Source organism: Listeria fleischmannii subsp. fleischmannii LU2006-1 (genome assembly GCF_000344175.1).
Lineage (GTDB): Bacteria > Bacillota > Bacilli > Lactobacillales > Listeriaceae > Listeria > Listeria fleischmannii.
The window spans coordinates 1-57,671 of record NZ_ALWW01000013.1 but is presented as its reverse complement, the minus strand read 5'-3'; the positions used below and the strand labels follow the sequence as shown (position 1 = coordinate 57,671).

Sequence of the window (57,671 nt, the reverse complement as noted above, 5' to 3'; positions counted from 1 at the left end):
TCCAGATCCGATAAACTTTGAAAATACTGATGAATTCCCATCAAAATCACCCTTCCATCTATTATTCTTCACGTTTTTGTTTTTTATTAGCCGGATTCGTATTTTCCACCTCGCGCATGATAAGTGCAGAGCCATACCCAAGAAGAGCAATAATTGCGCCCGAGTAAGAACGGAAATTATCAGGTGCAAAAATCGCGATGATGGCAGCAAATACAATGGTTGTTAAAATTCCCCAACTAAATAGCTTTGTTCCTCGTGAGGTTCCTACTTTCATTTGTGAATAAATACCGACATAGCAAACTGCTTGAATCAGTATAAATTGAACGACTCCAAGTATAATGACAACTGCCAATTGATTATTCCAAATAATTCCAAAAATCGTCACCGCAATCATCAAGATAATCCCGATTATCACGAGTGTTTTCTGTTGTGCCGTCAATTTTTTCACTACTTTTCCTCCCAAGATTTATTTATGTTTACTTTACCATAAAAAACTAGCTTTTCGATTGAAAAAGCTAGTTAGCTTGTAGAAAAACTCAAAGTTTACGTAAAACAAAACGCTTCTCACCAAAATCAGACTGCTGACAAATGGTGAGATTCTAGGCAGTGCCTCTGTACCGGAGCGGAGCGTACTTTTGTACGTGAGCACCGGAACGGAGGACACTAACAACGAAGATTGCCGTTTGTCAGCAGTCTGACTAGCTTTTCGATTGAAAAAGCTAGTCTTCTTAATTATTTTTCTTCTCTGGAGCGAATTAAAATGGTGAGTCCAAGTAAGGTTACAATAATGGTTGCCCCCATATCGGCTAAAATCGCCATCCAAAGTGTTAAGAGTCCGGGTAGTGTTAATAATAAAGCAATAGCCTTTAAACCTAAAGCGAATGTTATATTAAAAGCGATAACTTTCCGTACTTTCTTCGCAATTTTAATAGTTAAAGGCAGTTTCCCTAGGTGATTTTGCATTAAAACGATGTCTGCAACTTCAATTGCGCTATCCGTTCCTTGTCCCATGGCAATTCCTAAGTCAGCTGTAACCAGGGCAGGGGAATCATTTATGCCATCACCAACCATAGCAACTTTGCCTGAATCCGACTGTATTTGGCGAATTTTGGATAGTTTTTCTTCTGGTAGTAAATCAGCATAAAACGTATCAATGCCAACTTCATCTGCTACTTTTTTTGCTTGTCTTAGCATGGTCTCCTGTTAGCATGATGGTATTTTTAATTCCTAGATGATGTAAATCAGAAATGAGTTGTTTGCTTTCCGCGCGCAAAGCGTCACGAACGCCAAACATTCCTAAAATAGCTGATTCAGACGCGACAATGACAACTGTATAACCGGCTTCTTTAAGACGAGTCACATCATTTTTGGCATCTTTTTCCCATAATTCAGGCGGGATTTGACTTTCATTGCCGGCAAAATAGGTAACGCCATTTAAAACGCCTTCAAGTCCTTTTCCAGCAATAGTTTGCAGACGCTCCATTTGGCCTTTTTTTTCTAAAGAAGATTGAACTTTTTCACGAACAGCTTGCGCAATCGGGTGGTTCGACTCGCTCTCCATGCGGTAGGCAATGTCAAAGAATGTGTCGTGATACGTGATGGTTTCTGCTACCACTGGCTCTCCTGCTGTTAAAGTTCCGGTTTTATCAAAAGCGATTTGCCGAATTTTTCCGAGCTGTTCAAGATATACGCCACCTTTTATGAGAACGCCATTTTTCGCACTTCGCGTTATCCCGGAAACAATGGCGACGGGAGAAGATAAAATAAGCGCACATGGGCAACCAATAATAAGTACCGCTAGCCCCTCATATACCCAAGTTCCCCAAGCCGCCCCGAAGAAAAGTGGTGGCACAATCGTAATTAAAATAGCGAAAATTAAAATGGCAGGTGTATAATAACGGGCAAATTTATCAATAAAAAGCTCTGTCTTTGTTTTTGTTTCCTGCGCTTCTTCCACAAGATGCAAAATTTTCGCAAGTGAGGAATCCTCGTAAAGGGCTGTTATTTCAGCTTGAACGGTTCCTTCGTTATTGATGGCACCACCAAAAAGCGCATCGCCCACTTGCTTTTCAACAGGCATTGACTCACCCGTAATCGCCGCCTCGTTAAAGGAGCTCACACCAGATACAAGTACCGCATCGGATGGAACTTTTTCACCCGCTTTGATTAAAACGGTGTCCCGGAGTTGTAAATCTTCCGTAAGAACAGTTTCCATCACGCCATCTGAAATCCGCGTTGCCGTTTTAGGGGCCACTTTTAATAATTCGGACATCGATTTGCGCGCTTGCCGCATGCCAAAACCTTCCAGATACTCGTTTACGCCGAATAAAATGGCTACGACAGTTCCTTCTTTGTAGTCTCCAATTGCGAAGGCACCTACTAGGGCGATTGTCATGAGGGTATCAATTGTAAATTTAAAACGGAAGAGGTTTTTGGCTCCCTTAAAGAAAGTCTCGTAGCCACTAAGCGCTGCTGCTGCAAAATAAATGACAAACGAAAGACTCGTTGCTATTTTTCCTTCCAAAAGAAAGGCCACAAAAAAGAGGACTGTAGATATCATGATTTGAAAAAGCAATTTTTTATCACTGGCGTCATGCTGATGTTCGTCGCTCTCTTCTTTAATGATACTAACTTTTTCAGTTTGCAAAATTTGTTCTACATCTTTTAGCGCTACATTTTCCGGTAATACTAATTTCGCTGTGTTGTACTGAATTTTAGCGTCCCCGGCATGCTTTAGCTTTTTAATTTCCATTTCTAATTCTTGTGAGCAATGTGCGCACGAGAGTCCTTTTAGACGATATTCTGTCATGATAAACCCCGTCCTTTCTGAATTAGCGCGCGCATCTACTCGTGGTGAACATGGCGAATGGCTTGAGCAAGTAGCTCCAGAACGTGGTTATCATCTTGTGAATAAAAAATCGTTGTTCCTTGGCGGCGCGATTTAACTAAACGTAGGTTTTTTAAAAAACGTAATTGATGTGATACGGTCGTTTGGTTAAATTCGAGCGTCCGTGCAATTTCATTCACCGAATACTCCCGCTCTTGAAGCAAATTTAAAATTTGTACTCGAGTTGGATCCGCTAACGCTTTAAATATTTGAGTCACATTAAAAAGTGTTTCTTCATCTAAAATTGAATGATTCATTTCCTTCACTCCATTACTATATGGTCATATATTCATATGATAGCGCGAAACTGTCAATTCTCGCAACTATTGTGATGGAAATTCTTTATATGCTAATATATACATATATTAATATATAATCTCTAACTTTTCAAGTAAAAGCAGAAAAAAAAACCTAAAATATTTTAGACTTTTCGAGTTGAAGCAAATATTTTTTCCGTTCCACTCCCCCACCGTAGCCGCCTAGTTCCCCATTTGTTCGAACCACACGATGGCATGGGATTAAAATCGCAATTTGATTCGCACCATTTGCATTTCCGACTGCCCGAACCGCTTTAGGATTACCAAGTTCCGTCGCCATTTCTAAATATGTCCGCGTCTCCCCAAGCGGGATTCCCTCAAGATATCGCCACACTTCCTTTTGAAAAGAAGAGCCTTTTGTATAAAGGGGGATGGAAAAATGCGTACGTTTCGACTGAAAATATTCAGTTAACTGCCCCGCTAATTGCCGACTTATTTCCGTTTCGCCTGGAATGATACGCGCATTTTGTACGTGACGCAACTTTTCAATTTCGCGTTCTAACCCGCGCCGATTCATAAATTCAAGCAAATAAAGCCCGTTTGAATCTGTTAAGCTAAGCATTCGCCCAATTGGCGTTGAGATAATGCTGGCATAAATCATTTTGCCGTGTTGTTTTTTAGGTGGATTGCCCATAATCTTTGTAAATGCATCGTTGAAAGCACTAGCCGATTCATATCCCGCCGCTAGTTGCTCATCAATCACTTTTGCCCCTTTTGAAATTTCTTTAAATGCAATTCCCATTCGGCGAGAACGTGCGTATTGAACGAACGTCATACCATAAACCTCTTTAAATTTCCTTCTAGCTGAAGCAGAATGCAGGCCAAGCTCGTGAAAATCTTTTTCTTTCCACCTTTTCTCCGGATTTTGTTCCACTTTTTCAACAAGTAAAGTCACCTCTTCCGGGATGCTATGCGGATAGGATAGCGGTTCACACCTTTTACACGGGCGATAGCCAGAAAGTAAAGCTTCTTCCGCGGTTGAAAAAAATTCACAGTTTTCAAATTTGGGTTTTTTCGCCGTACAAGTCGCATGACAGAATACGCCGGTTGTTTTGATACCTGCAAAAAACACACCATCATAATTCGGATTTTTTTCAACAAGAGCTTGGTAGAATTCTTCTTTTTTGTTTGCTAAAGTTATCATTTTATTAGACTCCTAACGTTTAAATTTCACCTCTCTTTTAAGTATAACTATTTTTACAATCTTTACTTTCGAAAAATGAACAACTATTTTATACTCACATAGGAAATAATTTTAGTTATTTTAGCGTCTTTTGCATGATTTTCAAATTCAAATACATCGGAGAAATAAACATGTTGTCCCTTCTTCGTGACCATTTCTCCATTTAATGCACCGCATTTACCATGCGTAATAATATGTTCAAGCTCTAATGAACGGATGGGTTCAGAATGGCTGAAAAGCTCATCCATAAACTTAGTTCGGCCACGGATTTCAAATTCACCAGGGACTTCCCAAACAAAGTTTTCAACTAAAAGCGCTTCTAATGTTTTGCGGTCCGCTTTTGCCGTCGCGATGGTGTAATCTCGAATCATTCGTTTTTTAGGTGCGTTGTCACAATCTGTTGGTGCGATTAATGTGAAGTCTGTCTGTTCGCCTGGATCATTTTGGAATGCCCATCCACGTTCAGCTAAGGTCTGCTTTAAAATTTGAAGTGCTTTTGGTCCGATACCGTGTAAGTTTGCCAGCGTTTTTTCATCGTATTCTTTAACTTGTTCAAGCGTTTTAATACCAATTGTCGCGAGTGCATTTGTTGCAGGCTTGCCAATTTTAGGTAAGTCAGTCATGCTTTTCACCTCACACATTTATTTACCTGTATTATAACAAAAACGCGCTCCCTCAACTAGGAACACGTTTTTTGATTATTGATTCAATTCTTCAATTTCACCGCTTTCCAAGTAAACAATCCATTCCGAAACGTTTGTAATGTAATCCCCAATACGTTCTAAGTTTTGCGCGACAAGTAGTAAGTGCGTCACATCTTCTAAGTGCTCTGGATCTTCTTGCATTAAACTAATACATTTTTTAGAAACTAAACGGTGTAGTTTATCGACTTCATTGTCACGCGCCGCAATTTCACGAGCACGATTAGCATCGCCGGCTAAATAAGCGTTTAAAACGTCGTGTAGCATTACTTTTACGATTTCACCCATTTCCGGAATTTCTGGAATAGGTTTTAAAGCTTTACTACTTTCTAATTGAATAGTTGCTTTTGCGATACTAACTGCATGGTCGCCAATACGCTCCAAGTCTGAACTGGCTTTTAAAACGGTCACGATTTTACGCAAATCGGTTCCAACAGGTTGTTGCAAGGCAATTAATTCGAAGGAGCCTTGTTCAAGCGAAAGCTCCATATCATTAATCGCTTTATCTTCCGTTATTACTTGTTCAGCTAGCAATTGGTCACGTTCTACTAGGGACTTTACCGCTTTAAAAATAGATTCATTTACAAGGACACCCATTTTTAACAAGTGCTGATGTAGTTCATTTAACTGCTCTGTAAATAGTTTTCTTACAACCATACTGACACACTCCTTATCCAAATCGACCAGAAATATAGTCTTCTGTTTTTTGTTCTTTCGGGTTTGTGAAAATTGTCGTCGTATCGGCAAATTCAACAATCTCGCCATTTAGAAAAAAAGCTGTCTCATCGGATATACGCGAAGCTTGCTGCATATTATGCGTTACAATGACAATGGTATAATCTTTTTTTAGTTCTAAAATGAGGTCTTCTACTTTTGCGGTTGAAATTGGGTCAAGGGCCGAAGTGGGCTCATCCATCAAAATCACTTCTGGTTTTACGGCTAAAACGCGTGCAATGCAAAGCCGTTGTTGCTGCCCGCCTGACATCCCTGTTGCTGGTTTATCTAAACGGTCATGAACCTCATCCCATAGCGCGGCTTGTTTTAAGCTTCGTTCCACAATCGAATCCAGTTCCTTTTTATTTGTTACACCGTGCATACGTGGACCATACGCCACATTATCATAGATGGAAAACGGGAAGGGATTAGGTTGTTGAAATACCATACCCACACGTTTACGAAGGTTGACCATATCTAGTTTTGCTTGATTGACTTCCTCTTCTGCAATTCGAATACTTCCTGTTGTTTTTACATTTGGAATTAAATCATTCATTCGATTTAAAGTTCTTAAAAAAGTGGATTTCCCACAACCGGACGGGCCGATGAGTGCCGTCACATAATTTTCTTTGATTTGTAAAGAAACTTGTTTGAGGGCTTGTTTTGATCCGTAAAATAAATCGACTTTGTCCGTTTCAATCATAAATTGTGTTTTTTCAGCCAGTTCTACCAATTTATCCGCCTCCTCTTATCCAAAGTTTCCAGAAATATAATCTTCTGTTCGTTTTTCACTTGGGTTTGTAAATAATTCGGTTGTGCTCTTGAACTCGACGACTTCGCCAGGTAAAAGAAGGCGGTATAGTCGGATACTCGTGCTGCTTGTTGCATGTTATGTGTGACGATGACAATGGTGTATTTTTCCTGAAGTTCATTGATTAAATCTTCAATTTTACTTGTAGAAATCGGGTCAAGTGCCGATGCTGGTTCGTCGAGCAAAAGAACTTTAGGCTGCATGGCAATGGCGCGTGCGATACAAAGTCGTTGTTGCTGACCTCCTGAGAGTGAAAGCGCACTTTTATTTAGGTCATCCTTTACTTCGTCCCATAAAGCTGCACCGCGCAAGCTTTTTTCTACACGTTCCATCAATTCTTTTTTATTTTTCATACCATGGCGTTTTAAGCCAAAAGCAATATTTTCATAAATGGATTTTGAAAAAGGGTTGGGTTTTTGAAAAACCATCCCGATTTCTTTACGGACATTGTATAAATCAATTTCTTTGCGATTAATATCTATTCCGTTATATAAAATTTCCCCTTCCATCCGACAGCCTTCAATTTCATCATTCATCCGATTTAACGCTCTTAAATACGTGGATTTTCCGCAACCTGAAGGTCCAATTAGTGCGGTTACTTTATTTTCAGGAAAAAGAAGGTCGACTCCTTTTATCGCATGATTATCGCCGTAATAAACATGCAAATCTTTCGTCGCCATCGCATGACTGTCCAGTTCAAAAGGAGAAATGGCTACTTTTGCTTCTTCAACTTCCACATTTATCGGCATCGTTTTTGTGATCATCATTTACAAAACTCCTTTTAAGACGAAGACGTCATTTTTTTAAATACGATTTTCCCAAGAATACGCGCTAAAATGTTGAAAAGTAAAACGGAGATAATGAGAACCGCTGAAGCGCCGTCAGAAACAGCTCTTGCATCCGGCATAATTCCTTCCCCATTAATTTTCCAAATATGGACAGCAAGTGTTTCCGCAGGACGGAAGATATTAAGTGGCGACGTAATTTCAGCCGGATTCCAATTTGTAAAGTCAAGAATTGGTGTACTCTGACCAGCCGTAAAAATAAGTGCCGCCGCTTCGCCAAATACCCGACCAGCCGCAAGAATAATCCCTGTAATAATCGCTGGTAAGGCCGCTGGGATTAAAACGCGCGTAATTGTTTCCCACCGGGTTAACCCAAGAGCAAGTCCGGCTTCGCGCTGAGTGCTTGGAATAGCATTTAAAGCATCTTCCACTACACGAATTAAAAGTGGTAAGTTAAAAATCGTTAGCGTTAGTGCTCCAGAAATCACCGAGAAGCTCCACCCCATCTGAATAACAAATACGAGAAATCCAAATAGGCCGACAACAATCGATGGTAATGAACTTAAAACTTCTATCATTGTTCGAATTAAATCCGTCAACCAATTTTTCCTTGCATATTCAGCCATATAAATACCTGCACCAAGCGCAATAGGTACGGAAATAATCATTGTAATAATAAGCATATAGAAGGAATTCCAAATTTCAGGACCAATCCCCCCACCGGCTTGGAACGATTTTGGAGGTGTTGTTAAAAATTGCCAACTTAATTGCGGGACACCTTTGACTAAAATATAGCCGAGAAGACTTGCTAAAATGATAACGATGATAGCTGCAATGGCATAAAATACGCCTGTTGCAATTTTATCTTTTGTTTTTACATTCATTTCGCTTTCCTCCTACGGCCGATAAATCGGATAATAATAATGAAGAATAGGGACATTGCAAGTAAGACCATTGCAAGCGACCATAAAACGTTATTTTCAAGTGTGCCCATCACGGTATTTCCCATTCCCATTGTTAAAATACTGGTTAAAGTGGATGCTGGTTCAAATAATGATGTTGGAATAACTGCTGAATTCCCGATTACCATCTGAACGGCCAAAGCTTCCCCAAATGCGCGTGCCATACCGAATACAATAGCCGTCATAATTCCTGCGCGCGACGACCGAAGTACTACACGCCAAATGGTTTGCCATCTAGTTGCCCCAAGCGCGAGAGAAGCCTCACGGTAGTGACGGGGCACTGATTTAATCGCATCTACAGAAAGCGATGTGACCGTTGGCAAAATCATAATGGTTAGCACCACTGTGGCAGCTGCAATTCCGAAACCACTGCCTGAAATATGCTCACGAATAAATGGAACCACAACGCTAAGACCAATGAAACCATAAACGACTGAAGGAATACCTACAAGAAGTTCCATAACTGGTTGTAATATTTTTTTCCCAAAGCGAGGAGAAATTTCAACCATAAAAATGGCTGCCCCAATAGCAAGCGGGCCGGCGATACATGCCGCGAGAAGTGTAACGGCAAAAGAACCAATAATCATTGGAAGTGCGCCAACTAGAGCATTTCCAGCAGCATCAACTTTAGATGGATTCCAATCCGTTCCTGTTATAAAGTCAATAAAGGAAACATTATTTACAAAAAAGGTGGATAATCCTTTTGAAATGACCATATAAAGAATCGAGATGGCCGCTAAGATCATAATACTAATGCAAAGAAAGGTAATGACCTTTCCTCTTGTTTCTAAACGAGCCTTTTTTGATGTTTTCGTAAGGTTTTCTTCATTCATGATTTCCAAGGCTAAAAACTCCTTTCAGTCCCTAACATGCGGGCAAGTCTCCCTTGTTAGACAAGAAAGACTTCCCGTAAGTCGCAGGCTTTCGGTCATTTTTACCTTAGCCTGCATCTTTTTTTATTTTACCTCTGTTAACTTACCATCTGAATCACGTTCTACTTTCATAGAATGAATGGACTGGTAACCTAATTGTGGTACTAAATCATTTTGGATTGTTTCACTTGTCATATATTCCAGGAATGATTTGGTTACGCCTTTAGGTTCACCGTTTGTATACATGTGCTCATAAGACCAAATTTTCCAATCGTTCGTTGCGACGTTATCTTCATTTGGTTCTACTCCGTCTACTTTTAAGCCCATAATAGAATCATCGATATATGAGAAAGCAAGGTAGCTAATCGCGCCTGGTGTTTCGCTTACAATCTTTCGAACTGTTCCAGAAGAATCTTGTTCCTGTGCTTTAATGGTTGATGCGCCTTTTAAGCCCCATTTTTCAAAAGTAGCGCGTGTTCCACTACCTTCCGCACGATTGATTACAGTAATTTTTTCATCTTTACCGCCAAGCTCTTTCCAGTTTTTCACTTTACCGGTAAAAATATCAATTAATTGTTGTTGTGTAATGTCTTTCACACCGACATCTTTATTTGTAACAGGAGCCATTCCGACAACTGCTACTTTATGATCAACAAGTTTCGAAGCATCTACTCCGTCCTTCTCTTCTGCAAAAACATCTGAGTTTCCGATTTCAACTGCCCCTTGTCCAACTTGTGTTAAGCCTGTTCCAGAACCGCCACCTTGCACATTAATTTGCGCTTTTGGATTTTCTGTTTGAAACTGTTTACCTGCTGCTTCAACAAGAGGTTGGAGTGCGGTTGAACCAACTGCTGTCAGTGACCCAGAAACTTCTTTACCATCTCCCGCGCTTCCATTTGCTTTATCACTAGATGAACCGCCACCACAAGCAGCTAAGACTAACATTAATGCTGAAAGAACTGTAAGTAATCCCAAAACTCTTTTTTTCATAATTTCGTTACCCACCTTATTTTTAAAATTAGTATTTCTTACATGTTTAACTATAACCGTTTGTAGTTAAGTACATATTTAGCTAATGTTAAGAAATTGTAAACCCGCTTATTTTTTGTAAATTTCATTAAATCCTGTCGTTTTTCTAACGGTTTACGTTACAAAAAATTTCTCACTAGCGTAAATAAAATAAAAAAACATTCAACAACATGACAAATGTCATCATGTTTTTGAATGTTCCACTTAACGATGTTTAGGTAATCGAATATAGAAGGTAGTCCCTATGTTTTCCTGGCTTGTGACGTGAATCGTGCCCTCCATCATATCCACCAAATGCTTCACGATTGATAAACCAAGCCCGGTTCCACCAGAATGTCTGGTTCGCGCCTTATCTACACGATAAAAACGTTCAAAAATGCGTTCCAAATCTTTCGCAGGTATTCCAATACCATTATCTTTCACTATAAGTTGAATCTCATCGCCCAAATCTTCTAATTGAAGCGAAATTTCTCCTTTTGCAGGTGTGTATTGTATAGCATTAGAAAGGAGATTAATTAAAATTTGCTGTAAACGATCCCCTTCATTTTCAATCAAAATGGTCTTATTCTCATCCCATTTTTTTTGAATAGAGATTTCTTTTAATGTAGCTAATTCACTAACTGTTTTAACAGATTGCTCCATCATATCATTCACATTTACTTCTTCAATTTGAAGCGGTAGCGTTTTTTGTTCAATTCGAGATAACGCTAAAATATCTAAAATTAAACGGTGCAAGCGGTCACTTTCATCTTTAATAATGGTTAAAAATTGCTTTAAAAGCGCCTCATCATACATCGCCCCATCTAAAAGCGTTTCCGCAAATCCCTTTAAGGCCGTTACGGGTGTTTTCAGTTCATGAGAGACATTCGCAACAAATTCTGAACGGACATTTTCTAAATGTCTAATCTGCGTAATATCGTGAAGTAAGAGCACTAAGCCCGAAACCTCCCCATCCTCCATTAAAATGGGCGAAACACTTGCATCTAAAATCATTTCTTTAGGGAAATAAATCGTGATTTCCTCTTGTTTCATTTGTTTAGTTTGAAGGGTCTCTTCAATGAGCTCGCTTAAACCGTAACTTTTAATCACCTCATAAAACGGCTTTCCAGTAATCTCTTGTTTTCCTAGAATACGGTACATCATTCGGTTGGTCATCACGATTTCTTTATCATGATTAATCAGCATCACACCGCTCACCAAATTTTCCACAATAGCCGTAAGCCTTTGAGAGTTTTCACGAATTTCAAACATCTGTGTTTCTAAACTTTCGGCGAGTTTATTCACACTAATTGAAAGTTCTTGTAGCTCCCCGCTTGATTTTCCGTAAATCCGACTACTGTATTCGTGATTTGCCAAATCCGTTGAGACTTCAATAATTTCTTGAACTGGTTTCGTGATTTTACGTGCAATAAAAATACTAATAAGAGCGATTAAAATCAGCGCAATACCAAAAATAAGGAATAAGTTTCCCCACAACGTATTAATCGCGGATTCAACTGATTCCAATGAAACTGCGATTCGAAGTGCACCAGCCACATCCCCATTTTGTACAATAGGGACAGCAACATATAGCATACTGTATCCTAGCGTATCACTTTTTCGCGTTGCAATCCCCACATCTTGACCATCTTGCAACACCTCTTTAAATTCCGGGCGATTCGCATGATTTTCTAGCGTTGTCGGATCTTCTTTTGAATCCGCAATCACATGTCCTTTATTATCTACTATTGTAATCCGTGCATCCACTTCTTCTGTTAGCGGGCTAAGCTGTTCTTGAATTTGTGCACTGTTTTGATCTAAATTGACATTTTCGATATTGGTTGTATGAAGTAAAACACGCGCTTCATCTTCCAATTGATTTTCTTTCATATCTAAATACGTCGTCTTCATGAGTTCACCAGAAAATAACCCCACTAAGCCCATCGTAATGAAAAATAAGATAAAAAAGGAAATCCCAATTTTAAACCATAATTTTTTCATAGCTCACCTTTTACATTCTCCATTTTATAGCCAAATCCCCGAATTGTTTTAATATAGCGCGGCTGTTTCGTGTCAAATTCAATTTTATCACGTAAATGACTGATGTGAACGTCTACAATTCGTGTTTCCCCGATGTAATCATAATTCCAAACAGCATCTAACAATTGATCCCGCGAAAAAACCTTTCCACGGTGATTCGCCAAATAAAGCAAAAGTTCAAATTCTTTTGGAGTCAATTCGAGTTGCTCCCCGTGCATAAAAACCTCGTAACTGTCACGATGAATTTTTAAATCTCCTAGCTCCAAAATATTTTCATTAGATTCCTCTTCTTTTGCTTCATCTGCCTTACCCACACGACGCAAAATCGCTTTAATTCTTGCAACTACCTCTCTTGGGCTAAACGGCTTCGTCAAATAATCATCTGCGCCAAGTTCTAGGCCGATAATTTTATCTAGCTCCTCATCTTTTGCAGTAAGCATTAAAATCGGAAAATCATATTTATTTTGACGCAATTTTTTCGTAACTTCAATCCCGTCCATTTTAGGAAGCATTAAATCAAGCACGATTAAATCAGGTTTTTCAGAAACCGCAAGCTCATAACCCATTTGCCCATCTGTTGCTGTTAAAACTTCAAAACCCGCTTTATTAATATTAAATTCCAGTAAAGTTACAATTGAAATTTCATCATCTACAACTAAAATTTTAGTCACAAAAATCTCCCTTTCTTAACAAATTCCGTCTACTTGTCATCTTAAATATAGCATGAATTTACGATTTCTGGATAGCAATACCAATATCTTTACAAAAACTTAAAACGAGTACTAGACAAAATCCAATTTTTGCCCAGCACTCGTTTTGATTTATCTTGGTTCTACTAAAAGTATCCCTAATTCGAAAGACTCATTTTCATATAGAGCCGTCTGTTCAATACGTGGCTCTCCGTTTTGATCCACCACTTTCAAACGACAAAAAGCGCGATTAATATTTAACGCCTCATACATATCTGCCCGCGTTTTAACTGGCATACCATTCACTTCTGTAATTTTCTCACCCGCTATTAAACTCATTCTTGCTGATGGCGATCCGATTCTGGCCCCTAAAATAACAATTCCATCCGGCTGCGGGATGTATTTTTGAGGAGCAAACTTATCATTACGATAATAGCGCCACATAATCCAAAAACGAGAAATAATGGCCAGTACAAAAGCAAAGAGTGTTAGTACAGGGATGACAATGCTCAAAAGCCCTATACCTGCAATGAAAACAGCAAGTGTCATGACTTGTCCCGCTATTTGTTTACTTAGAACTTCCGGTAACTCCGAACGCGTTTTTTGTTCAAAACCAATAACAAGTGGCAAAATGATGAGTGTATAGGAATCTGCACCAATATGGAATACTGGCCACCAATCAAATAGTTGCGTTATTTCATTTCCCGGAATAAAAGCAACAAGAGGAATAAACCATAATTTTCTTAGCTGAAAAGCCCCTACAAATTTTCCGCGCTCACTTTTCCGAAGAGATGGAGAAGGCGATTTTGCACTTGTTTGACTGATTAAATAGGCTTCTACAAATAATAATACTGCGAGTAAAAACGTCATTGCAGTCATAAAATTATCCACTAGTAAATCATCGTAGAATAAGTATTTATCTTGTAACGGTCCAAATTGAATATCAAAATAATAGCAAAAATAAAAGACAAGACTAGAAATACCAATTGTTATTGCTGTAGAAGTTAAACGGAACATCGATGTTAAAAGCGCGAGTATAGTAACCACATTAAAAATAACAATCCACGTCATCATTACGCTAAAACCAGCAAAAAATAAAATCACTGAAATGAAAAAAGCGACTAGTAGTCCTAATGTAAAAAAGTTTTTCAACTCCATAAAAGGCGAATAAATACGCACACTAAACGATTTCCGCTCCCATTTTACACGATTATATCCAGCAAATATAACGAAAAGGATGGCTAAATAAAAGACCGGCTGAAGAAATAAACTAGCAATGCCTTTTAAAATAATTTCTATAACTTCCAATTTCTCTCCACCCTTCCATTTTCTATAATATCGGAGCTAATAAGCGACTAATTGCTTCTTTAAATTTTATCCAAAGTGAACGTTCTTTATATAATTCAGGCGTTAGTTGATATGATTTTAAAATATCTTCTAGGAAAATATCTTCTAATTTTTGCGCAAGTGCTTTTTCATAAATAAAGGCATTTACTTCAAAATTCAAACGGAAACTACGAAAATCCATATTCGCTGTTCCTACAGAAGCGATTTCCCCATCAATTACAAGCATTTTAGCATGAATAAAGCCATTATCATAAATAAAAATTTTGGCGCCTGTCTCCATTAATTCCCCAGCATAACTTGTCGTAGCTCGGTAAACAAAGGCATGGTCAGGTTTATTCGGAATCATAATTCGCACATCCACTCCAGCAAGTGAAGCCAGCTTTAAAGCTTCAAATAAACTGGCATCTGGAATAAAATAAGGTGACTGCAAATAAATTGATTTTTTAGCGGAATTAATCATTTTAATATAACCATTTTTAATTTGCTGCCATTCAGAATCAGGGCCACTTGATACAATTTGCAAACTTGTATGCCCATTGCCATAAAAAGCAGGAAAATATCTAGATTTATAATCTACTTTATGATTAGGCGCCGCCGAATTCCAATCCATAATAAACCGCGTTTGCATCGCATAAACTGCTTTTCCGTGCACTCTAAGATGCGTATCACGCCAGTATCCAAATTTTTTGGATAAACCTAGATATTCATCTCCAATATTAAAACCACCAATATAGCCTACTTGCCCGTCAATTATGGCTAATTTACGGTGATTTCGATAATTCAGCCTGAAATTAATGAGCGGAAGCTTTGAAGGAAAAAACGGTCTCACCATACCACCATTTTTCTCCAACTGCTTAAAGAAAGATTTTTTGGTTGTTCTTGAGCCCATGGCATCATAAATTACTTTCACATTCAAACCTTCAGCTGCTTTCTTTTCGAGTAAACGTATCATGCGTTCCCCGAGTTCATCAGAGCGGAATATATAATAAATAATATGAATATGGTCCGTTGCTTTTTCAATATCTTTCATTAAAGCTTCGAACTTTTCATAACCATCCACATAAATATCTACATTATTATCCTGCGTCAAAACAGCTCCGTCATTTACAAGAAGCAAGTAAATTAAATCGCGATATTTTTTTACATTGGCATCGCTGAACGGAAACTCCTTTTGTCGAATTAACTCAATTTGATTTTCAGTTGATTCTTTTATCCCGATTTTCTCCTGTCCTTTCCAGTCAAAAATCTTTTTGTTAGAAAGTTTTCTACCAAAAATCAAATAAATGATAAAGCCGATAATTGGTATAAATGTCAAAACGAGCAGCCATGCCCAAGTTGCTGATGTATCACGTCGTTCTAAGAATACGGTTACTGCTGCGAAGAAAACATTTAAAACTAACAGGATGACGAGAATTGCTGTCAAAATCCCCACTTTGCTCTCTCCCTTTTGTTTTATTCTATCCAATCATATCATAAAACTACGCTTTTCGCCCCTTTCACAACAAAAAGCTGAGCAAATTTCTTCGCTCAGCTTTACTTATTTTTATAAATAGGGTGCTGGATTAATAGGAACACCATTTTGATGAATTTCAAAATGTAGATGTTGTCCTGTTGATTGCCCTGTTGAACCCATAATTCCAATATTTTGTCCTTGCATAACGCGCTGTCCGGCCACTACATTTAAACTACCTGCACGCATATGCGCATAAAGCGTTTGATAACCATTCCCGTGATCAATTTCAACCACATAACCGTATCCACCGTAACCACTTCCTGGCGCACCGTAACCTGCAAAAACAACTGTTCCACTTGCTGCTGCAGAAACTGGTACCGTTCCTCCAGTCGAAATATCTTGACCTTTATGTGATTCGTATTGACCAGTAACTGGATTTGTTCTCTCGCTAAATCCAGAAGTTAAAATACCAGCAGCTGGTTTAATAAACATACTCCCAGAAGAGGAAGGAGCGGAAGCACTGCTCGCACTACTTGCAGCTGATTCGACAGGTGCTGTAGCTTCACTTTTCGCAACACTATTTCCTCGAGTTGTTGTTTCTGCTTTACGTGCAACTGTTTTCGCCCTAGCTTCGGCTGCCGCTAGCGCTTGTTGTCGTTTCGCTTCGGCTAAACGCTTTTTAGCAGCTTCTTCTTTTTTACGCTGTTCTTCTGCATACGCAGCCGTAAGATTTGCAGCCACCTTCTGTTCCTCAGCAGATAAATTAGCTCTTTCTGTTTCTAAAATGGCTTTTTCCTTATTCGTTTTATCTTTCTTCGTAGCTAAAGCAAGTAATAAATCATCTTGTTCCGCTTTTTGACTCACTAAATTATTTTTTGTAACTGCTATTTGAGTCGCAAGCTGGTTCAATTCAGTTAATTTCTTTAAAGATGCATCTTGCTTTTCTTTTAAAAGAGCTTGGTCTTCCTTCTGTTTTTTCATAATTTCTTGATCCGCATTCACGATTTGTTTCACGATATTCGCGCGTCCAATGAAATCAGAAAAGTCTTCTGCTTGAAGAAGCACATTTAAATATCCTTGCCCATTACCATTCGTTTGAATTGCTCGCGCTCGTTTATCAAGCACACCTTTACGCTGTTTTATTTCATCTTTTAAATCTGCAATTTCGGATTTAAGTTGTTTTGCTTTTTTTTTGCTCAATTATAATTTTTAATTTGCTCTTCTTCAAGTTTTTTATTTTGTTGCTTTAATTTGCTTTGAAACTTGTGCTAGTGAAGTGGCCACATTTTGTGATTCAGTCTCTAAATGCTCCATTTCCGAGTTTTTTTGACCCAAACTATTCTCAACAGAAGATCTTTGTTCTTGAATCTTTTTCTTTTGACTCTCCATACCGCCTATATCATTTGCAAGTACGTTCACCGGTTGAGTTAAAAGTGCAACCGTGGTAAAAGCAAGCACCCCAGATACTAATTTCTTTTTCATTTTTCGTTAAAACCCCTAACTTTTTATATCTTTTTTAGTATTTTTTTTGAAAAAAAGGATAAAAAAATACCCTTGTCGTATGACAAAGGTACTTTTCGATTTTCAATACATCAAACTTATTTTTAGAAGTTAGCTACACGACCGTAACCAACTAAATATTTAGCCCAGTATCCGCTAGAAATATTGTCATATTTAACGCCGTCATTTTGAGCATTAATCATTTGACCGCCGCCAACATAGATTCCAACGTGCGCAATACCGCCACCATAATTGAAGAATACTAAGTCGCCTGGTTTAGCTTGGCTAGCACTAACTTTTTGTGCTGCTGCATATTGTCCACCAGAAGTTCTTGGTAAACTAATACCTGCTGCACGGAAAGCGTAAGAAGTGAAACCAGAACAATCAAATGCGCTTGGTCCAGTTGCACCTAGAGAATAAGGTTTACCAAGTTGTGCACGAGCTGCAGAAATCATAGCAGAATATCCACTTCCAGATGGTTGAACGTTACTGCTTGCATTATTTGAATTGCTAGAAGATGATGTATTTCCTGCACTGCTATTACTGCTGCTAGCGCTATTATTAGAAGAAGCATTCGCTGTGCTTGCAGAAGACGTACGCTCGCTTGTTGCACTTGATGCTGCCGGAGACGCTGCTTCTGAAGAGCTATTATTTTCTTCAACACCAGCGGTTGGAGCTGCTGCCGCTGCAAGTAAACGAGCACGTTCTTTTGCTGCTGCTGCTTGTTTATCACGTTCGCTTACTAAGCTTGCTTTATCTTTTTCAGCACTTGCTTGATCAGCTGCTAATTGAGCAACAACTGCTTCTTTTTCAGCTTTTTGTGCTTCAATTTTATTTTGTTCAGCTTCGAATTTATGAATCGCAACACGTTGCGCTTCTTGTTTCTTCTTCACATCATTTTGTTTTGTTTTTAACGCTTCCTCGTCATTCTTTTGATCATCTAAGATAGATTTATCAGAATCAACAAGTTGGTTAACTGCAGAAACACGATTAACTAAGTCAGAGAAATTTTCAGATCCTAAAATAACATCTAAATACGCGTTTGAGTTAGAAGTTTTTTGCATAGCGCGTGCACGCTCTTTAAGAACTTCTTCACGCTCTTTAATTCTCTCGTTAATTTCTTTAATATCACTGTTTAACTTTTTAAGTTCTTTTCCAGTGTTGTCAAATTCTGCTTGTAGTTTCTTAGCATTTTTTTTTAGCGGATTCCATATCAGCAACTAATTTTGATAGTTGAGATTCTAAATCACCTTTTTTAGATTTTAAGTCGTTAATTTTTTTTATTCTTGTTTTTGAATATCTGTATTAACATCCGCAAATACATTTGTTGTAAATACTGGTGTTAAAGTCATAACTGTTGCAAGTGAAACTGCAATTAAAGCGTTCTTTTTCAAAGAATTTACCTCCTAAAAAGCTCCCTAAGCTTTTTTCCTTTTGTTTTTTGTTGTAAATATCGGGTATAGCATTAAAGTACGATTAAACTTTCAAGAATCTTCGGATGGAGATAGCACTACCCCAAACACCTATTAAGACTCCAATAAGAATAATTAAAGCACTAATTTCGTAAGCAAACGGTGTAGGTGGTAGTAGCGAAAGCGAGGTTGTCGCGATTTTCGGATTTACCAAGTTGTACGTATTAATGTAACCTACGAAAGTTAGTATGACGGGCACGATAGAGCCAATAAGACCTAACCAAGCGCCTTCTAAAACGAATGGCCAACGTATAAACCAGTTTGTCGCCCCGACAAGTTTCATAATCTCGATTTCTTTTCTTCTAGAGAAAATAGCAATCTTGATTGTGTTTGAAATAAGGAACATAGCTGTTAAGAGTAACCCAATACTTAACACTACACCAGCATATCTTGCCCATTTCAATGTATCGAATAATTTATCTACGGTTTTTTCACCATACTCTGCATCATCAACATATTTAAGTTTTTCAATCTTAGTTGCTACTGTCTTCGTTTGTTCTGGCTGCTCAGCCTGAACGATAAATACATCATGAAGTGGATTATCTTGTTTGAATAACTCGAAATTCTTTCCATATGCACCGACTAACTTTTTCAACTGATCATCTTTAGAAGAAAAAGTTACCTTGTCCACACCATCAATCTTTTCGATATTCTCTTTTAACTCATTTTCCTGTGCCTTAGTAGCACCCAGCGAAATATGTACATTGATTTGCACATCATTTTCAACATCTGACGCTAGTTTGTTCATGTTCATTAAGATTGAAAAAAACACGCTCACAAGAATAAGTGTTACTGTGACTGCACTTGCTGCTGCAAAAGTCATCCAACCATTTCTGTAAAGACTTTTGAAACTTTCTTTCATATGCCTTCCAAATGTTTTAAATTTCATATCCATACTCTCCTTGTTGCTCGTCACGTGCAATTCGACCATTTTCAATAGCAATAACACGGTGTTTTAACGTGTTCACAATTTCTTTATTGTGAGTTGCCATCACAATCGTAGTGCCTTGACGATTAATTTCTTCAAGGATATTCATGATTTCCCATGAAGTATCTGGATCGAGATTACCGGTTGGTTCATCGGCAATTAAAACTTTTGGCATATTCGCAATGGAGCGAGCTATCGAAATTCGTTGCTGCTCTCCACCTGAAAGCTCATCTGGTAGCATTCTAACTTTATGTTTCAAGTTTACTAAATCTAGAACTTCCATGACACGTTCTTTAATTTCAGCGGGGTCTTTCTCCACTACTTCCATCGCATATGCAATGTTCTCATATACGGTTTTACTGGAAAGTAGCTTAAAATCTTGGAAAACAACGCCGACATCACGTCTCAAAAACGGAATTTCTCGATTCTTCAAGTTGATTAAATCAAATCGGTCAACTTGAATGTTTCCTTTGGTCGCTCGTTCTTCACGATAAATCATTTTTATAAAAGTGGATTTACCTGCTCCACTTGGACCAACTACATAAACGAATTCCCCTTGGTCAATTTTAATATTTAAACCATTAGCGGCTGTAATGCCGTTAGGGTACTTCTTGTACACGTCTTCCATCAATATCATTTTATCACCTAACTTGCCTTTCTTAAGAGCTTGTTTTGTAAGGTAATGCAATGATAACCTTTGACATAAAACTGTTATGCCGAGTGAAACACACTACAACACAAAGTCTATTATAACATGCTAATTTTGCATCTCTAGGTTAATTGCATTACAGTTATATTTCAGCCTATGACAATCTAGTTTTCATCGTAAAATATCTTTATCTCGTATGTTTAAAATCTTGATTTTTAAAATTGATTTTCAGTTGGAATTTATACCTGTTTTTAGGCATATAAAAAAGCCACCTTCATCGCTTCTTTTTCCACTGACCTTATTGTATCGTTTTTCCTAACAAATTAACATTACAACGAGATTAAAAATGATTACAGTTTTTTATAATTGGGATAGACCAGTTATACTTACAGCCCTAGCTTGTTTAGCGGCTCACAAGTCTGTTCTGTCATATATCTGTTATATAAAAAAGGTGTCACTAATGATTTGTATTAGTGACACCTTTTCTTAAACTGAAAAGCCTTCGCCCATTACCTCACTCGCACTCATCACCACAACAAAAGCGCTAGAGTCAATCTCCTTCACCACTTCCTTCAGCTTGGGAAATTCTCTTTGCGAAATGACACATAACAAGATTTGCTTTTCATCGTCCGTATAACCGCCTTTAGCCGAAAGACGTGTAATACCACGATCAATTTTAAATAAAATAGCTTGCCTAATTTCTTCTTGATGTTCAGAAATCACAAGCACCGTTTTCGATTGGTTTAAACCAACTTGAACCAAATCAATAGTTTTACTTGTTGCAAATAGTGCAATTAGCGCATATAAGCCTGATTCAATACTAAATACAAACATCGCTGAAATAACAACAAGTCCATCAATAATAGCCACACAAACGCCTAGCGAAAGATGAAAATACTTATGCACAATTTGCGCGAGTACGTCGGTTCCTCCAGTTGAGGCCTTACCGCGAAATACAATACCAAGACCAAAACCAACTAAAACGCCGCCGAACAGGGCGGCCACAAGTGGTTCGCGCGTCCACGGGGCAAAATCTTGTGACAGATAAACAAAAAGCGGTATGGTCATCGTTCCTATAAATGTTTTAATCCCAAATTGGTAGCCCAAAAAGAATACACCAGCGATAAAAAGAGGTATATTAAGCGCCCACTGAATAAATGCAGGTGTCCAGCCTGTTAACGAATTAATGATTGTACTAATACCGCTCACACCACCAGATGCAATATGATTGGGTAATAGCAAGACATTAAAAGCTATCGCAATGAAAGCTGCTCCTAAAATAACATAAAAATAATCCAGCGTTTTCACAAACCAAATTTTCCTGGGTGCCCGATTTCGCTTTTTCGTCATTTTAGCACCGCCTTATTGAATACGCGAACGCAAATAGGCATTCACGAATTCATCAAGATCACCATCCATCACAGCTTGTGTATTCCCAGTTTCAACATTTGTACGGTGATCTTTTACCATCGAATACGGATGAAAAACATACGAGCGGATTTGGCTACCCCAGCCGATTTCTTTTTGCTCCCCGCGAAGTTCTGCTAATTCCGCCTCTTTTTCTTCCTGTTCTTTTTGATAAAGCTTCGCCTTTAGCATCTTCATCGCTTGTTCCCGGTTTTTCAGCTGCGAACGTTCCGACTGGCAAGTAACCACAATCCCAGAAGGAATATGCGTCATCCGAACAGCCGAATCAGTTGTATTAATGTGCTGCCCGCCAGCTCCAGTTGCCCGGTACGTGTCGATTTTTAAATCTTCCGTCCGTACTTCAATTTCAATATCATCATCCATTTCTGGCATTACATCTACAGAAACAAACGAGGTATGACGTCGACCAGATGAATCAAATGGCGAAATTCGAACTAAACGGTGCACGCCTTTCTCCGCTTTTAAATATCCGTAAGCGTTGTGCCCTTTTACAAGAAGCGTTACACTTTTTATTCCGGCCTCGTCACCCGCCTGGTAATCGAGCGTCTCCACTTTAAAGCCTTTCTTTTCAGCAAAACGTTGGTACATTCTAAGGAGCATCGAACCCCAGTCCTGCGACTCCGTTCCGCCAGCACCAGGATGTAGCTCTAAAATCGCATTATTTTTATCATAAGGATCACTTAGCATAAGCTTCAGCTCAAACTCATCCAACTCTTTCATAAACGAAACGAGTTCCATCTCTAGCTCTTTTTGTAAGTCCGCGTCCGCCTCTTCCCGGAGCAACTCAAGACTTACCTCTAAGTTTTCCTGTTCTTCTTCAAGTTTATGAAACGCATTGTAAACCTCTTTTAAACCATTTGACTCATTAATCACCTTTTGTGCGGCTTGCTGATCATTCCAAAAATCCGGATCAAGCATCTGATCTTCTAACTCCGCAATACGCACCTCCATCGTTTCTAAGTCAAAGAGACCCCCTAAAGTCTGTGATTTGGTTCGCTGTTTTTTCAAGCGAATTACGAATTTCTGCTAATTCCATAGTTATTTCCACCTTTTTTTATTATTCTAAACTTATTTTAGTATATAAAAATTAAGCCCACATTACCAGAACATTTTTTTGCAAAGAAAAGGGGCGCCAAAATAGCGCCCCGAGATTCTTATGCTTCTTTACCATGACAATTTTTATATTTCTTACCGCTACCACAAGGGCAAAGGTCATTACGACCAATCTCCTCACCCTTCACAACCGGTTTGCGTTTTGCTTCTGGTTTCCCTTCGTCCGGATTGACAGCTTCCCCTTTCGCCACTTGCTCACGTTCAAGGTTTTGTCTAATTTCAGCTTTCATGATGTAGCGCGCAACATCTTCATCAATTGAGGAAACCATTGCTTCAAACATCTCGAAACCTTCCGATTGATATTCACGAAGCGGGTCAATTTGTCCATATGCACGTAAATGAATACCGTCACGAAGATGATCCATCGCATCAATGTGATCCACCCATTTTGTATCTACTACACGAAGTAAAACAACTTTTTGGAACTCATTAAATTCTTCTTCAGATAGAAGTTGTTCTTTTTCATCATACGCTTCTTTAATTTTCCCTAAGATAAAGGCTTCAATATCTTCTGAAGTACGACCTTGTAAGTCCTGAACCGTGATAGCACCTTCATGAAGTAGATTTGCATCTACAAAATCTACAATACCTTGTAAATTCCATTCCTCTTCCGCCTCATGTGAGGAAGCATTTGAAGTCACGACATAGTGCACCGTACGCTCAATCATTTTTTCAATAATTTCACGTAAGCCATTTTCAGCTGTAATCACATCATAACGTTGTTTATAGATGACTTCACGTTGTTGACGTAGAACATCATCATATTGAAGGACTTGTTTACGAGAATCAAAGTTATTTCCTTCTACACGTTTTTGTGCAGATTCTACAGCACGACTAACCATTTTACTTTGGATTGCTTCTTCGTCCATTCCAAAACGTTCCATCATGCTCTTCATATTGTCAGAACCAAAACGACGCATTAACTCATCTTCCATAGAAAGATAGAATTGTGTAACCCCCGGATCCCCTTGACGACCAGAACGACCACGCAACTGATTATCAATACGACGAGATTCATGACGCTCAGTACCAATTACAGCTAAGCCACCCGCTGCAACAGTTTCCTCGTCAAGTTTAATATCTGTACCACGACCGGCCATATTCGTTGCGATAGTAACCGCGCCGTGTTTCCCTGCATTCATAATAATATCAGCTTCACGCTCATGTTGTTTCGCATTTAAAACGTCATGCCTGATTCCTTTACGCTTCAATTTGCTCGCAATAAGCTCAGATGTCTCAATCGCAACCGTACCAACAAGAACAGGCTGCCCCTTTGCATGACGCTCAGCAATATCCTCTACCACTGCATTAAATTTTGCATCAATGGTTGTATAAATTAAATCCGGACGATCATCACGCACAATCGGACGGTTTGTCGGAATTTCAATAACACGCATATTGTAAATATCGCGGAATTCTTCTTCCTCCGTTTTCGCCGTACCAGTCATCCCCGCTAATTTTTTATACATACGGAAGTAGTTTTGGAATGTAATAGTCGCCATTGTTTTCGACTCATTTTGAATGGTAACTCCTTCTTTAGCTTCTAAAGCCTGGTGTAAACCTTCACTAAAGCGGCGCCCTTTCATAATACGTCCAGTGAACTGGTCAACAATTAAAACTTCATCGTCTTGAACAACGTAATCCACATCAAGCGCCATGGTGTAGTTTGCTTTTAACGCTTGTGCAATATGATGCAGCAGCACCGTGTTTTCTAAATCATACAAGTTCTCAACATCAAAATACTTCTCACCACGAGCCATACCTTCTTCGGTTAAATTGACAGATTTTGTTTTAATGTCAACCGTATAATCTGTCTCCTCCGTCAAAGTTGTTACAAAAGTATTCGCACGAACATATAAAACATTCGATTTTTCAGCTTCTCCTGAAATAATAAGCGGCGTACGCGCTTCATCAATTAAAATGGAGTCAACTTCATCGATAATGGCAAACGAAAGTGGTCTTTGCACCATTTGTTCTTTATAAACCACCATATTATCACGCAAATAGTCAAAGCCTAATTCATTATTTGTACTATACGTAATGTCACATGCGTATTGTTCACGCTTTTCCTCACTAGAAAGAGCATTTAAGTTTAGTCCTACTGAGAGACCCAAGAAATTGTACAAAACACCCATTTCTTCTGAGTCACGTTGAGATAAGTATTCATTGACAGTAACTACATGAACACCTTCGCCCGAAAGCGCATTTAAATAAACCGGTAGCGTTGCTGTCAACGTTTTACCTTCCCCGGTTTTCATCTCTGCAATATTCCCTTCATGGATAACAATACCACCCATTAATTGAACACGGAATGGGAACATACCTAACGCACGTTTTGCTCCCTCACGTGCAACTGCAAAAGCTTCCACTAAAATATCATCTAGTGTTTCACCTGCTTGTACACGTTCTTTAAATTCTACTGTTTTTGCTCGAAGGTCGTCATCTGAAAGCGCCGCTGTTTCATCAGCCAGAGCTTCAATTTGATCGGCTTTCTTTTCAAGATATTTGATATCTCTTTTACCTGACTCAAAAATCTTTTTCAACATTCCTGCCATAATCGATTCTCCTCTACATAAATTAACTACTATTATTTTTCTATCTTAAATTTCTGGATTCGCTTCATTAAGATACACTAATTAATTTTATCACTTATTCTCAAAAATTGAAAATAGGATTGTTTATTTTATTCCCCGTTTTATAAGCCATCAACCATTATAACATCTTCTATACAAAATAGATGTGTACATTGTGTGAAAAAGTCATCACTAAAAATTTTTTTTATTTTGGTTTAGCTGATAAAGGTTTCTACTCCTTCTTTTTCACATCTTTGGTCTATACCTTCTGACAACAAATCGCTTTTTTCAATGTTTAAGCTGCTCCGTCGCGGGTATTTTCACAAAGCAAGACCAATAACGCTTCTATTTGTAAGCGTATACAAAAAGGAGGATTTTTATTTTGAAGAACAAAAGAAGATGGGTAACGGGAAGTATTTTAGCTTGTGCTGTGACAATCGGACTGGGTTTCGCGGGGAGCCATCCAGTCAAAGCCGCTACAGATGATGCCTCGATCATGCCAGATCTATCCAATAAACAGGTGCTAGTCGGATACTGGCATAGTTGGAAGTCAACAGGAAATGATGGCTATAAGCAAGGAACCTCAGCTGATATTGCATTAAAAGATGTGAATTCTGCTTATAATGTTATTCCAGTTGCTTTTATGAAGGGCGACGGTGTAAACCGAATCCCAACATTTAAACCAACAGGCCTAACAGACGCTCAATTTCGTTCTCAAGTAGCAGAATTAAATCGCCAAGGCAGAGCCGTTCTGTTAGCTTTAGGTGGTGCTGATGGCCATGTTCAACTACAAACGGGTGACGAACAAGCCTTCGCTAATGAAATCATCCGCCAAGTCGAAACATACGGCTTCGATGGCCTAGACATTGATTTAGAACAAACAGCCATTACGGCGGGAAACAATAAAACCGTTATCCCTGCTGCGCTAAAAATTGTAAAAGATCATTACGCATCACAAGGAAAAAACTTTTTAATCACTATGGCGCCTGAATTCCCCTACTTAAAACCAGGTGGCGCTTATGAAACCTATATTACTTCTTTAAATGGTTATTACGACTACATTGCACCGCAACTATATAACCAAGGTGGCGATGGTGTCTGGGTAGATGAAACTAACCAATGGATTGCACAAAATAATGATACACTAAAAAAAGAATTTCTTTATTACATGGCCGACTCCTTCATACACGGGACAAGAGGATTCCTCCAAATCCCAGCAAACAAATTAGTTCTTGGTCTACCTGCTAATAATGATGCTGCGGCAACAGGTTATGTCATAAATCCACAAAATGTTTACGATGCACTCAACAATCTAAAAGCAGCCGGTACCCCACTTAAAGGCCTAATGACATGGTCCGCAAACTGGGACGTAGGAAAAGATAAGAATGGTGTTCTCTATAACAATGGTTTCGCTAATGCTTATGGACCTTTTTTAGGAACTAAATAAATTCACAAAATAAAAACGTCCTGCTCGATGTGGCAGGACGTTTTTTTATAAAGGATTAGTTTGTTTCAATCAAACCGTACTTCCCGTCTTTACGACGATAAACAATATTTGTTCCATCAGATTCAGCGTCTGTATAGACATAAAAACTGTGGCCTAATAAATTCATTTGAAGTACAGCCTCTTCACTATCCATTGGTTTTAAATCAAATTGTTTTGTACGTACAATTTCTAAATCAGATTCATTTTCATCTGGCGCACTCTCACTAATTTCCCCAAAAGCGAAGAAATCTTGTTGCGCTCCTTTATCACGCATTTTACGATTTACTTTTGTTTTATGTTTACGGATTTGTCTTTCTAATTTATCTGCAATTAAATCAATGCTTGCATATAAATCTCCGCTTGTTTCTTCAGCACGAAGAACAAGATTTGGGAGAGGAATTGTTACTTCAACCTTTGCATTTTTATCAGAGTAAACTTTTAAATTCACATGCACATTGGCATCTGGAACCTCTGTGAAATACCGCTCGAGTTTATCAATCTTCTTCTCAACGTAATTTCTAATTGGTTCAGTTACTTCAATATTTTCACCACGAATGTTGTACTTAAGCATTGTAATTCCTCCTTTGGGATAAAACAAAAATTCTTACGAAGAAGAGCGTTCTCTTCTTACTTCTAGTCTAAGGTATAATGCCACTTTTTGCAAATATTTACCTGATAAACTAACACGATTTTTGTTCTTCTCTACTTTACTAATTCATTCCACTTTTCTTTAAAAACAAACCTATTTTTTCTTTATTTTTCAAAAAGTGATGTAAAATAAATTTTTTCCCTGCTTAAAGTACATTCTTTACTAATTTTATCCTTTTCGTCCTCCTCGAGCTCAACAAGTGTAAAAAAGCACGCTCTAGTCTGGTTCATTTCTTCATCTACCAATTTATAACTCACACCCGCAAATTTTAATAGCTCTATCTCCGGATGATAACCAATTCGTTCATTTACATTCGGTTTAGAGATATAAACTATTTTAGGCAAATAGTTCTTATTCCTTAATAAGCTACCTAACACCTCAGCCAATATATAATCGCCTTGCTCTAAATAAGCCTCTATCACTTCATCTGTAAAAGCGGATTTTTTAAAAACAACCCCTGCTTTAGCTTCTGCTTGTTGAAATTCGTTGCAACACATCTCACATAAAAGCCTTTCATTTGGTAATATCAGTATATTTTTCCAGCCAATCGTTTCATACATTTTTTGAAAACATATTCGGCATCTATCCATCATTAAGTAAGCCCTCTTCATAGCCCTGCTTGTTCATCAAGTTAATATGCTGGATAGCTCTTATCATCTCTTTTGTTTTCCCATAATGAAAAAACCATACCTCACCACTTGGAAAATCTTTTTTTCTGCCGACGCGCCCAGAAATTTGTACTAGTGCCGCTTCAGTAAAAATAGGTCCTTCGCTTCCAAAAACAGCTACTTGCACATCAGAAAAAGTGACACCTCTTTCTAAAATAGTTGTGGTAAGTAAAATTGAGATTTTTCTGCCGCGTAGTTGGTCTACCTTTTCTTTTCGTAATTCATCAGCCGCATGGACCGTTTCAATATCCGAAAAACCATACGCTTGTATTATATCTTTAAATTGAAACATTACATCAATTGTTGGAAAGAAAATTAAAATTGGCTTTTCTAAGTATCTGATTTTCTTTATCCACTTTAAAACCTTAGAAGGAATTCGCTTTTTATTTAATTCTTTTTGCCAATCTCCAATCCAGCATACTTTTGGAACTGGAAGAGGGAAGCCATGATATCTCGCTGGAATTTTGATGTAATTACGCTCTCCCTTTAAAGCTTCTAACTGCCATTTCCGTTCCGGAGTTGCTGTTACATAAATTTGGACAGACTCCGGGCAGCCCGCTTTTTGAACAGCATATTCAAGGAACGGATCTTTTGCAAAAGGGAATGCATCTACCTCATCAATAAAGATTAAATCAAAATAATGATAGAAACGTATTAATTGATGTGTTGTCGCAATTACAAAAGGTTCTCCAGCAAAAGTTTGATTAGAGCTACCATATAAACACGCCTGAGGAACATCTGGAAATGCCTCTTTTAGGCGAGGCGCAAGCTCAATACAAACATCAACGCGCGGGGAGGCCAAACAAATCCTGAGACCTTTTTTCAAACCTTCTTCGATTCCCGGAAACATCATTTCTGTTTTCCCAGAACCCGCTACTGCCCATAAAAGTAATGGTTTTTTTGTCCGAATCGCGTTTAAAATAGCCTCTGCTCCTCCTTGTTGCGCATGCGATAGTGTTCCTTCAAATTCAAGTGGATTTTCAAAATACAAGCGATCTTGTTCATCTGGTTTTAAATAATATAGGTCATCAATATGACTAATACGGCCCATCTTCAAACAATTTCTACAATATAAAGCTTTATTGGGTAAGCTCGCAAAACGGATTTTTTCATTATTTCCACATCTAAAACAAAATGGATTTTTATCAGCATTTAAAATGCTAGGCAAAACCTCGATTCCTTTTACTAATTTTAAATCACTTGAAACATATAGTAACCCTTTTAGCATAAATCACCTCGTCCATATAGTTATAACCTATTTCTACTTTCTTTGCAGGAGTTAAAATAGGTTTTTCATATGTATAAAATAGGTTTTTTATTATAAGGGATAAATCTGTTTTTCTTTCTCCAAAATAAGGTTTCCGTTCCCAACTTAATTTTTTTCACAAAAAAACTCAGCATGATAAACTGCTGAGTTCTAAAGATTATTTAACGGACCAAGTCAAGCCCAGTGTGCCTTCCCCTAAATGGGTTCCTATAACAGGACCAAAATAGCTAAGATGGAATTCTACTGTTGGAAATTGCTTCTGTAGCTCCTCTAACCATTGTTGGCCTTTTTCAGGAGCATTTCCATGAATAACATATGCCTCTTCTGCCTCGTTATTTTGAACGGCTTTCTCTAAAATTTCCTCTATTCGTTTTAAAGCTTTCTTTTGTGTACGTACTTTCTCAAATAACACAATTTGCTTGTCTTGAAAATGTAAAATCGGCTTAATTTGAAGCAAACTACCAATAATAGCCTGCGCCCCGGTTAGGCGACCACCACGTTGCAAATTATTTAAATCATCTACCATAAAATAAGCATCCATTGAATTTTTCATCATTTCAATATGATTTAAAATTTCTTTTGTTGTTTTTCCTTCCATAGCCATTTTTGCGGCAGTAATTGCAAGCGTGCCTTGAGCCATACATGCTAATCCAGAATCAACACCAATAACATCTATACCATCCACAGACGCCCCTGCTGATACCGCATTTTGATAAGTTCCACTAATACCACTTGTTAAATGAACACTAATTACTTTGTTATAGCCCTCTTCTTTAAGTGAATGAAAAAGTGAAATAAAATCCCCTGGTGCAGGCTGGGACGAAGTTGGAAAACTATCAGTTTCTTTTATTTTTTTATAAAAATCAGCTGTTTGTAACTCCACTTCCTCTTTATAAGAAACACCATCAATAATAACAGAAAGCGGCACCACATGAATCTGATACTTTTCAATCAATTCGGCTGGTATATAAGCTGTACTATCTGTAACAACTGCAATTTTTTCTTTTGACATGATTTCCCCCTGAAACTTTTAACGGATATAAACCCAGCCATTTTTGATAGCTGTTACAACGGCTTGCGTCCTGTCATTCACTTTCATTTTTTGCAAGATGCTGCTGACATGGTTTTTAACTGTTTTTTCACTAATAAATAAGGTTTCACCAATTCCACGGTTACTTTTGCCATCCGTCAGTAATTGGAGCACCTCACACTCTCTATGTGTTAAAATATGAAGCGGCATTTTTACTTCTGGTTGTTGATAGCCATAAATCCCTTGCGCTGTGTTGGTACTAGCTAAATGGCGATATTCACGAATCAGCTTAATGCCTGCTTTAGGGTGAATATACGCACCTCCTGCATCAACAATTTTAATAGCGTCAACAAGTTCTTTTGCATCCATTTCTTTTAGTAAATAGCCCACCGCTCCTGAACGAAGTGCTTCAGTTACATATTCATCGGAGTCATGAATAGTTAAAATAATAACTTTGATGCTTGGAAATTGTCTTACTAGCATTTCCGTTGCATCTAAACCATTCACTGTTGGCATATTAATATCCATTAGAACTATATCTGGTTTATATTCTCTAACCTTTGCAACAATGTTTTTTCCATTTTCCGCCTCAGCAATAACATCAAACGATTCTTCTAGCTCTAAAATGCGTTTAATTCCTTCGCGAAATAATTGATGATCATCGACAATCATAATTTTGAGAGTCATATAAATAATTCCTCCTCTAATTTAACCAAATTTCATTTTTTATTTTGCCAATTTCTCTTTTTATTGTTGCTTTTCTAGCCCTAAAGTATCCCCTTGAATACCCATTATAGTTAATTTTCATTATCTGTAGTTTACACTTCTATTACTGTATCCTAAGTATTCTTTTCCAACGATACGTATATTTCATTTTGCCTATATGAAAAGATATTTTTAGTCATATCTCTATCTAAAGTAATAGTATATTTTATTATAACATGAATTTTAGCACGCTTCACCCAGAATGATACTTTATGAGTAAAAAAATTCTATACAAGTCCTGCTATTTCCTATAAAATGAAAGCAGAATATCCACTTCTATTTGGCTAGGAGGAAAACATGTTAGATCATTATTTAACGATTAAAGAAAATGGCGTTTTTGAAACAATCATACAAAAATCGCGCTTTATTTGCCATATCTCACGTGCCGAAACCGAAGAAGAAGCGCAACAATTTATTTCCCAAATAAAAAAAGAACATTGGAATGCCACTCATAATTGCTCAGCTTATTTAATTGGCGAAAGAGATGAATTTCAAAAAGCAAATGATGATGGCGAACCAAGCGGGACTGCGGGAGTACCAATGCTTGAAGTATTAAAAAAACGACAATTAAAAAATACAGTCACTGTAGTTACACGTTATTTTGGTGGTACAAAACTAGGCGCAGGTGGTTTAGTACGTGCTTATGGTAAGGCAGTTAGTAATGCTTGTGAAGAAATCGGTATAGTGGATCGTAAATTAGCAACTATCGTCCATTTTAGCATCGAATATTCACAACTAGGAAAATTTGAGAACTTCTTAGACCAACAACGCTATCAAATTATGGAAAAACAATTCACTGAATTAGTCACTCTATATGTTTTTGTAGATTATCATGATATAGATTCATTTAAATCTAAAATAACCGAATTATCAAATGGCCAAGTTTCTTGCACTGAAGGCGAACAAAAATATCGCGAGAAGGATGTATAATCAATGATTGTAAATTTATTTCATGCTCTTCCAGAAATTATTTCAACAAAAAGGCTGACCATGGTTCGAACGACTTTAGCCCATTCTCCTTCCCTTTTTAAAATATGGTCAGATTCAGAAGTAGCTGAATATATGAATATCGAAAAATTTACCACTGTTCTTCAAGCTGAAGAAATGATTAAAGCGATTAACGCTGAACCAGCCGCTTGTCGGTACACCATTTTTTTAAATAAAGAGATTATTGGGTCACTAGGAATTAATGAAATAAATTCGTTGGATCATACTATTGAAATTGGGTATGAGCTCGCAAAATCTTTTTGGAAAAAAGGATATATGACAGAACTATTAACAGGTTTTTTAAGTGAAATAGAGTCTTATTTACCTTATAAAGGCGTGTTCGCAAAAGTTCTTCCGGATAACAGTGCTTCTATTTCACTCTTAGAGAAGCTTGGTTTTCAGTTGGAAAATCAAACGGAGGAGCTTGATCTTTATACTAAAAAAGTCTGCACTATTTTCATTTATAAGTTATATTTCAAATGAGACTAAACTTTCATTTATATTACAATTTTGAAAGCTTATATGTTTTCTATGTTTTTTTCATAAATAGTTCGGTATAATGTAAAGATGATTAACACATTTATAAGAACTCATTAAAATTAAAATTTAAGAAATCTTAAATTTTATGTAACATTGTAGCTCCTTATAAATGGTACAATTATGTGTATGTTTGTTGTTAGCAAATTGAAAACGACATTTAAGGAGAAAAATATATGGACAATGGCTTTAACGGACGCCAACGAGCTTCCAAGTACAAACGCCGCCGAAGAATACTATACTGGATACTTATTCCTATCATGCTCCTCATTTTAGTTGGGGTCGGATATGGTACTTTTTTATTTAGCAAAACAAAATTAGCTGCAGATAATTCTTATGACAACGTTCGAAACGGACAAGCTTCCACTCTACGTACTAAAGACATCGAGCCAATCAAAGATAGCTTCTCTGTATTAATTATTGGTGTTGATACAAGTGAAAAGCGTGCATCTGATGGAAATCCTCGTAGTGACTCACTTATTTTAGCAACTGTAAACGTCAAAGATGCTCGAGTAGAAATGACCAGCATCCCCAGAGACTCCTATGTTCACATCCAATCTGATAAAAAAGATATTGATAAATACACAAAAATTAATGCTGCACATGCCTTCGGTGGACCTGAGCTTACAATGCAAACTGTAGAAGAAAAATTCCAAGTCCCAATTGATTATTATGTACGCTTTGATTTTGATGCGTTTCTTAAAATTATCGACGCACTTGGTGGCATTGATGTTGATGTTCCTGTCTCTTTCACAGAACAAAATTCAAAAGATGAAGCAGATGCAATTTCTCTAAAAAAAGGGAAGCAACATCTAAATAGTGAAGAAGCACTTGCTTTAGCCAGAACGAGACATATTGATAATGATATCGAGCGTGGTAAACGCCAGCAACTCATTATTGAATCTATTGTAAATGAAGCAACTAAGTTCTCATCCATTAACAAATATTCAAGTATTATTGATGCTGTTGGTCAAAATATGAAAACGAATTTAACCTTTAACCAAATGCTTTCTATCGCTAAATTTGGAATGACGAATAAAATTGAAATTAAATCTCTCAATTTAGAAGGGCAAGATGCTCCACAAAACGGTGTCTATTACTACTCATTAAATGAAGATTCCGTCCAAAGCGTTGCCAATGAATTCGCGAATGAGTTGAATATTTCGAAACCATTCCCAAATGCTACACCTTATCAGGATGAAAGTAGCGATACAAAAAGTTCAAATGAATAAAAATAAAGCATACGCTAGAGTAGCGTATGCTTTATTTTCGTTTACGGTGAATTTTTTGTAAAATATTTAAAACAGGACGATAGTCTTCACTAATAAGCCCAATAAACTCTACCACAACCTCTATGCAAAGTATCAGTAGTCCTAAAAGAAGAAGTGATCCCCATGTGGTTGAGAAAGAAAATACAAAACCTGCTAGTGAAAATAAAAGTGCCATACAATAAATTAAAAGTACCGTTTGGCGTTCAGTGAAGCCAAGAGCTAGAAGTCGATGATGAATATGTGAGCGGTCAGCAGCAGAAATCGGCGTTCTTTTCTTTAACCTGCGAATAATCGCGAAGAATGTATCGGACAGAGGTACGCCTAAAATAATGAGCGGGACAAGAAGTGAGATAAAGGTTACGTTTTTAAAGCCCATAAGTGATAAAACGGCAATCATATATCCCAAAAACAAGGCCCCTGTATCCCCCATAAAAATAGATGCTGGCGGGAAGTTAAATAGTAAAAATGCAAACACGGCAGCAGCAAGAAGAAAAGCGACTGGCGCTACAAATGTGTCTTTTAAAATAACAGCCATTCCAGCAATCGTCATCAGCGCAATAATTGATATACCGCTCGAGAGCCCGTCTAATCCATCAATTAAATTTAAAGCGTTAATAATAGCGATAATCCAAATCATTGAAATAGGAACAGCTAACCAGCCAAAGTCTATTTGACCATAAAAAGGAACGTTGATGAATTCAATGACTACATTTCCCCAAACCGTGACACATAGTGCAGCAAGAATCTGTCCTAAAAGCTTTAATTTTGGTGATAATTCCACAATATCATCAATAAATCCTGTAATAATAATAATTAAAGCACCTATGTAAACTGGTAAAAATCCTGTTTTATCAATGGGGGCAAGAAAAAAACCTATTGAAAAACTAAAAAAAATAGCAATACCGCCTAATGTTGGCGTTACTCGTTTATGGCTGTGCCTTTCTCTTGGCGCATCAACGGCACCTATCAAAATGGCAAATTTACGTATGATTGGTATTAAAATGATGCCAATCAAAAAAGTCAATAATACCCATATGAACAAACCTGTTTCAGCTCCATTCCCTAGTCTAACACTATATCGCGTTCCTCTATTGTAAATCTTTGTAGGTTTTTTTGATCAAGTTCAACACCTATCCCTAAACCTTGCGGAACCTCTATCTCCCCGTTGTTTAATTCAAAATCCTTTTTTATTATATCATGTTTAAAATAACGTTTGGTAGCTGAAATATCTCCAGGAAAGTGAAATTCAGAACGTGCAGCTAATGCGATATTAAACGCACGCCCAATCCCCGCCTCTAACATTCCACCACACCAAACAAGCATACCCACTTGCTCACAAAATTGGGCAATCAGAATCGCCTCCGTAAGTCCGCCTACTCGCGCAATTTTTAAATTAATCGCTTTAGCACTTTGGAGCTCATAGGCCTGAATAGCATCTTCAAGAGATCGAATATTTTCATCTAAGCAAATTGGTGTATGAATTTGTTTTTGCAGTCGTGCATGGTTAACAAAATCTCGTACACTAAACGGTTGTTCAATCATTGCTAAATTTAGTTGATCTATTTGTTTCAATAACGGAATCTGTTCCGTTGTATAGGCGGAATTTGCATCTGCCATCAATAATAAATCAGGAAATTCTTCTCGCACTTTTTGTAAAAAACTTAAATCTGCATGTGGCTTAATTTTAATTTTGACACGTGTATATCCTTCAGCCACATAATTACGTACACTTGAAATAAGTTCTTCTTCAGAATTTTGGATGCCAATACTGACTCCTACTGGGATTTTTTTTTTGTTTTTGTTTTTAGCAGTTCAGCTAACGAGACGCCGCGGCGTTTGGCAAACAAATCATAACACGCACTATCAATAGCGGCTTTAGCCATTTCATTACCTTTAACCCAAGAGAAAAGGGTTCTCACGTCTTTAGGCTCTTTTAGTAGCACTTTTTTTAATTCTGGGAGTAGTAAAAACTCGATGATATGCGCGGCAGTGTCTAAAGTTTCCTCCGTATAATCTGGTACGAGAAAAGCATCTAGTTCACCGTATCCGACAGTCCCAAGTTCATCTGTTAATTCAAGTAAGAAAAAAGTTTTTGTATCTAAAATGCCATAGCTTGTGCGAAACGGTTCAACGAGCGGCAGAGCTACTTTATAAAGCTTAGCATGTTGAATTCTCATTTGGCATTCCGCCGATTTTCTCTATTTACAGCCTTCATAAACCTAGGAATAGCAAAAAAGCGACGCCACCGGGAAGGGTTTGTCACAAAACGGTAAATCCATTCTATTCTTAGTTTTAGAATAATTTTTGGAGCTCGTTTCACTGTCCCAGATAAAATATCAAAAGAGCCCCCTACTCCCATAAAAATCCCTTTTTCAAATGTATTAAAGTGCGACATAATCCACTTTTCTTGAGCAGGAGAACCCAGTGCGACAAAAACAAAATCGGCTCCAGTATTTTTAATTTCCTGAACAATTTCAGCATTTTCTTGTAAATTAAAATAGCCATGCCTACAACCCGCTATTTTTAGAGCAGGGAAACACTCTTTCAATTTTTCTTGCATTGCTTCATTCACATCTGGTTTTGCCCCTAAAAAGTAAATTTTCAAATTATGTTTCACGGCCTGCGTTAAAATCCCTTGCATAGTATCAAAACCTGTTACACGTTCGGGTAACGGATTACCTTGCTGTTTTGCAGCCATTAATATCCCAACACCGTCTGGAGTAATATAATCTGCACTTAACACAACTTGCTTAAAGTCTAAATCATCTCTCGCATTCATAACAATTTCAGGATTCGCCGTCACAACAAAACGCTTTTTACTCTCTAAAGCATCTTGTAAAAGTTGGGTTATAAAATCATCCTGTGTTGTATGTATAAAGGGAATCCCTAAAATTTCAACTCTTTTTGTCATCATTTCTTACTCCTGTTTTATTGAAGATTATACTTAAGTTTACCATAAAAGTGGAGGAAGTCCTATAATGAGTAGCGAAAAACCATATGCGACATGGCCATATGGTTTTTCATTATTTTTAATTTGCAACCGTATTTGATGAGGATTCTAAGACAGCCGGTTTATTCGAACTTAAATATCTTATTTTCCGCGTCAAAACTTCCATGATATAGACGCGCTTTTCTTCTTTGTTCAAATAGCTCCTTGTTTGTAATTCACCAACTAATCCGATTAACATTCCTTTTTCGCAATAATTGCACATTTCTTCGGCCCTACGTCCCCATGCAACACACGGGACAAAATCAGCGTCCTGATCGAATCGCTTTGCTTTCCCAAATCGATTAAGCGCTAATGTAAAGTTAAGTACAACTTTGTCATCTGATGTCACTCGAAGTTCTGGGTCTTTTGTTAATCGGCCCACAATTGTTACTTGATTTATCATCGCAAATTACCTCTTTTCATGATTTTAAATTAGCATACAGGACTGTCCTTTTTTTGTAAAAACGTTAAAATCATAATTTGTAAATCTAAAAGGTGATAATGCGTTCATTATATCCCCTAAAAACCCATTTTCTCTCATGTGATGCTTTTGAAAAAAGGATTTTCTAGATTTTTTTATTTTTCAATGCTGTGGTATTATTCTAGTAATAAAAAAGCCTAACTTCTAAAGTTAGACTTTCAATACTTATTCAACATCACTAAGCGCAACCATAATTTCAGCTTCACAAACCACTTCATCTTCAACGGTCGCTCTGACATTAGCCTTAGCAATTGCGCCTCTGAGACGCGTAATTTCAGCTTCTAATCTTAACTGATCACCGGGTACTACTTGGCGCTTAAATCGGCATTTATCAATGCCTGCAAACAAGCCGATTTTACCTTTATTCTCGGGGCCTTCAACAATAGCAATCCCACAAGTTTGAGCCAGCGCTTCTACCACTAGGACACCCGGCATAACAGGGTATTCAGGGAAATGTCCGTTAAAGAAAGGTTCATTGGCTGAGACATTTTTAATGGCAACAACTCTTTTGCCTGGTTCACTTTCTATTACCCGATCAACCAATAGAAATGGGTAACGGTGTGGTAGAATCTCTTTTATTTTTTTTATATCAAGCATAGCTATTAACACCTTTCCTACTACTTATTTCTTATAAGAAGCGTCTTTTCTTTTTACCTAGCGACTCTAAAAGAATACCAGTTCCAATGGCTACTACATCAAGTGGATTTTCAGTTATTAATACAGGGACTTTTAATTCCTCAGACATCAAATCTGCCAATCCATGTAGTAAAGAGCCGCCGCCTGTCATAATTATTCCACGATCAATTATATCTGCAGATAATTCAGGAGGTGTTTTCTCAAGCACTTGTTTTGCAGCAAGAATAATGGTTTTGAGCGATTCGTGCAAAGCTTCTTCTACTTCATCACTCGTTACTGTAATCGTTCTAGGCAGCCCACTTACCAAATCTCGACCTCTAATATCCATTGTTTCAGTTCTCGCACCTCTTACAGCTGTTCCAATAGTCATTTTCAACGTTTCCGCGGTTCTTTCACCAATAAGTAAATTATACTTCCGCTTTATGTATTGAAGGATATCATAGTCCCACTGATTTCCAGCTATTTTTACGGATTGACTTGTTACGATGTCACCCATAGATAATACAGCTATATCAGCCGTCCCGCCGCCAATATCAATTACCATGTTACCACTTGGTTCAAAAATTTCCATGCCTGATCCAATTGCGGCTACTTTTGGTTCTTCTTCAAGAAAAACTTGTTTTCCACCACTTTTTTCTGCTACTTCTCTAATTGCTTTTTGCTCTACAGAAGTAATATTCGTCGGGCAACAAATTAGAATCCGAGGTCTTGAGAAGAATGTTTTAAGATTTAATTTTTGTAAAAAGAAACGGAGCATTTCTTGAACAATATCAAAGTCTGCAATCACTCCATCTTTCATTGGTTTAATTGCTGTTATATCTCCTGGCGTACGACCAACCATATTATAGGCTTCCGTACCTACTGCTAAAACTTGTCCTGTTTTATTATTTACGGCTACTACTGCAGGTTCATTTATGACAATCCCTCTACCCTTTACATGAATCAAAACGTTAGCTGTTCCTAAATCAATTCCAACATCTTTAGCCAAATTTATACCCCTTTCTTTGTTGTATCACAGTCACTACTATCACAGTTTGAATTATAGCACAATTTACTAGGACCTGAAATGTTTTTTAACAAAAAAGCCCCGCCATATCGGCGAGGCTCTATCCTACATTTACTTTTCAAAAATGGCTTCTAGCCCTTTTTCATTAATTACTTCATCCGTTACGCGCTCAATTTCAGCGCCCAGGCTACGTAACTTACCGTGGAAGTCGTTATAACCACGATCAAGATATTTCAATTCGGTCACTTGCGTATATCCTTCTGCTACGAGTCCAGCTAAAATAAGCGCTGCTGCTGCACGTAAATCTGTAGCTGCAACTTCAGCTCCTTGAAGATGTGCCGGACCATTAATGATAACAGAATGGCCTTCAATTTTCATTTCAGCATTCATACGACGCATTTCTTCAACATGCATAAAGCGATTTTCAAATACAGTTTCTGTCATCACACTAGTACCTTCACTTAACATTTGAATCACCATCATTTGTGATTGCATATCTGTTGGGAAGCCAGGATGTGGCATTGTTTTAACATCAACTGCTTTTAGTTTTTCAGGCCCTATAACACGGACACCACTTTCTTCTTCAATAATTTGTACGCCCATTTCTTCTAACTTAGCGATAAGTGAACTGATATGTTCAGGGACAGCATCTTCAATAAAGATATCACCTTGTGTAATCGCAGCGGCAATCATAAAGGTTCCAGCCTCAATGCGATCAGGGATAATAGAATGTTCAGTAGCGGTTAACTCCTCTACACCTTCGATACGAATAACTTCGGTTCCAGCTCCTATAACACGTGCACCCATTTGATTTAAAAAGTTAGCTAAGTCAACAATTTCAGGTTCTCTAGCCACATTTTCAATCACTGTAGTTCCTTCAGCTAAAGTAGCAGCCATCATAATATTTTGAGTCGCTCCTACACTTGGAAAATCTAAGTATACCTTAGCTCCTTTTAAGCGATTTGCTGTTGCTTCAATATAGCCATTTTCAATTTTAACTGTAGCCCCCATAGCTTCAAAACCTTTTAAATGTAGGTCTACAGGGCGTGAACCAATTGCACATCCTCCTGGAAGTGCAACTCGTGCACTACCTGTACGCGCCAATAAAGGCCCCATAACAACAATGGATGCTCTCATTTTGCGAACATATTCAAAAGGTGCATCAGATGTAATTTCACCCGTCGCATCAACTGTTACAACATCGCCTTCAAAAGAAACATCTGCTTGTAAGTACTTTAATACCTCATTAATCGTATATACATCCGATAAACTTGGAACATTCTTTAAAACACTTTTACCTTTACTCGCTAGGAGAGTAGCTGCTATAACTGGTAAAACTGCATTTTTAGCGCCTTCAACTTTCACGCTACCAGTTAGCTTCTTTCCTCCGCGTACAATCATCTTTTCCAAAACATATCCCTCCGCGTTAATCAAACTTCAATAACATCTATTTTATTCTAGTAATATTACATTTTAATACACATCTAAATTATTCTACCATCAATTCAGTCTAAATATCAACTTAATTCATTCAAAGAAAGCTAAAAAAATTACATTTTACTCTCTTTCTATTTACTCTTTCGGCTTCATGTAAACATCTTTATATCATTTGAAAAATGCTTTTAAAAGCAGCTAGATATTCTAAGAAAAAACTACTTAATAAATAACCGATTACAATAGCAAGGATAGAAAATAGCAGCCGCGCTTGAATAACTCGATTTTTACGAATGAATTTTTCATAGTGGATAGCTTGCATTGCCCAAAAAACAATGATAATGAATACAATATGCGAGATGATAATTGTCGTTGGTTGCTCCATCACAACATTATACACAGCTTACACACCTTTACTAAATAATCAATACTTATCCATCTTAACAAAATATTGAATAAAAAGACATAAAAAAGGCCCCATAAAAATGGGACCTTCGTAGTTTTAATGTTTTTTCGCGTGAATTCGATTGATGGCTTTTTGCAAAGCAAGTTGAGCCATGATTTCATCCACTTTTTGTTCTTTAGCTTGTTGTAATCGTTCTTCAGCACGCATTTTTGCACGCTCTGCACGATCAATATCAATATCTTGTTCACGTTCGGCGGTATCTGCTAAAATATTAACTTCTTCGCCGTTCACTTCCATAAAGCCGCCATTTACAGCAATCCATTCTTCACCAGATTCTTGCTTTAATCGGACAACATCAATTTTAAGCGGTGCAACAAGCGGTACGTGACCATGTAAGATACCGAGTTCACCGGCCTTTGTTCTGGCAATTACCATATTTGCTTTACCTTCATAAACAGGGCCGTCTGGAGTAACGATACTAACGTTTAGTTCACTCACACGTATCTCCTCCTGTTTTTATTAAACTTCAATTCCTTGTGTTTTAGCTTTTTCCAAAACTTCTTCAATACGCCCTACAGAACGGAACGTATCTTCAGGAATGTGGTCATATTTACCAGCTAAAATATCTTTAAAACCTTTTACGGTTTCTTTTACAGGAACATAGGAACCGGGTTGTCCTGTGAATTGTTCTGCAACATGGAAGTTTTGAGATAAGAAGAATTGAACGCGACGAGCACGTGCCACCGCTTGTTTATCTTCATCTGATAATTCATCCATACCTAGGATCGCGATAATGTCTTGTAGTTCTTTATAACGTTGCAGTAGTTGTTGTACTTGAGTTGCTATTTCGTAGTGCTCTTCACCCACAATTTCAGGAGAAAGCGCACGCGAAGTAGAAGCAAGTGGATCTACCGCTGGATAAATACCTTGTTCAGTCAATTTACGCTCAAGGTTGGTTGTTGCATCTAAATGGGCAAAAGTAGTAGCCGGAGCCGGGTCAGTATAATCATCGGCTGGTACATAGATTGCTTGAATAGAAGTAACAGAACCTACATTTGTAGACGTAATACGTTCTTGAAGTTGCCCCATTTCAGTTGCCAAAGTAGGTTGGTAACCTACGGCAGACGGCATACGTCCTAGTAAGGCAGAAACTTCTGAACCAGCTTGTGTAAAGCGGAAAATATTATCAATAAATAGTAACACGTCTTGATGCTCCACATCACGGAAATATTCAGCAATTGTTAAACCAGTTAAGGCCACACGCATACGCGCACCAGGCGGCTCATTCATTTGGCCGAATACCATCGCTGTTTTTTCAATAACGCCGGAGTCTTTCATTTCAAAGTAAAGGTCATTTCCTTCACGTGTACGTTCCCCAACTCCTGCAAATACAGAAATGCCGCCATGTTCTTGTGCAATATTATGGATAAGCTCTTGAATCAATACTGTTTTACCTACACCGGCCCCACCGAACAGACCGATTTTACCACCTTTTACATATGGTGCTAATAAATCTACTACTTTAATTCCTGTTTCGAGAATTTCTGTTGTAGTTGATAATTGGTCAAATGTAGGGGCTGAATGGTGAATTTTATTACGAACAACGTCATTTGAAATTGGGTCATCTAAATCAATTGTATCTCCCAAAACGTTAAATACACGACCTAATGTGATGTTCCCAACAGGCACCGTAATCGGGCTACCTGTGTCCACTACTTCCATACCTCTTTGAATTCCATCAGTGGATGCCATTGCAATGGTACGAACGACATCATCTCCTAATTGAATAGCAACTTCTAAGGTAAGATGATTTGTAGTTTGTTCTTTTGACTGAGTTTGATATTCCACTGTAAGGGCATTATAGATTTCAGGCAGGTTTCCGCCGTCAAATTTAACATCTACAACTGGACCCATTACTTGGATTACTCGTCCTTTCGTCATGCGATTTTTCCTCCTTACTTACCTTCCCAAATGGGTTTCGCAGGTTAAGTCGTTTCAAATAGCTTTCTATTCGAGCGCGGCTGCACCACCAACGATTTCGGTAATTTCTTGTGTGATCGCAGCTTGGCGAGCACGATTATATTGAAGTGACAAGTCACCGATTAAATCTTGTGCATTATCAGTCGCGCTTCTCATTGCGGTCATTCTTGCAGCGTGTTCAGCTGCTTTGGCATCAAGTAGCGCCCCGAAGATTAAACTTTCTACATACTGAGGTAGTAGAACTTCTAGAATTTCTTGCTCTGAAGGCTCAAATTCATAGACAGTTAAATCTTTTTCGGCTTCTGCGTTTGCATCCTTGAACTGCGTAAGCGGCAATAACTGCTCACGACGAAGTTCGCTTGAAATAGAGTTAATGTGGTGGTTGTAGTAAATAAATACTTCATCATACACACCGTCTTCAAACATTTGAACTGCGTTGCTTGCAATATCTTTAATTTCAGCGAACGCTGGATGATCTGAAATCCCTTGCACTTCAAGCACTATGTTCATCTGACGTGTTTTAAAGAAGTCCCGCGCATTACGACCAATAGCAATAATGGCATATTCTTCACTAGACTGATGTTTGGTCGAAATTTCTTGAAATACTTCTTTAATAACAGAACTGTTGTATGAACCAGCTAGTCCTGTATCTGAAGTAATGACGATATAACCTGTTCGTTTTACAGGTCTTGAAACAAGCATTGGATGGTCGGAACTATTTCCTGTTGCAGCAATGTGTGTGACAACATCATGAATTTTAGAAACATATGGCGCATAGGCGCGCGCATTCGATTCAGCTTTTCCAAGTTTAGAGGCCGATACCATCTGCATTGCTTTTGTAATTTGACTTGTTTTTTTCGTTGAAGTAATTCGTTGTTTTATATCAATTAAAGATGCCAAAGATTTTCACCACCTTTTATATTCCAATTTGAAAAATTATTTTTCTTCACTTGGAACAAAAGTATTTTTAAATTCATTTAGTGCGCTATTTAGTTTTTCCTCATCTGGAAGAGATTTAGTTGTGCGAATCTCTTCAAGTAATTCAGAACGATTATGGTCAAACCATGTATTCATTTCGGACTCAAAACGAAGAACGTCATGAACTGGGACATCGTCTAGATAGTTATGCACCAATGCGTATAAAATTAAAACTTGCTTTTCTACTTTTAAAGGTTTGTGTAAATCTTGTTTCAACACTTCAACCGTACGTTTACCACGTTCTAATTTAGAGCGTGTCGCTGCATCTAGATCTGAACCGAATTGTGAGAAGGATTCTAACTCACGATAAGCCGCTAAGTCAAGACGAAGCGTCCCTGCTACTTTTTTCATAGCTTTAATTTGTGCTGACCCACCAACACGAGATACTGAAAGTCCGGCATTAATCGCTGGTCTTACACCCGAGAAAAATAAGTCAGATTGCAAGAAGATTTGTCCGTCTGTAATGGAAATAACGTTAGTTGGGATATATGCAGAAATATCGCCCGCTTGTGTTTCAACAAATGGAAGGGCAGTAATAGATCCACCACCAAGTGCATCGCTCAGTTTAGCTGCACGTTCTAATAAACGAGAGTGCAAGTAGAAAACATCCCCTGGATAAGCTTCACGACCTGGAGGACGACGAAGTAGCAAGGAAAGTTCACGGTAAGCTGCCGCTTGTTTGGATAAATCATCGTATACGATTAACACATGTTTACCGTTATACATGAATTCCTCACCCATTGCTACACCAGCATATGGAGCTAGGTAGAGTAAAGGCGCCGGTTGTGATGCAGCTGCAGTTACAACGATTGTGTAGTCGAGCGCACCATGTTTACGTAAAGTTTCAACAGCCGTACGAACTGTGGATTCTTTTTGACCGATGGCAACGTAGATACAAATCATATCTTGGTCTGCTTGATTTAAAATCGTATCAATAGCAACAGATGTTTTACCAGTTTGGCGGTCACCAATAATAAGTTCACGTTGTCCACGACCGATTGGCACAAGAGCATCAATCGCTTTAATACCAGTTTGAAGTGGTTCCGAAACTGATTGACGTTGCATAACGCCTGGTGCAACTGCTTCAATCGGGCGAGTACCAGTCGTTTCAATTGGACCTAAGCCATCAACTGGTTGTCCTAGCGAGTCAACAACACGCCCAATAAGCGCGTCTCCAACTGGGACTTCCATAATTTTACCTGTACGACGAACTTCATCGCCTTCACGAATTTCCGTGTAAGGGCCTAAAATGATGATACCAACATCATTTGTTTCTAAGTTTTGGGCCATACCCATTACACCATTTGAGAATTCTAATAATTCTCCGGCCATTGCATTATCAAGTCCATGAGCACGTGCGATACCATCACCGATATAAGTAACTGTTCCTACTTCACTTACTTTCAATTCGCTTTGATAGTTCTCGATTTGCTGCTTAATAATGGAGCTGATTTCTTCAGCCTTAATGCTCATCAATTTCACCCCTCGTAAAAACGGGAACTAGGCTTTTATTTGCCGTTCCATGTCCTTTAATTTCATTTTTAGACTATCATCATAAATACGGGTTCCGATAACCACTCGGATGCCGCCTAGTAAGGATTTATCCACGTGATTTCGAATATGAAGTTTTTTCTTATTTAATTTTTTGGCAAATGCCTCTGAAAGAGATGCTTTTTCTTCAGTTGAAAGCGGGATAACAGAGTAAACATCAGCTTCTGCTATACCTTCAAGCTCGTTTACACGTGCCGCATACACATCAGAGATAACCATTAAATAATCTTCACGACCGCGATCAATTAATAGAAAGATAAAATCTCGAAGCGTTTCGTTTAAATCTTTAAAAACAGCGCTGGCAAGACTTTTCTTTTGCTCAGTCGTAAGTGTTGGATTTTCAAGTAGTTTTACAAATTCTGGATTCTCAGTCAAAGCGGTTTTCACAGAGGAAAGTTCGTCTTTAAATTCCGAAACAAGATTTTTTTCTTCAGCTACTTGAAAAATTGCTGTGGCGTATCGACTTGCAACTTCCAAATCCTTACTCATTTATCATCGCCTAGCCTTTCGATATAATCTTGGATTAAATCGTTTTGTGCTTTTTCATCCAGATTTTTCTCGATAACTTTCGATGCAATCAGTACGGATAAGGAACCGACTTGTTCGCGAAGTGCAGATATAGCATCTTCTTTTTCGCGGACGATTTCGGTTTTCGCTTCCTCTTTCAGTCTGTCTGATTCGAGGCGCGCCGCTTTAATGATTTCTTCACGTTCTTTTTCACCAAGCTGTTTAGCATTTTCAATCATTGTTTGCGACTCAATACGTGCTTGTTTTAGTACTTCGCGTTGCTCTGCGAGAAGATTTTCCGCTTGAGCACGGCTTTCTTCAGCAGAATCTATTTCTGAAGCAATATGCTCTTCCCGCTCTTTCATTACATTCATTAGTGGTTTCCATGCAAAAATTCGAATGAGAACCAGTAAAAGTGCGAATGTAAATAGCGTAAAGAAACTATCGCCAACTGTAAAGCTACCAATAACTAATTGTGGTTGTAACACGTCTGTTTCACTCCTTTCCAAACATTCGCTAAAACCTCGCGTTTTGTTTACTCAAAGAAACGGGGTAAAATTCCCCGACTTTCTTTAATGACTGATTATTTATTCAGTACCATAAACGCAATTACGACAGCGATGATAGGAAGGGCCTCAACTAAACCGATACCGATAAACATAATTGTTTGTAGCATAGAACGAGCTTCTGGTTGACGAGCAACCCCCTCGACTGTTTTAGAAACAATAAGACCATTACCAATACCTGCACCCAGTGCACCTAAACCTACTGCGATTGCAGCTGCAATAACACCTAAAGACATAATTAATATCCTCCTCAAATTCTTGTTTTAATTTTTAATTTATACTAATTGCTTAATGTTCATCACTAACTTTGTGTGACATATAAACCATTGTTAACATTGTGAAAATATAGGCTTGGATTGCACCAATAAATACTGAGAATCCTTGCCATGCAAGTGCCGGAATAATTGCAAGAACTCCGGTAAATACATTAATATGTGCAAGCTGTGTTGCAATAATGGTAAGCAAAACTTCACCAGCAAATATATTACCGTAAAGCCGCAATCCAAGTGTTAATGTATTTGCAAATTCTTCCACTAATTTTAATGGAAATAGGAATTTCATTGGGCTAAAGTATGTGCCCACAAAATAATGTTTGAATCCTCGCATCTTAACACCATAGTAATGGGTTAATGCTAACACCATAATAGCAAGTGTTAAAGTGACAATTGGATCAGCTGTGGGTGAACGCCACCATACTTCATCGTGAACAGCAACGGAAGTTATAACCCCAAGCATATTCGCTACGAAAATAAACATTATTAGTGTTATACCTAACACATGAAATCTTCCACCAGTTTTCCAGTCCATATTACTATTAATAATACCACGTACAAAATCCATTACCCATTCAATGAAATTTTGTTTCCCTGTAGGACGGCGTTTTAAGTTTCGTGTACAGAGGATAGCAATAGCTAAAACGATGATACAAGTAATAGATATCATTAGAATATTAGATAAATTGAAATCTAATCCTAAGAAACGGACCACGGGAAAGTTTTCTTCCAATTTGGTTCACCCCTCTCTTTTTGTTAACTTTTTTTTCTCCGATATAAGGAATAAAGTATGAAGTCTAAAAAGATGACTGCATAGGCAATACCTAGACCAATTATCACGCTATAGATGTGAAAGTATTCTGGGATTTGCGTTGCGATAATTGTCGCAAGTACCATGCTACCCATTCTAGCTGTGGTTCCCATACCGTAAAAGCTTCTATTTTCAGCAAGTGCCTTAGTCATTGCCTGTGTTCGTCTCATAAGCAGCCAGTAATTAAACCAACCCACGATGAGTCCCAGTTTTAGCCCTAAAAAAATATGTACATATGGCGTGAGAAACCATCCAATGAGGCAAAGGGCAATGAAAGTGACAAGATACTTCTGATGACGATGGTACATTCCTATTAGCGATTCTAGCATTAAGGTTGCAGTCCTTTCTGTTTCAGTAACAGTTTCCTAAAGTAGCCAATTACTCGGAGCATGTTGCAAAAAAAGTTTGTGAAAACTAACACATTTCACAACTATTTCTCTTCCCCACATGACACATGAAAGCCTTATCAGAGTGTCAGTTTTAAGAATACAACAGTAAAAAGGGAAAAGTCAATATACTTTCACAAATTCATCCTAGTCTTACTAGATAATAGTACCATAATCTAGCTGTGGCATAAAATATTTGACTGCATTTTAATTAAAAAAATCCTTTATAGGAAATCTACCAAAAATAAACACCTCCGATTCATTGAAAAGAACGGCATAACATCTTGATTTACATCGTGCTTTTTTTCCACAAACGATATTAAAATAAAAAAAAGCTTTCACCTATGGGCAAAAGACTTCTTATTTTGCAGACAATGCAAACCAAAAGTTCTTTCCCAATAAAAGAACGGAAAAAACAGGCATTCATTATCCTAATCATAACGCCCAAGCATTCTCTAAATTCTGTCAGCACTAGTGCCGGCGGGATTAGTATGAATGCCTTACAGCGTTCTATCCCTAGTTAAATGAAAAGCTAGTTTTTTGGGCTCTTTACTTTATAACATTGACCATCTTATCACATGTTTAACAAAACCTCTAGTTAAATTCACGCATGTAATATATCTGTAACATTAATGCGTTTTCATTTGCTTTTTTTCAAAAAAAAGCGACTATTCAACATAGTCGCTAGGATATTACACTTCGAAATCTGTTGGACGTGATGTTCCATTAAAATGATAGGAAATCGCCTCTAAAATACGTCTAGATGCTTCTCCATCACCATAAGGGTTTGCTGCTTGGCTCATTTTATCGTGCTCTGATTTAGAATCTAGTAAAATAAGCGCTTCTTTAATCAATGACTCCTTGGCAGTGCCGATTAATTTGAGCGTTCCTGCTTCAACTCCCTCAGGGCGTTCAGTTGTGTCGCGTAGTACTAGGACCGGGACGCCCATGCCAGGCGCTTCTTCTTGTACGCCACCTGAATCAGTGAAAACAAGATACGCTTTCTTTAAGAAGTTGTGGAAATCAATTGCGTCAAGCGGCTCAATTAGATGAATGCGGTCATGACCGCCTAAAATGGACATCGCTTTTTCACGCACAGCTGGATTTTTGTGCATTGGATATACAAGTTCTACGTCTTCGCGTTCTTCGACAATTTGGCGTACACCTTCAAACATCCCTTGCATTGGGGCGCCTAAATTTTCGCGGCGGTGCGCGGTCATAAGAATCAGACGATTGTCGCCTAAATTATCAAGGATAGGATGACTGTAGTTATCTTGAACAGTCGTTTTCAGAGCATCAATTGCGGTATTCCCTGTTACAAAAATCGTTTCTTCTACTTTATTTTCGCGTAAAAGGTTCTCTTTTGATGTTTCTGTTGGGGAAAAATGTAAATCTGCCATTACGCCGGTTAGTTGGCGATTCATCTCTTCAGGGAATGGTGAATATTTATTCCATGTTCTAAGTCCTGCTTCCACATGGCCGATAGCAGTTTGTTCATAAAAAGCGGCTAGAGCTGCTGCGAAACTTGTGGTTGTGTCTCCGTGCACGAGAACGATATCTGGTTTATGTTCACGAATCACTTCAACTAGTCCAGATAAAACACGTGATGTGATATCGCTAAGTGTTTGACCGGCTTGCATAATATTTAAATCTACATCTGGTTTTACTTTGAAAATTTCAAGCACTTGGTCTAGCATTTCTCGGTGTTGCGCTGTAATTACAACTGTTGATTCAAACTTCTCTGGCTCATTTTCTAAAGCTAAAACGAGCGGCGCCATTTTAATCGCTTCTGGTCGTGTTCCAAAAACACTCATGACTTTAATTTTTTTCATCATAAAAACTCCTTAAGTTATTTGGTTCCGAATAAGCGATCTCCCGCATCGCCGAGTCCTGGAACAATGTAGCCTTGTTCGTTTAATTTTTCATCCAGTCCTGCAATATAAATTTCAACATCAGGATGTGCTTTTTGTAATGCTTCTACGCCTTCTGGTGCAGCAACCAAACACATAAATTTCATATTTTTAGCTCCACGTTTTTTAAGCGCATCTATTGCCATAATCGCTGATCCGCCCGTTGCAAGCATTGGATCAACCACAATGAAAAGTCGTTCTTCTACATCTGAAGGAAGTTTAACAAAATATTCCACTGGTTCAAGCGTATCATGATCACGATACAAACCCACATGCCCTACTTTTGCGGCTGGAATAAGTTTTAAAATCCCGTCTTGAAGCCCTAAACCAGCTCGTAAAATCGGCACAACACCCAATTTTTTCCCAGCAAGTGATTTTGCTTTCGTCACTTGAATTGGCGTTTCCACTTCCACTTCTTCCAGTTCCATATCGCGCGTAATTTCATATGCCATTAAAGTTGCTACTTCGTCCACAAGTTCACGGAACGCTTTTGTTCCCGTGTCTTTATCTCGAATAATCGTTAATTTATGTTGGATAAGTGGATGATTTAATACATGTACTTCCGCCATTTTCTTCTCTCTCCTTTAAATTCAAAAATTTCCTCTCCATTATTGTATCAGAACATCGCTCGAGTGCAATACAAAAAACGTTTCTTTTACGCAAAAAAAGAAGCAGACCGCTAAAAGTCCACTTCCTCTTTTGGTTTAAAGCTCAGGATATAATGGGTACTTGCTTGTTAATTCACTTACCGCAGTCCCGACCTCAGACAGGACTTTTTCGTCCTCTAAGTTATGCAACACCTTCGCAATGAGTTCACCAACAATTTGCGTTGCGGCCTCGTCAAAGCCTCGTGTCGTAATCGCTGCCGTACCAACTCGAATCCCACTTGTGACAAACGGACTTTCCGTTTCAAATGGAATAGAATTTTTATTTACTGTAATCCCCACACTATCAAGCGCTTCTTCAGCTGCCTTACCAGTAATACTTAAATGATTTAAATCAATTAACAATAAATGGTTGTCCGTTCCACCAGTTAAAACTTGAACGCCATTTTCTTCTAGCGTTTTAGCAAGTTGCTTAGAATTTTTAATAATTTGTGCGGCATAGTTTTTAAATTCTGGTTGGAGCGCTTCGCCAAATGCTACAGCTTTACCAGCAATAACATGCATCAGCGGGCCGCCTTGAATACCCGGGAAGATAGCTTTGTTAATTTTTGTTTCCCATTCTGCTTTCGCTAAAATAAGTCCCCCACGCGGGCCACGCAGCGTTTTATGTGTGGTTGTTGTAACAAAATCTGCATACTCAACCGGATTTTGATGGAGACCTGCCGCCACTAAACCAGCAATGTGCGCCATATCAACCATTAAGTAAGCCCCTACTTCATCTGCAATTTCTCGAAATTTCGCAAAATCAATGGCACGCGGATAAGCACTCGCTCCCGCTACAATTAATTTAGGCTTGTGCGCTAGCGCCGTTTCTCTTACAATATCGTAATCAATTTGCTTTGTTTCTTTACTCACGCCATATTCTACAAAGTTATATAGTAAACCACTGAAATTAACTGGACTACCATGCGTCAAATGTCCCCCATGCGCTAAATTCATGCCTAAAACTGTATCCCCTGGTTTTAGAACTGCTTGATATACCGCCATATTTGCTTGTGCGCCGGAATGCGGTTGTACATTGGCATATTCTGCCCCAAATAATTGTTTTGCGCGGTCTCTTGCTAAATCTTCTACAATATCCACATACTCACAGCCGCCATAATAGCGTTTGCGCGGATAACCTTCTGCATATTTGTTGGTTAAAACCGACCCCATAGCTTCCATTACTTGCTCACTAACAAAATTTTCAGACGCGATTAATTCAATGTTATTTCTTTGTCTTCCAAGTTCCAAACGAATTGCATCAAACACTTCCTTGTCTTGCTTTTGTAAATAAACCAATACGAGGACCCCCATCCATTTTTTGTTATAGTGTGAATTTTTGTATTATCCCTAATATTACTTAAATCTGGATGAAAATCAAGTCTTTTTTGCGATTTTTTAGTAAATTTTGAAAGTGAAGGCTTTCACTAGAAAAAATCGCTTAGAAATCTTGTTTCCACAATTAAAAAAGCCTGCGGAATTAATCCCCCATCAGGCTTACTTTCGTTTGATTTACCAACTCGGTTCATTAGTCACCGATTAAATATTTATTTCCCGCCGCCTTTTCCAAACGATTCATAATAGCTTCCCCGATACCACTTCTGTCAAAAGGTTCCGCGAAGATAAGGGTGACGTCGGTGTGGTCGAATAAGCGTAGCCCGTCATATAAGCGTCTCGCTATATCCTCCATTTTTTGCGTGCTGCCAATTTTAATAGTGTTGACTGCTGCCTGTATTTCGCTAGCAAGCTCGTCTGAAATGAGTAAACCGACACTTTCACCTTTTTGTTCTGCCTGCTCGATTTGTTCTTCCCAAAAAGCCACATCGCCCTTTACAAGATAGACAGGGGCTTCTGGTGCGTAGTGTGTATATTTCATTCCTGGAGCTTTTGGCGCCTCTTCTTTTGCGATGACATTTTTAGCCGATTTCACTGGACCGATTACTTCCTCAATTTGCTCGGTTGATACGCCACCAGGCCGCAAAATGGTCGGCATTTCGCCCGCAAAATCAACTACAGTAGATTCTAAACCGACTCCTGTACTACCACCATCAATAATCGCCGAAATTTTCCCTGTTAAATCTTCTTCAACATGTCTAGCTGTAGTTGGACTAGGTCTCCCAGAACGGTTGGCACTTGGGGCTGCGATTGGAAGGTCCGTTATACGTAGCAATTCTAAGCCAACTGGGTGAACGGGCATACGAACACCTACAGTATCTAACCCTGCTGTTGCATTTTTAGCAATGGTTCCTTTTTTCATTGGCAAAATAAGCGTTAGTGGTCCCGGCCAAAATTCATCAATAAGCTTTTGTGCTTTTTCCGGAATTCGTTCGATAAACTCATCCATTTGACTAGCGCTTGCAATATGGACAATGAGCGGATTATCAGCCGGACGTCCTTTCGCTTCAAAAATTTTCTGAACAGCTTTTTCGTTCGTGGCGTCTGCTCCAAGCCCGTAAACTGTTTCTGTTGGAAATGCGACAGTCTCACCCTGTCTTAAAAGTTCCGCCGCTTCCATATATATATGTGTGCCCTGATCAATACTCCACAGTTTTGTCTCCATCTTTTTAAAAAACTCCTTTTTTCGGCTTCTCCTCTTTATTTTAACCGTTTTAGCAATTAATTTCATCTGTCTTTCTAAAAATAACTTAAACAATTTTAAGTGGGACATCTAATATCAAGTTATCCACATTCTGTGGATAATAAATTTGTCAATGGGGATAAGTTTTTGTGAAACTGTGGATAATGTTGATAAACGTGTTGATAAGTGGATTTTATTTATTAAGATTTGATTAAAAATATTTTTTTGCACAATTTCTTATCCACAGTTTTTTTCAAAACAAAAAGCATTTCTTCTTAGAAACGCTTTTATATCAACATATTTGTACACGTAATCATTCTATCTTTCTTGTTCATATCTTTGTGGATAACTACTTCTGCTTGTGGAAAACTTTTTTGAAATAATTTCTGTACAGCTTCACCTTGTGCATAACCTATCTCAAGACCAATCCAAAACGTTTTATTCACTAGATGAGGTAAATCAATCGCCAGTCGCTCATAAATTGCTAAACCGTCATTTTCGGCAAATAGCGCTAAATCAGGCTCATTTTTTAAAACATAATCTGACATTTCGGCTCGTTCAGCTTCGGCAATATACGGTGGATTAGCTAAAATCATATCAAAAGTTCGTTTTTCCTCAAGAAAAAGCGTAACTAAATCCGTCTCAACATATTCAATGCTGGCATCTAAAATTTCGCTGTTCTTTTTCGCGGTGAAAAGGGCGTCTTTTGAAATATCTGATGCTGTAACAGAAAGGCTAGGAAAACGTTTTTTTAACGCTATCGCTATCGCGCCGCTTCCTGTACAAATATCTAGAACTTTTTCTACCTTTTCTTTTTGCGCTACCTGTTCAGCTAATTGTACTAGTTCCTCTGTTTCTGGGCGCGGGATTAAAACGCTTTGGTCTACGTAAAATTCGAGACCATAAAACGAGGCGCTATTTAAAATATACTGAACGGGTTCGCCGTTTAAATAGCGTTTAAAGTCCTTTTGGAACTGTTCTTCGGCTTCATCCGAAAGCTCGTCAAAATAGTGCGTCCATAGTTCTGATCTTGTGTATTCTAGGCGCGTTTCTAGTAAAATTTCAGCGGCATTTAAATCTAAATGCCGCTCGCTTAAAACTTGGTTTGCTTTTTTTAACAAAGAGGAGATTGTATTATTCGGCATCGTTTAAATGCTCCAATTTACTCGTCTGATCTTCCAAAATAAGCGCATCGATAATCTCATCCAATTTTCCTTCCATGATTTGGTCAAGTTTTTGAATCGTTAGACCAATGCGATGATCTGTAACCCGATTTTGCGGATAATTATATGTTCGAATTCGCTCTGAGCGGTCACCTGTTCCGACAGCAGATTTACGTGTCGCATCGTATTCTTCGCGCGCCTCACTTTCAAATTTATCATACACACGCGCGCGCAAAACTTTCATCGCTTTTTCTTTATTTTTAATTTGCGAACGTTCATCTTGCATGGAAACTACAATCCCAGTTGGAATATGCGTCAGGCGGACAGCGGACATGGTTGTATTGACACTTTGTCCTCCAGCTCCCGTTGATGCAAAAGTATCTGTACGAATATCTTTGTCTTGAATATCAATTTCAACATCTTCTGCTTCTGGTAAAATAGCAACGGTTGCAGTCGATGTATGAATACGCCCACCGGATTCGGTTTCGGGAACACGCTGTACACGGTGCGCGCCATTTTCGTACTTCAAGCGCGAGAAAGCCCCGTCTCCTGTAATCATGGCGATGACTTCTTTATATCCACCGATACCAGTCGGATTTGCATCCATAATTTCTACTTTATAACCATGTGTTTCAGCATAACGGCTGTACATGCGGAATAAATCCCCCGCAAATAAAGCAGCCTCGTCCCCACCAGCTGCACCGCGAATTTCCATAATAACATTCTTATCATCATTTGGATCTTTTGGTACAAGTAAAAGTTTCATCCGTTCTTCTAATTCTATCTTTTCATCTTGTAAGCCAGACAGTTCTTCTTTCGCCATTTCACGCATATCATCATCAAGCTTTTCCGAAAGTAGCTCTTTTGTTTCAGCGATTTGACTCGTCACTTCTTTATAGTGACGGTACGTTTCGACAGTTTCAGCAATTCCGGATTGTTCTTTCGATAAATCTCGTAAGCGTTTTGGATCAGAAACTACATCTGGATCACTTAGAAGTTCATTCAGTTCATCGTAGCGATTTTCTACCGCTTGTAATCGGTCATACATATTTTAAGCACCTCTCTTAGTCTGCAATTGGGGGATGAGCATGACATTTCCGACAAACCGGATAATACTGATCATTTCCACCAATTAAAATTTGTTCTCCTGTATAAACAGGCTTTCCTTGATCATCTACACGTAAAACCATTGTCGCTTTTTTAGCGCAAAACCAACAAATCGTTTTCATTTCTTCAATTTTATCCGCATAGAGGAGTAAATATTTTGATCCTTCGAAAAGCTCATTTTGAAAATCATTTTTTAAACCATATGCAATTACTGGAATGCCAAGTTCATCCACAATATTCGCCAGCTCAAAAACATGATGTTTTTCTAAAAATTGGGATTCATCTAAAAGCACGCAAAATGGTCGCGGATGCCTATTTTTTACTTCTTCAAAAATATTCGTTTCCGAGAAAACCGGAGTAGCATCCCGTTTTAAACCAATCCGACTGGAAATCACGCCAACTTTATCACGGTCATCAATACCTGATGTGAAAATCACGACTGGTTTATTTTGTTCTTCGTAATTATGGGCTACTTTTAGAATTTCAATCGTTTTACCGCTATTCATCGCCCCGTATCTAAAAAATAACTGCGCCATCAACTTTGCCCCTTTTCATAAACTCTTTTCCTATTCTACCACAGCCGAGCGAAAATTGGGACTGGAACAAAAAAATTGAGCACCGAAGCACTCAATTTTAAATATCACTCATATAAAAGCGATCCGCTTCCTTCCACTTCAAGCGCAAGCACATTTGCCTCCGTATCAAAATCTTCTAATTTACGCATAAGATTCAGCTTCTTATCCTGCGGGGCAAAAATCAACACAGTAGGACCCGCGCCGCTCAAACACGTCGCATAAGCCCCTTCCCCTCGCGCCATTTCACGAATTTGCGCAAGGTGCGGAACAAGCTCTGCCCGATATTTTTCATGCCATAAATCACGCTCCATCATTTCTCCAGCAAGCTTCATATCATTTTGAAGCACAGCCGCAATCATGACATTTGAAATCGCACTCGCCGACACCGCCTCTTTATACGGAAGTTCTGAAGGCAAAACATTACGACTATGACTGGTTAAAAGCTCCGTCTTAGGAATAAACGCTAAAATCGCGCAATTTGGAAAGAGGTGACGCACATAAAAATCAGCATCCTCTAGTTTTGCGCCGACTACTAAGTTACCTAGAACGGCTGGCGCCACATTATCAGGGTGCCCCTCCATCTGAGCCGCGATTTCAACTTTCCGTTCCTTCGTCAAACCGAGTTTTCCTAAAAAATTCGCCAGTTCAATTCCCGCCACAACAGCAGCAGAGCTACTCCCCAAACCGCGTGCTGGTGGGATGTCACAAGTCATTTTAAGCGTATGCGGCGTTAAGTCACTCGCAAGCGAAAGCGCAGTCGTGATAATCACATTCGTTTCGTCATGTGGAATGCCGGCCCCCAAATCATGTTCAATTTCCCATTTCGAACTGACTTCACCGATTTCGAGCGTCAAATAGAGCGTCAGTGCAAGGCCGCATGAATCAAATCCAGGGCCTAAGTTGGCGGTCGTTGCCGGGACACGGATACGCATTAGGCGTTCACTCCATTTTGAAGGTGAGTCCGCATTTCATCAACATTTTCAGCATGGATAATGTTAAAATCATGGACGCTCATCGCCGTGTCAGGATCTTTAAGACCGTTACCTGTAAATACACAAACTACGGTTTGACCCGGCTTGATTTTACCATTTTTAACATGCTGAATAACACCTGCAAGCGAGGCAGCTGAACCAGGTTCAATAAACACCCCGTCTTGTCTTGCCACTTTTTTATAGGCATTTACAATTTCATCATCCGTTACGGAATCAATATAGCCGTTAGATTCATCACGCGCCGCCTCTGCTAAGCTCCAACTCGCTGGGTTCCCAATCCGAATCGCCGTAGCAATGGTTTCAGGATTGGCAATAGGCTCGCCTTTTACAATTGCGGCTGCACCTTCTGCTTCAAAGCCGTGCATCGCTGGACGTCCAGAAGAAAATTTGGCATCCCATTCTTTAAACCCTTTCCAGTAAGCCGAAATATTTCCGGCATTTCCAACTGGGATAGCTAATACATCCGGCGCTTTTCCAAGCTGTTCGCAAATTTCAAACGCAGCAGTTTTTTGCCCTTCTAGGCGATAAGGGTTGACTGAATTGACGAGAGTCACGGCTTCTGTTTCTGCTAATTTTTCTAACCGAAATCGAASSRCYTCATCAA

54 protein-coding genes and 5 pseudogenes (1 of these 59 running past the window's edge) are annotated in these 57,671 nt (G+C 38.4%); 4 read left to right on the top strand and 55 right to left on the bottom strand.

Features of this window, described 5'->3' with window-relative positions; translation table 11 throughout:
• From LFLEISCH_RS05750 to secA, 24 genes and pseudogenes are all read right to left on the bottom strand, one after another.
• Positions 1-41 carry the beginning of an HD domain-containing protein gene (locus LFLEISCH_RS05750; protein ID WP_007474076.1) on the bottom strand. 607 nt of this gene lie to the left of the window's left edge, so 41 of the gene's 648 nt are visible here — the first part of the coding sequence; its start codon is at positions 39-41; its stop codon lies off the left edge, out of view.
• 20 nt (positions 42-61) lie between these two features.
• Positions 62-448: a hypothetical protein gene (locus LFLEISCH_RS05745; RefSeq protein WP_007474073.1), complete on the bottom strand. Its 387-nt coding sequence runs from the start codon at positions 446-448 to the stop codon at positions 62-64.
• A gap of 284 nt (positions 449-732) precedes the next feature.
• Complete coding sequence (locus LFLEISCH_RS16355; RefSeq protein WP_338151542.1) at positions 733-1,194, bottom strand: HAD-IC family P-type ATPase; 462 nt, start codon at positions 1,192-1,194, stop codon at positions 733-735.
• Positions 1,163-2,809 carry a heavy metal translocating P-type ATPase gene (locus LFLEISCH_RS05740; protein WP_338151541.1) on the bottom strand — a complete coding sequence of 549 codons (1,647 nt, stop codon included), beginning with the start codon at positions 2,807-2,809 and terminating at the stop codon, positions 1,163-1,165. Before LFLEISCH_RS05740 ends, LFLEISCH_RS16355 begins: the two co-directional genes overlap by 32 nt.
• Before the next feature lie 35 nt (positions 2,810-2,844).
• Entirely contained in the window at positions 2,845-3,144 is a 300-nt protein-coding gene (locus tag LFLEISCH_RS05735; RefSeq protein ID WP_007474071.1) for an ArsR/SmtB family transcription factor, read from the bottom strand.
• Between the two features lie 154 nt (positions 3,145-3,298).
• The gene (locus tag LFLEISCH_RS05730; RefSeq protein WP_007474069.1) at positions 3,299-4,348 is read right to left on the bottom strand and encodes a bifunctional transcriptional activator/DNA repair enzyme AdaA; all 1,050 of its coding nucleotides are present in this window, start codon (positions 4,346-4,348) and stop codon (positions 3,299-3,301) included.
• 83 nt (positions 4,349-4,431) lie between these two features.
• The gene (locus tag LFLEISCH_RS05725) at positions 4,432-5,010 is read right to left on the bottom strand and encodes a helix-hairpin-helix domain-containing protein (RefSeq protein WP_007474066.1); all 579 of its coding nucleotides are present in this window, start codon (positions 5,008-5,010) and stop codon (positions 4,432-4,434) included.
• Positions 5,011-5,085: 75 nt separating this feature from the next.
• Entirely contained in the window at positions 5,086-5,745 is a 660-nt protein-coding gene (gene phoU, locus LFLEISCH_RS05720; RefSeq protein ID WP_007474064.1) for a phosphate signaling complex protein PhoU, read from the bottom strand.
• Between the two features lie 13 nt (positions 5,746-5,758).
• Complete coding sequence (gene pstB / locus LFLEISCH_RS05715) at positions 5,759-6,505, bottom strand: phosphate ABC transporter ATP-binding protein PstB (protein ID WP_036062036.1); 747 nt, start codon at positions 6,503-6,505, stop codon at positions 5,759-5,761.
• 45 nt (positions 6,506-6,550) lie between these two features.
• Positions 6,551-7,377, bottom strand: a pseudogene (gene pstB, locus LFLEISCH_RS05710) (phosphate ABC transporter ATP-binding protein PstB).
• 17 nt (positions 7,378-7,394) lie between these two features.
• Complete coding sequence (gene pstA, locus LFLEISCH_RS05705; RefSeq protein ID WP_007474058.1) at positions 7,395-8,282, bottom strand: phosphate ABC transporter permease PstA; 888 nt, start codon at positions 8,280-8,282, stop codon at positions 7,395-7,397.
• Positions 8,279-9,193, bottom strand: a complete 915-nt coding sequence (gene pstC / locus LFLEISCH_RS05700; RefSeq protein WP_007474057.1) for a phosphate ABC transporter permease subunit PstC — start codon at positions 9,191-9,193, stop codon at positions 8,279-8,281. Before pstC ends, pstA begins: the two co-directional genes overlap by 4 nt.
• Before the next feature lie 123 nt (positions 9,194-9,316).
• The gene (locus tag LFLEISCH_RS05695; RefSeq protein ID WP_007474054.1) at positions 9,317-10,222 is read right to left on the bottom strand and encodes a phosphate ABC transporter substrate-binding protein PstS family protein; all 906 of its coding nucleotides are present in this window, start codon (positions 10,220-10,222) and stop codon (positions 9,317-9,319) included.
• A 243-nt stretch (positions 10,223-10,465) separates the two neighbouring features.
• Positions 10,466-12,241 (bottom strand): two-component system histidine kinase PnpS, encoded by a 1,776-nt coding sequence (gene pnpS / locus LFLEISCH_RS05690; RefSeq protein WP_007474051.1) that lies wholly within the window; start codon positions 12,239-12,241, stop codon positions 10,466-10,468.
• Positions 12,238-12,951: a response regulator transcription factor gene (locus LFLEISCH_RS05685; protein ID WP_007474050.1), complete on the bottom strand. Its 714-nt coding sequence runs from the start codon at positions 12,949-12,951 to the stop codon at positions 12,238-12,240. Before LFLEISCH_RS05685 ends, pnpS begins: the two co-directional genes overlap by 4 nt.
• 150 nt (positions 12,952-13,101) lie before the next feature.
• A complete protein-coding gene (locus LFLEISCH_RS05680; RefSeq protein ID WP_007474048.1) occupies positions 13,102-14,277 on the bottom strand; it encodes a hypothetical protein in 1,176 nt (391 codons plus the stop codon).
• A 22-nt stretch (positions 14,278-14,299) separates the two neighbouring features.
• Entirely contained in the window at positions 14,300-15,748 is a 1,449-nt protein-coding gene (cls, locus tag LFLEISCH_RS05675) for a cardiolipin synthase (RefSeq protein WP_007474045.1), read from the bottom strand.
• 111 nt (positions 15,749-15,859) lie between these two features.
• Positions 15,860-17,251 (bottom strand): annotated as a pseudogene (locus tag LFLEISCH_RS05670) (murein hydrolase activator EnvC family protein).
• A 122-nt stretch (positions 17,252-17,373) separates the two neighbouring features.
• Positions 17,374-18,663: pseudogene (locus LFLEISCH_RS05665) on the bottom strand (coiled-coil domain-containing protein).
• 82 nt (positions 18,664-18,745) lie between these two features.
• Positions 18,746-19,630, bottom strand: coding sequence for a permease-like cell division protein FtsX (gene ftsX, locus LFLEISCH_RS05660; protein WP_007474038.1), 885 nt, complete (start codon positions 19,628-19,630; stop codon positions 18,746-18,748).
• A complete protein-coding gene (gene ftsE / locus LFLEISCH_RS05655; RefSeq protein WP_007474035.1) occupies positions 19,620-20,306 on the bottom strand; it encodes a cell division ATP-binding protein FtsE in 687 nt (228 codons plus the stop codon). Before ftsE ends, ftsX begins: the two co-directional genes overlap by 11 nt.
• 498 nt (positions 20,307-20,804) lie before the next feature.
• Entirely contained in the window at positions 20,805-21,668 is an 864-nt protein-coding gene (locus LFLEISCH_RS05650) for a YitT family protein (RefSeq protein ID WP_007474033.1), read from the bottom strand.
• Between the two features lie 12 nt (positions 21,669-21,680).
• A protein-coding gene (prfB, locus tag LFLEISCH_RS05645; protein WP_112153714.1) for a peptide chain release factor 2 occupies positions 21,681-22,782 on the bottom strand; the annotation gives its coding sequence in 2 pieces (ribosomal slippage) (positions 21,681-22,709 and positions 22,711-22,782; 1,101 coding nt in all).
• A gap of 118 nt (positions 22,783-22,900) precedes the next feature.
• Entirely contained in the window at positions 22,901-25,414 is a 2,514-nt protein-coding gene (gene secA, locus LFLEISCH_RS05640; RefSeq protein WP_007474029.1) for a preprotein translocase subunit SecA, read from the bottom strand.
• Between the two features lie 433 nt (positions 25,415-25,847).
• Between secA and LFLEISCH_RS05635 the strand changes: the two genes are divergently transcribed.
• Positions 25,848-26,879 (top strand): chitinase, encoded by a 1,032-nt coding sequence (locus LFLEISCH_RS05635; RefSeq protein WP_223196447.1) that lies wholly within the window; start codon positions 25,848-25,850, stop codon positions 26,877-26,879.
• Between the two features lie 55 nt (positions 26,880-26,934).
• On the opposite strand, the gene hpf is transcribed toward LFLEISCH_RS05635, so the two are convergent.
• From hpf to LFLEISCH_RS05610, 5 genes are all read right to left on the bottom strand, one after another.
• Complete coding sequence (gene hpf, locus LFLEISCH_RS05630) at positions 26,935-27,489, bottom strand: ribosome hibernation-promoting factor, HPF/YfiA family (protein ID WP_007474025.1); 555 nt, start codon at positions 27,487-27,489, stop codon at positions 26,935-26,937.
• Positions 27,490-27,671: 182 nt separating this feature from the next.
• A complete protein-coding gene (locus LFLEISCH_RS05625) occupies positions 27,672-28,127 on the bottom strand; it encodes a hypothetical protein (protein ID WP_223196442.1) in 456 nt (151 codons plus the stop codon).
• A gap of 22 nt (positions 28,128-28,149) precedes the next feature.
• Positions 28,150-29,463, bottom strand: coding sequence for an ATP-dependent helicase ComFA (locus LFLEISCH_RS05620; protein WP_007474021.1), 1,314 nt, complete (start codon positions 29,461-29,463; stop codon positions 28,150-28,152).
• Between the two features lie 196 nt (positions 29,464-29,659).
• Entirely contained in the window at positions 29,660-30,514 is an 855-nt protein-coding gene (locus LFLEISCH_RS05615; protein ID WP_007474020.1) for a DegV family protein, read from the bottom strand.
• A gap of 18 nt (positions 30,515-30,532) precedes the next feature.
• Positions 30,533-31,219, bottom strand: coding sequence for a response regulator transcription factor (locus tag LFLEISCH_RS05610; protein ID WP_007474018.1), 687 nt, complete (start codon positions 31,217-31,219; stop codon positions 30,533-30,535).
• Positions 31,220-31,594: 375 nt separating this feature from the next.
• Here LFLEISCH_RS05610 and LFLEISCH_RS05605 point away from each other — a divergent pair, with 375 nt between their 5' ends.
• From LFLEISCH_RS05605 to LFLEISCH_RS05595, 3 genes are all read left to right on the top strand, one after another.
• Positions 31,595-32,227 (top strand): YigZ family protein, encoded by a 633-nt coding sequence (locus tag LFLEISCH_RS05605; RefSeq protein ID WP_007474015.1) that lies wholly within the window; start codon positions 31,595-31,597, stop codon positions 32,225-32,227.
• Between the two features lie 3 nt (positions 32,228-32,230).
• Positions 32,231-32,767, top strand: coding sequence for a GNAT family N-acetyltransferase (locus tag LFLEISCH_RS05600; RefSeq protein ID WP_007474014.1), 537 nt, complete (start codon positions 32,231-32,233; stop codon positions 32,765-32,767).
• Positions 32,768-32,997: 230 nt separating this feature from the next.
• The gene (locus tag LFLEISCH_RS05595) at positions 32,998-34,053 is read left to right on the top strand and encodes an LCP family protein (protein ID WP_007474012.1); all 1,056 of its coding nucleotides are present in this window, start codon (positions 32,998-33,000) and stop codon (positions 34,051-34,053) included.
• A gap of 31 nt (positions 34,054-34,084) precedes the next feature.
• Here the strand turns inward: LFLEISCH_RS05595 and LFLEISCH_RS05590 are convergent, their stop codons facing one another.
• The 26 genes and pseudogenes from LFLEISCH_RS05590 to LFLEISCH_RS05465 all read right to left on the bottom strand — a co-directional run.
• Positions 34,085-35,134 carry an MraY family glycosyltransferase gene (locus LFLEISCH_RS05590; RefSeq protein WP_007474010.1) on the bottom strand — a complete coding sequence of 350 codons (1,050 nt, stop codon included), beginning with the start codon at positions 35,132-35,134 and terminating at the stop codon, positions 34,085-34,087.
• A gap of 20 nt (positions 35,135-35,154) precedes the next feature.
• Positions 35,155-36,269: pseudogene (gene menC / locus LFLEISCH_RS05585) on the bottom strand (o-succinylbenzoate synthase).
• Positions 36,266-37,006, bottom strand: coding sequence for a WecB/TagA/CpsF family glycosyltransferase (locus tag LFLEISCH_RS05580; RefSeq protein ID WP_040504775.1), 741 nt, complete (start codon positions 37,004-37,006; stop codon positions 36,266-36,268). Before LFLEISCH_RS05580 ends, menC begins: the two are co-directional and overlap by 4 nt.
• A 115-nt stretch (positions 37,007-37,121) precedes the next feature.
• Positions 37,122-37,484, bottom strand: a complete 363-nt coding sequence (locus LFLEISCH_RS05575; protein ID WP_007474002.1) for a single-stranded DNA-binding protein — start codon at positions 37,482-37,484, stop codon at positions 37,122-37,124.
• 243 nt (positions 37,485-37,727) lie between these two features.
• On the bottom strand, positions 37,728-38,159 hold the full coding sequence (gene fabZ / locus LFLEISCH_RS05570) for a 3-hydroxyacyl-ACP dehydratase FabZ (protein ID WP_007474000.1): 432 nt from the start codon (positions 38,157-38,159) through the stop codon (positions 37,728-37,730).
• A gap of 31 nt (positions 38,160-38,190) precedes the next feature.
• Positions 38,191-39,186, bottom strand: coding sequence for a rod shape-determining protein MreB (gene mreB / locus LFLEISCH_RS05565; RefSeq protein WP_007473998.1), 996 nt, complete (start codon positions 39,184-39,186; stop codon positions 38,191-38,193).
• A 129-nt stretch (positions 39,187-39,315) separates the two neighbouring features.
• Positions 39,316-40,614 carry a UDP-N-acetylglucosamine 1-carboxyvinyltransferase gene (gene murA, locus LFLEISCH_RS05560; protein WP_007473996.1) on the bottom strand — a complete coding sequence of 433 codons (1,299 nt, stop codon included), beginning with the start codon at positions 40,612-40,614 and terminating at the stop codon, positions 39,316-39,318.
• Between the two features lie 190 nt (positions 40,615-40,804).
• On the bottom strand, positions 40,805-41,038 hold the full coding sequence (locus tag LFLEISCH_RS05555; RefSeq protein WP_007473994.1) for a DUF1146 family protein: 234 nt from the start codon (positions 41,036-41,038) through the stop codon (positions 40,805-40,807).
• A gap of 102 nt (positions 41,039-41,140) precedes the next feature.
• Positions 41,141-41,542 (bottom strand): F0F1 ATP synthase subunit epsilon, encoded by a 402-nt coding sequence (locus LFLEISCH_RS05550; protein WP_007473992.1) that lies wholly within the window; start codon positions 41,540-41,542, stop codon positions 41,141-41,143.
• A 21-nt stretch (positions 41,543-41,563) separates the two neighbouring features.
• The gene (atpD, locus tag LFLEISCH_RS05545) at positions 41,564-42,985 is read right to left on the bottom strand and encodes a F0F1 ATP synthase subunit beta (RefSeq protein ID WP_007473989.1); all 1,422 of its coding nucleotides are present in this window, start codon (positions 42,983-42,985) and stop codon (positions 41,564-41,566) included.
• 66 nt (positions 42,986-43,051) lie between these two features.
• Entirely contained in the window at positions 43,052-43,924 is an 873-nt protein-coding gene (locus LFLEISCH_RS05540; protein WP_007473988.1) for a F0F1 ATP synthase subunit gamma, read from the bottom strand.
• A 36-nt stretch (positions 43,925-43,960) separates the two neighbouring features.
• Entirely contained in the window at positions 43,961-45,475 is a 1,515-nt protein-coding gene (gene atpA, locus LFLEISCH_RS05535; protein ID WP_007473986.1) for a F0F1 ATP synthase subunit alpha, read from the bottom strand.
• A 27-nt stretch (positions 45,476-45,502) separates the two neighbouring features.
• Complete coding sequence (locus LFLEISCH_RS05530; RefSeq protein WP_007473984.1) at positions 45,503-46,042, bottom strand: F0F1 ATP synthase subunit delta; 540 nt, start codon at positions 46,040-46,042, stop codon at positions 45,503-45,505.
• Entirely contained in the window at positions 46,039-46,548 is a 510-nt protein-coding gene (atpF, locus tag LFLEISCH_RS05525) for a F0F1 ATP synthase subunit B (protein WP_007473982.1), read from the bottom strand. The genes LFLEISCH_RS05530 and atpF overlap by 4 nt, the downstream gene beginning before the upstream one ends.
• 95 nt (positions 46,549-46,643) lie before the next feature.
• Positions 46,644-46,862 (bottom strand): F0F1 ATP synthase subunit C, encoded by a 219-nt coding sequence (gene atpE / locus LFLEISCH_RS05520; RefSeq protein WP_003723467.1) that lies wholly within the window; start codon positions 46,860-46,862, stop codon positions 46,644-46,646.
• Positions 46,863-46,914: 52 nt separating this feature from the next.
• Entirely contained in the window at positions 46,915-47,631 is a 717-nt protein-coding gene (gene atpB, locus LFLEISCH_RS05515) for a F0F1 ATP synthase subunit A (RefSeq protein ID WP_007473862.1), read from the bottom strand.
• A 6-nt stretch (positions 47,632-47,637) separates the two neighbouring features.
• Positions 47,638-48,038, bottom strand: a pseudogene (locus LFLEISCH_RS05510) (ATP synthase subunit I).
• A gap of 749 nt (positions 48,039-48,787) precedes the next feature.
• The gene (gene wecB / locus LFLEISCH_RS05505) at positions 48,788-49,927 is read right to left on the bottom strand and encodes a non-hydrolyzing UDP-N-acetylglucosamine 2-epimerase (RefSeq protein ID WP_007473858.1); all 1,140 of its coding nucleotides are present in this window, start codon (positions 49,925-49,927) and stop codon (positions 48,788-48,790) included.
• A 17-nt stretch (positions 49,928-49,944) separates the two neighbouring features.
• Complete coding sequence (gene upp, locus LFLEISCH_RS05500; RefSeq protein WP_007473855.1) at positions 49,945-50,574, bottom strand: uracil phosphoribosyltransferase; 630 nt, start codon at positions 50,572-50,574, stop codon at positions 49,945-49,947.
• A 135-nt stretch (positions 50,575-50,709) separates the two neighbouring features.
• Complete coding sequence (gene glyA, locus LFLEISCH_RS05495) at positions 50,710-51,951, bottom strand: serine hydroxymethyltransferase (RefSeq protein WP_007473852.1); 1,242 nt, start codon at positions 51,949-51,951, stop codon at positions 50,710-50,712.
• 229 nt (positions 51,952-52,180) lie between these two features.
• On the bottom strand, positions 52,181-53,212 hold the full coding sequence (locus LFLEISCH_RS05490; RefSeq protein WP_007473850.1) for an L-threonylcarbamoyladenylate synthase: 1,032 nt from the start codon (positions 53,210-53,212) through the stop codon (positions 52,181-52,183).
• A gap of 305 nt (positions 53,213-53,517) precedes the next feature.
• On the bottom strand, positions 53,518-54,375 hold the full coding sequence (gene prmC, locus LFLEISCH_RS05485; protein WP_007473848.1) for a peptide chain release factor N(5)-glutamine methyltransferase: 858 nt from the start codon (positions 54,373-54,375) through the stop codon (positions 53,518-53,520).
• Positions 54,365-55,441, bottom strand: a complete 1,077-nt coding sequence (gene prfA / locus LFLEISCH_RS05480) for a peptide chain release factor 1 (RefSeq protein ID WP_007473846.1) — start codon at positions 55,439-55,441, stop codon at positions 54,365-54,367. The genes prmC and prfA overlap by 11 nt, the downstream gene beginning before the upstream one ends.
• 16 nt (positions 55,442-55,457) lie before the next feature.
• On the bottom strand, positions 55,458-56,036 hold the full coding sequence (locus LFLEISCH_RS05475; RefSeq protein WP_007473844.1) for a thymidine kinase: 579 nt from the start codon (positions 56,034-56,036) through the stop codon (positions 55,458-55,460).
• A 104-nt stretch (positions 56,037-56,140) separates the two neighbouring features.
• Positions 56,141-57,007 carry a homoserine kinase gene (thrB, locus tag LFLEISCH_RS05470; RefSeq protein WP_007473843.1) on the bottom strand — a complete coding sequence of 289 codons (867 nt, stop codon included), beginning with the start codon at positions 57,005-57,007 and terminating at the stop codon, positions 56,141-56,143.
• Positions 57,007-57,671 (bottom strand): pyridoxal-phosphate dependent enzyme (locus LFLEISCH_RS05465; RefSeq protein ID WP_007473841.1); only part of this gene is annotated, 665 nt, incomplete at its 5' end. The genes thrB and LFLEISCH_RS05465, both read right to left, overlap by 1 nt.

Coding starts and splice junctions, on each gene's coding strand:
- secA (WP_007474029.1), bottom strand. CDS start 25,414: ATGGCAGGAATGTTGAAAAAGATTTTTGAGTCAGGTAAAAGAGATATC.
- LFLEISCH_RS05620 (WP_007474021.1), bottom strand. CDS start 29,463: ATGCTAAAAGGGTTACTATATGTTTCAAGTGATTTAAAATTAGTAAAA.
- LFLEISCH_RS05725 (WP_007474066.1), bottom strand. CDS start 5,010: ATGACTGACTTACCTAAAATTGGCAAGCCTGCAACAAATGCACTCGCG.
- upp (WP_007473855.1), bottom strand. CDS start 50,574: ATGGCGGAAGTACATGTATTAAATCATCCACTTATCCAACATAAATTA.
- LFLEISCH_RS05650 (WP_007474033.1), bottom strand. CDS start 21,668: ATGACGAAAAAGCGAAATCGGGCACCCAGGAAAATTTGGTTTGTGAAA.
- pstC (WP_007474057.1), bottom strand. CDS start 9,193: ATGAATGAAGAAAACCTTACGAAAACATCAAAAAAGGCTCGTTTAGAA.
- fabZ (WP_007474000.1), bottom strand. CDS start 38,159: ATGCTTGATATAAAAAAAATAAAAGAGATTCTACCACACCGTTACCCA.
- LFLEISCH_RS16355 (WP_338151542.1), bottom strand. CDS start 1,194: ATGCTAAGACAAGCAAAAAAAGTAGCAGATGAAGTTGGCATTGATACG.
- LFLEISCH_RS05600 (WP_007474014.1), top strand. CDS start 32,231: ATGATTGTAAATTTATTTCATGCTCTTCCAGAAATTATTTCAACAAAA.
- LFLEISCH_RS05595 (WP_007474012.1), top strand. CDS start 32,998: ATGGACAATGGCTTTAACGGACGCCAACGAGCTTCCAAGTACAAACGC.
- atpA (WP_007473986.1), bottom strand. CDS start 45,475: ATGAGCATTAAGGCTGAAGAAATCAGCTCCATTATTAAGCAGCAAATC.
- atpD (WP_007473989.1), bottom strand. CDS start 42,985: ATGACGAAAGGACGAGTAATCCAAGTAATGGGTCCAGTTGTAGATGTT.
- LFLEISCH_RS05575 (WP_007474002.1), bottom strand. CDS start 37,484: ATGATAAATCAAGTAACAATTGTGGGCCGATTAACAAAAGACCCAGAA.
- pstB (WP_036062036.1), bottom strand. CDS start 6,505: ATGATTGAAACGGACAAAGTCGATTTATTTTACGGATCAAAACAAGCC.
- LFLEISCH_RS05580 (WP_040504775.1), bottom strand. CDS start 37,006: ATGATGACAAAAAGAGTTGAAATTTTAGGGATTCCCTTTATACATACA.
- phoU (WP_007474064.1), bottom strand. CDS start 5,745: ATGGTTGTAAGAAAACTATTTACAGAGCAGTTAAATGAACTACATCAG.
- LFLEISCH_RS05615 (WP_007474020.1), bottom strand. CDS start 30,514: ATGTCAAAAGAAAAAATTGCAGTTGTTACAGATAGTACAGCTTATATA.
- LFLEISCH_RS05490 (WP_007473850.1), bottom strand. CDS start 53,212: ATGGAGACAAAACTGTGGAGTATTGATCAGGGCACACATATATATATG.
- LFLEISCH_RS05735 (WP_007474071.1), bottom strand. CDS start 3,144: ATGAATCATTCAATTTTAGATGAAGAAACACTTTTTAATGTGACTCAA.
- LFLEISCH_RS05610 (WP_007474018.1), bottom strand. CDS start 31,219: ATGACTCTCAAAATTATGATTGTCGATGATCATCAATTATTTCGCGAA.
- LFLEISCH_RS05740 (WP_338151541.1), bottom strand. CDS start 2,809: ATGACAGAATATCGTCTAAAAGGACTCTCGTGCGCACATTGCTCACAA.
- LFLEISCH_RS05625 (WP_223196442.1), bottom strand. CDS start 28,127: ATGTATGAAACGATTGGCTGGAAAAATATACTGATATTACCAAATGAA.
- LFLEISCH_RS05605 (WP_007474015.1), top strand. CDS start 31,595: ATGTTAGATCATTATTTAACGATTAAAGAAAATGGCGTTTTTGAAACA.
- thrB (WP_007473843.1), bottom strand. CDS start 57,007: ATGCGTATCCGTGTCCCGGCAACGACCGCCAACTTAGGCCCTGGATTT.
- atpE (WP_003723467.1), bottom strand. CDS start 46,862: ATGTCTTTAGGTGTTATTGCAGCTGCAATCGCAGTAGGTTTAGGTGCA.
- pnpS (WP_007474051.1), bottom strand. CDS start 12,241: ATGAAAAAATTATGGTTTAAAATTGGGATTTCCTTTTTTATCTTATTT.
- prmC (WP_007473848.1), bottom strand. CDS start 54,375: ATGCCGAATAATACAATCTCCTCTTTGTTAAAAAAAGCAAACCAAGTT.
- LFLEISCH_RS05475 (WP_007473844.1), bottom strand. CDS start 56,036: ATGGCGCAGTTATTTTTTAGATACGGGGCGATGAATAGCGGTAAAACG.
- LFLEISCH_RS05695 (WP_007474054.1), bottom strand. CDS start 10,222: ATGAAAAAAAGAGTTTTGGGATTACTTACAGTTCTTTCAGCATTAATG.
- LFLEISCH_RS05730 (WP_007474069.1), bottom strand. CDS start 4,348: ATGATAACTTTAGCAAACAAAAAAGAAGAATTCTACCAAGCTCTTGTT.
- LFLEISCH_RS05530 (WP_007473984.1), bottom strand. CDS start 46,042: ATGAGTAAGGATTTGGAAGTTGCAAGTCGATACGCCACAGCAATTTTT.
- wecB (WP_007473858.1), bottom strand. CDS start 49,927: ATGAAAAAAATTAAAGTCATGAGTGTTTTTGGAACACGACCAGAAGCG.
- ftsX (WP_007474038.1), bottom strand. CDS start 19,630: ATGAAATTTAAAACATTTGGAAGGCATATGAAAGAAAGTTTCAAAAGT.
- pstA (WP_007474058.1), bottom strand. CDS start 8,282: ATGAATGTAAAAACAAAAGATAAAATTGCAACAGGCGTATTTTATGCC.
- prfA (WP_007473846.1), bottom strand. CDS start 55,441: ATGTATGACCGATTACAAGCGGTAGAAAATCGCTACGATGAACTGAAT.
- hpf (WP_007474025.1), bottom strand. CDS start 27,489: ATGCTTAAGTACAACATTCGTGGTGAAAATATTGAAGTAACTGAACCA.
- ftsE (WP_007474035.1), bottom strand. CDS start 20,306: ATGATATTGATGGAAGACGTGTACAAGAAGTACCCTAACGGCATTACA.